This is a genomic window from Lederbergia citrea (genome assembly GCF_018343525.1).
Lineage (GTDB): Bacteria > Bacillota > Bacilli > Bacillales > Bacillaceae_C > Lederbergia > Lederbergia citrea.
This window is the reverse complement of record NZ_JAGYPH010000006.1, coordinates 1-57,671: the sequence shown is the minus strand read 5'-3', so window position 1 is coordinate 57,671 and position 57,671 is coordinate 1. Positions and strand designations below refer to the sequence as shown.

Here is a 57,671-nt window from a genome sequence, read left to right as displayed (position 1 = left end):
TGTTGCCCGCGTACGTTTAGTACCAGGCGAAGGCCGTATCATCATTAACGATCGTGAAGTAGAAGACTATATTCCATTCGCAGCATTACGCGAAGTTATCAAACAGCCACTTGCAGCAACTGAAACAGTAGGTAACTACAATGTATTAGTTTCTGTTAAAGGCGGCGGCTACACAGGACAAGCAGGAGCTATCCGTCACGGAATCTCTCGTGCGTTGCTAGAAGCGGATCCTGAATACCGCGGAACACTTAAACGTGCAGGACTATTAACTCGTGACCCACGCATGAAAGAACGTAAAAAATACGGTCTTAAAGGCGCACGTAGAGCTCCTCAGTTCTCAAAACGTTAATAAACCTTATATACCAAGGGTTTGCCCTCTTTGCTCTTATAAAGCAGAGAGGGCTTTTTCATGTCCAAATTTGGAATTGAATACCCCTTGAATACCCCGAGCTAAAATGCCATGTACTTCTGGAACATCTCGGCTGTTTTCTCCTTCGCTTCATCGGTCACATGAGTGTAAATATCCATCGTGGATTTAATATCGGTGTGGCCGAGTCGGGATTGTACATCTTTGATAGAAGCCCCGGCTGCAAACAACAAACTGGCATGTGTATGTCGGAAGGCGTGAACATTTATCTGTGGCAGCTCAGGGTTCTTTTGATAAATCCGCTTCAGCTTTTCATTTAAGTAAGCCAGTCGACAATAATCCATTGCATGTTTTAACTGATTATAGACAGTAAAGATGGGCTGCTTATCATCAGATTGAAAAGGAGCGGCAAGTTTTAACGTCAGATAGCGCTGTATTTGCTTGCTACGCCATTTCTTTAATATTGCCAGAGTTTCATCGTCCACGCTAACCACACGCCGGGAGGCCTTTGTTTTCGATGTCTGAAGCTGCTTTTTGTCGTTCGTGTGAATCAATGTCTTTTTCAAGCTGATCGACTTATGGTGGAAGTCCACGTCCGACCAATGCAGGGCATACAGTTCCCCCTTGCGTGCTCCTGTGAAGGCGAGTAGCCGAAACATGGTATAAGCCATGTCATCCTCCTGAATCGTCTCTAAAAATCTCCTGAGCTCTTCACGTGTGTAGTAATGCTTCTTTTCTTCCAGCTCCGCATTATATTCCATCTCATGTTTTAGTTTCGGCAACGTGACATAATCCATCGGATTGCGCTTAATAATGTCCATTTTCATGGCATATCGGAAAACCAGGTTTGCTTGTATCTTATAATCATTGAAGGATTTAAGCTCCTGGGCCCAAGCGTTGATAGCTTTTTGACAATGCGAGGGGGATATGTCTTTCATTTTGTAAGGACCGAAGACCGGGAGGATCCTGCGGCTGAATTTACTCTCGATTGCATATACCGTTGTTGGCTTTACTTCTCTACGATGTTGCTTAAACCATTCCTTAAAAACTTCCTGGAAGGTCATCTGATCATTTTGGCGGAGCCCGAGTTCATCGACTTCCACCAATAATTTAGATAGCGCAATATTTGCATCTTTTTTTGTCTTGAAACCTCGGCGTGTGGTTCGTTTCTTCTTGCCCGTGAGAGGATCCTTGCCGAGATACGCATTAAACATATAAGCGGTGGTACCGTCTTTCTTTGTATACTTTTTAATGTTTGCCATAATAGTTTCCTTTCCAATACGCTGGCAGGCTATATACAGGAAAGGGAAGAACTTATTCAAAAATTAATTCAAGTATAGTTCTAATTTTTTTGCGTTTTTCATCTGTTAGAGATGCATTCTTATAGTATAAGTCAATCTTCATATTAAGAAGATCATGAAGGTCAAATAATCTTCTTCTTAATTCGTCATCTGATAATTCTCTAATAGCTTGCTCTCCGTTTTCTACTTTCATTTCCTCAGTACATGGAAGGTTTACATCTATATTTCTCGTTTTGTTTAGGAATTTTTCATCTTTAACCCGATCATTACCTTCATGTTTAATTAGACCATTCTCAACATCTACATAAGAATCAGAGTAGCCGGCTAAATTCATTAGATAAATATGCGAAATGTCTAACCCTACAGCAAGCGTTCTTAATAATGCAGGTTTAGGTAAACCTTTATAACCGTTCTCGATTTGAGATAAATATGAATCTGAGTAACCAGTTCGTGCTTTTAAGTCTAGTAAAGTTATTTTTTTCTCTTTCCGAATCTCTTTGAGTTTGGCTCCGAATTCTTTAGCATCCATTAAAAGTTACCTCACCTTATACGTTTGTTTATCATCATTATCACACATTAACTTTACTAAGTAAATGTTTTTCTAACTAAAGTGTTGATTGTAGTATGAGGATAATATATAATTAGGTAAGTAAATGTTTTACTTAGTAAGTAAAAAGGGGGTAGGACAAAGCTTATGGAGGGTATCATACCATTACAGGTCTCAGATGAGTTTAAGAGTAATTATTATGAACTATTCTATGAACTAAGCAAAGAAGCTTTTGAAGCTGCTAAAAAAGAAAGTGGAGCGGGAAGGTTCATGACGAAAAAGCAATGTTGTGAGTTTATCGGTATTTCTTTTGGTCATTTGCAAAAATTGGAAAAACTTGGCTTACCAGTTATTGAGTTAGAAGGTAAGGTGCTCGTCGATCGTGAGGATGTTATAAAATTCATGAGTAAGTATAAAAAAATTGAAAATCTAAAATAAATACATAATCGCTGGCAGGCGAAATTAAATTCATTTGTCAACACGGTAAAGAGTGGATTTTAAGGGAATGGTTTTGTTTTACTATCGAGTAGTTCTACTAGACAAAAAAGGACCGGGCTTTTTTAACGGCTTTATTTCAGAGGTTAATAAGCAAAAACACATGCGATGTCACAGCAGAAGTCACATGTGTTTTTTTGTTGTATCTATGTTTTATTATTAAATAGACATGGAATCACAATGTAATTCACACACCTATTCGTATAGGTGTAAATAATATATCCTTCTTGTGATTTCGATGTGATTTGCCATGTGAATTTTTCTATGAAAGAGAAGGGCTTGGATATTATGTTAAAATAAATGAAGGGAATAAACAGACTTTGTGAAGTAATGTATTTAAAGTAATGGGTCCGATAATTCAAGAAGGATTATCGCTTATTTTTGTTGAAGTTATTGTACTAACGGGCAGATTAGTTGAAGAAGGGGTTTTATTCCAGATTGCAGAATATCTATGAAAAAGTAAGGGTTAATAAATAGATAGCAAAAACTGGGGGGCAGCACTATTGAGCGAAGAAATTTATAAAACTGTAGAACAACTGATAAAGGAAACAAAAAGAAAAGAGACTGTAATTGAGATAAATAACTTACAAACAAATAAAGATGGATTTAGTAATGACATTACAATGTTTCATCTTACTTACTCTCAAGGTGGGGATATATTTTCCAATGAAGTTGTCTTAAAAAAATTTAGTGAAAATGTGAAGTTTAATAAAGAATTAAATATTCTAAGGAGTAAGGCTGTAAATTCAACCATTAATATTCCAACTGTTTATTTTGAAGATAAAGAAAAGAGAATAATGTTGATGGAACTAGTAAAGGGAGCTACTCTGGACAAATATTACTTAGCAAACCCAGAGGATATGCAGTCAGCATTTAGAAAATTTGGTGTCACGCTCGCACAAGTTCACTCAATTTGCACTGATAGGGTTCGTAACTTTTTTACGGATAACGATTTACGACAAGAAGTTTATATCGATTTTTACATAGAAAGTTTAAAAAATAGAGTTGCGAAGTTTGAAGACCCTGTATACATAAATTGCCTTCAAAATATTTCCGATATGTTCAAGACTGTTTCATTTACTGAAGTTTTAAATCATGGAGATTATCATTTTTGGAATACAATAATAACTGATGAAAATTCATTGTATATTTTGGATTGGGAAAAAGCTTTTATAGGCGACCCTCGTTATGATATTGCTAATACCCTTGTTTTAGGATATTCGTGGTTCGGGACTAGCTTCAAAGAACCTATGTTAGGTGCTTATCAGAACATCACAAACAAGAAAATTGAAAATTTGGAGTGCTTTGAGGCTTTATCAAGTTTTGACTCATTTACTAAAATGGTTCCCTTAATAAAAGGTGCCGATGACTCACATATTCGTGACAGGTCGTTTGAGTGGTTAAAGAGACGTTATGAACTTTTTGTAAGACATAATGGAAAGAGAATAAATGAAGCTGAAGAGTATTTATTTTCTAAAGGTGTATCATTCATAATTTAGTAGTTTAATAACAAGTAAGAGGTATCCATCTCAATACGAGGTGGTCTTTTTTATTTTAAAAGTGTTAAAAGTTAAGGAGTTATTAAAAAGTTCTTATTCAGCTAACGGAGCAGTTTTGAGCCAAGAAGGATTAACGCTTTTTTTGTTGAAGTTATTAAGCTAACAGTCAATACTTGAAGATAAAATCTTAAAAAAAGAAGGTATTAAATTTATGTCCTTGAATTTAGAAACTGAACGTTTAACTTTACAACCTTTTAAAAAAGAAGATGCAATTAGAATAAGAGATTTGGCAAATGACAAAGAATTAGCAAGTATCCTTGGTCTTCCGCATCCATACGAATTGAAATATGCAGAGGATTGGATTGCAATTCAATCCGATCAAATTGAAGAAGGAGTTGAATTTCCATTAACAATAACATTTAAGGAATTAAACGAATTAATAGGTACTATTACCATAAGAATTGATAAAAGTAACAATAAAGGGGAACTTGGTTATTGGATTGGTAAAGATTATTGGGGTAAAGGGTTTGCAACGGAGGCAGTGAAAAGGATAATAGATTTTGGATTTAGCCAATTGAATTTAAACAAAATTTGGGCATCAGCTTTAGCCAGAAATATAGCATCAAAAATAGTTTTAGAGAAAGCTGGATTACAAAAAGAAGGAACATTAAGGCAAAATAGACTTCTGCAAAATGAGTATGAAGATGTCGATATATATGGACTCCTTAAAATAGAATATAAACAGTTGTTATTTAACTAATGAGGCAGGTTAGTTTAATAACAAGAGCAATCCCAGAACTAATGTATTATATATTATAAAAATATGTAATGGGTGGGGGATCTTTAGTGGTTTATCATATTAGGGTAAGGGCGTGTGCACTTATTTTAGAAAACGATTCAATTCTTTTAGTTGAATTTAATGACGAAAATGGGCTTCACTATAACTTGCCAGCAGGTGGAGTTGAACCTAATGAATCTGTTGTTGAAGCAGTTCGAAGAGAAGCAAAAGAGGAAGCATCAATTGATGTTGAAGTTGGTCCTTTAGCTTTTGTATATGAGTATGCTCCGCACTTAAACTCAAGTAAATATGGAGAAACCCATTCTTTAGGATTAATGTTTGAATGTAAAATAACAGATGGAGCTATTCCGAAACTGCCAGATAATCCTGACCCTAATCAAACTGATGTTAAATGGATTAAACTAACAGAATTAAATAATATAGTTCTTTATCCCAATATAAAAGAATAAATAATTACCTATGCAAAAAGTAAAAAAAATATTGAGATAATTGAAGAACATACCCTAGAAGAATATGTATTAAAATAACCTAACGGGTGCGTTTATTCAAGAAGAATTAACGCTTATTATTTATTGTAATCGGGAATTAACTAAGGGGAGTGATGGGAGAGATGAATTTATTTTCAAATAAACCTGAAGCGTACGAATGCCCATTTTGTCGGGTTGTGTCAGGTAATGAAAAATCAAATAAGGGAACGAAACAAAGAGACATTATTTATCAGAATAAACACGTAACGGCGTTTATCGCTAGTAAGTGGTGGCCTAATAACAAGGGGCACGTTCTCGTTGTTCCCAATGAACATTTCGAAAACATATATGAGCTTCCTGCAGAAATGGCTGCTGAAATTCATCGTGCTGCTCAATTGACTGCGTTTGCGATGAAATATACATATGGGTGTGATGGAATATCTACTCGCCAACATAATGAGCCTGCTGGAAATCAGGATGTGTGGCATTATCATCTTCACGTTTATCCGAGGTATGAAAACGATAACCTCTACCTAACCAAAGGTAATTATACCGAACCAGATGAACGTCCTCTCTATGCAGAAAAGTTACGTTCGTGGATACAGAAAAACGTTTAGTGTCCTTCTTCAACTAACGATCAGAATTCTTTAATAAGGAGGAACTTATGAATTATGAAAGTGTTTTACATCAAATTGAAGTAGCTGTCAAAACATTAATAAAAATAATAAGTAAATTGGAAGAAGGAGATTTACAAAAAAGACCAACATCTAATAAGCAGTCTATCGGGGAGTTGCTGGAACACATTGCAATAATTTGTGAAGCTGACTGGCGTATTTCTAATGAAGCAACCCAAGTAGAGATGGAAAAAATTTATTCTAATGTATCATATAAAACTTTAGAATCAATAGAAGATGGCTTAATTACTAATTTTAAATCATTAAAAAATAATTATATGAGATTATCGGACACAGAACTTGTATCTCGTACCACTTCATATTGGGGTGTGACTTATACAAGGTATGAATGGTTATTAGAGATATTAGCACACGTTTATCATCATAGGGGACAATTACACGCTATGCTTGTTCACTGTTACAATAAAGACCCTAAAATTTTAATGTTTGAATAATTTTCTTCAACTAAAGGGTGCGATACTTTTATTAAAACGTGTGCTAATCGAAGCAGGATAAGTGCCCCTTCTTGTTGAAGTAGATGGTCAGTAATGTTTAACAGGGGGGAATAAATAATGAAAAAGTTTTATGTTGCATCGAGTTTTAAAAACATAGATACAGTTCGTTACGTTAGTAATGAGTTAATAAATAAAGGTTATATTCAAACATATGATTGGACAATAAATGAAAGAGCTTCAAGAATTGAGGATTTAAAAGAAATAGGAAAGCGAGAAAGAAATGCTGTAATGGAAGCAGATTTTATTATTGTTTTATTACCAGCAGGTAAAGGAAGTCATATTGAATTTGGTATTGCACTTGCACAAGGAAAAAGAATTTATCTCTACTCAAAAAATGATGAAGTAAATAAATTCGAAACAACCAGTACGTTTTACCATTTATCCGAAGTTGAGAAATGTAATGGAACAATTGAAGAGTTAATTGAAACAGTCGGTGAATGTGTATCTGTGTGAGATCCCACTCTTGTTGTATTAACGAAGCAGGTCAATGAAAAAAGAATATAGGGAGATTAAAATGGAAATCAGAGAAGCAACAATAAATGATGTTGAGGAATTAACTTCGCTGGTGGAACAACTTGGTTATCCTGCTACTGTAGAAAGTATGAAAACACGATTTAAAAATATTGAATCAAATCCTGATTATCACACTTTATTAGCTTCTTATGATGGCAAAATAGTTGGGATGATTGGATTGGTTAAAGTTTTTTATTATGAGATCGATGGCTCTTATGTTCGTATTGTAGCTTTTGTTGTAGATTCTAATTATCGTAGTAAAGGGATAGGAAAAAATCTTTTAGAAGAAGCAGAAAGTTGGGCAAGAAAAACTGGAGCTACTGGAATAGGATTAAATAGTGGGAACCGACCAGAGAGAACTAATGCTCATAATTTTTACAAAAATATGGGTTATATAGAAAAAAGTATCGGCTTCGCTAAAAGTCTTATCTAAATCTTCTTTAATACAAATCGAGATTGTGAAGTAATGTACTTAAAGTAAAGGGTGCGTGAGTATTATAAGGTTAGAGTGAAATCTAATTTAGGGTGCATTTTTATGCCTAATTTAGTTGTCTTTTTATTTGGGTATGCTTGAATAAAAAGCGTGCTCTCGTGGTCATACTTTTTTAGCCAAACCGTGCTGTGGCGGACATACTTTTCAATAAATATAGACGTAAATAACCAATAAAAACCGTTCTCTGGTGGTCATACTTCTCTTAAAAAAGCGTGCTCTCATGGTCATACATCGATTTCAGCCCGTGCTCTAGCGGTCATACAACTCGAAAAAAACGTTCTCTGGTGGACATACTTCTTAAAAGAGCTATCCACAATAGAAACCATTAAGAATTTTTTTGAAAATACTTATCCACAGGTAATTTTCCTACCTTATCCCTCTTATATCTTGTTCTAACTCTTTATTAATAGAGAGGTGTGCGCCTACGGTGTTTAAAGCACCCTCCCCACACAGGTATTCACTTTGTTGTCGTTTGGTTTTATTAATTTTATACTTTATATAAACCCGAACTTAGATGACACGGTAAGTGATTACACGCAACTACAATTAAAAGAACTACACACATATGATTTAATGCGCCTATTAAGCCCTATACGAAAAGAACGTTAAAACCATACAAACCGTCAGAAAAGCCCCCGACGAAGCTAACGAGGTTGGACAGCAAATGTATCGAGAATTCACCGCAAAAAAGTCATCGAACAAATTCTGGTGGATCGTATGGGTTATTACCCTCAATGAGTCGATGACAAGCTCTTAGGTGCATTTAAAAAGAGGTCACGAAAAAAACAGATAGGCGGTTCCTATCTGGGGGGATGTGGTGACCTTACCACAATCCTGTGACCGTTCTTGGTATTTATATTAGATATTATGCTTCCGAGTGTTATCTAAATCTAATACATTGATCGACATAAATGCTTCAACCTCAATGGAAGAGAGAATCCGTTTTATCACTTCATCGTTCTCAGAGATACTGTGAGCTCTGTGTAAATCTGGGTTGTACCTTACATTTGACAAGGCATTTTGCTTGAATACATTTGCCATTTTCTCAACTCCTTTTTTGTGATTCATTTGTACAAAGAGAGAATAGTTTACGGAAAGTCAAAACTTGATATCTATTTGTTTAAAAACTTTAAGGGGAAGGTGAAAATAACTCATAGGTAATCGTTCCGTGTATTTTTCGTGAAAATGTGGTATGATAGCAGTAACAAAACATATAATAAAAAATCGACCACAGTGGGAACTGCGGTCGATAGATACCCATTCTTCTGATAGGGGATTGGCGTTATCTAATCTGTAATGAAAAATAGCCCTTACCCGGTGGAACAGGGGGGCTATTTTTTTCGTTTAAAATAGTGACAACGACTGTGATTAGCTCTATAAATTTATTAATATCACACGGCTAGAGCGCGTAGTTTTCTATAAAAGGTTCTGAAGATACGTGAAATTTTAAAATAACGTGCAGCTTGTCGATTCTATCATTATAATTAATGAAACTGTGTTACGTATTATGTAATAGGGCGAAGTAACAGGAAGTTTGGACAGGATGGGGTCTACATAAAACATTACCTATTATGGAATTGGGATGAATAATAGGTGCCTATAAACAGGTGAAGAAATCATCATAAAGTGTCAGGCAGATATGTCATATAATTACTACTCCCGCACACAAAAGGTGAAGAATGATAACGTATAACGTATGATGCAGCAGAAAATGGTTTTGCGATTGTTGTATATAGAATACGTATACAATAATCTATTACATATTATGTAATATTACTTCTTAATATAAAGTGATAATAAAAAACCTCTCCATATTCCGTATCATGAGATAAAAATATGTCATATGAAATAAAAATAGAAATTATTCATTATAAATGTAATCATACTATGTATACTATTTCTGATTTATGTCACATGATGGTATTACGTCGAAATTAGATTTGGAACAATTAAATTTCACTCTTATCTTTAGAGAAGGCATACCAAAAAAATTTTCAGGCAACAAAGAGAACACAGATCAACCAAGGGAACCCCGACGCAGGGTTCCTATTATATTAAAAGGCGTTCTCATATTGTTGGGGGAAATTAGCTAACTAATAAGAAGAATATGGTTGAAGATAGCCCATTATTTACAAATTGATCTTTTCCCCTTGATTGAATAAAGCAAAGCGAATATATTAAAACTATAGATAATGTGACGAGCAGTTACTTGTTCGTGTTTCGCCACCATGAGTGCGAGCTCTAAAAGCGGGCGTTTCGCTGCCAGAAATGCGAGCTCTAAAAGTGGGTGTCTCACTACCATAAACGTGAACTTTAAAAGCAAGTACTTGACCACCAAAAGAGCCATGCGAAAATAGAGTATCCCGGACTGAGGATGCTCTTAATACATATAAATATATAAATATTTAACTTGTAGCGCCCATTCCGCCGACAACTCGATGTGGTGCGCCAGTAATAAATTTGTTTTCGTCAGATGTAAGAGAAAAGATTTGAAGCCCTCACCGGTGAAACATAAAATTATTAAAAAAAGACCAGGACGTTATCGCCCTGGTCTTTTTCTTGTAAACAATAAATGTACGAATTATTGGCGAAAACGGATCATCCGATTCTATGAATCACAGAAAAAATTGGAGATCGCTAACATATAATCGTGCATGTATTTACCTTTCGGCGAAAGCGTTTACTTTTGTTCCTGCTTTGTTCCTTTTGGGGGTAAAAATGTTCCTTTTTCGCCCTAAATGTTCCTTTTTAGGGGGCATTTTTGCATACACGCAAGTAATTTTTATATGAAAGCGGTTTTATTATCACGCGAACACATGATTTATTTTACTTGCATGGATGCAATTTCGCTTTATTTGTTCCTGCTTTGCTAAAAATGTCCTTCCAATGTCCCTGCCTTTTCACGCTAATAAGGAACATACGAATGCTATTACATCAAGGGGTCACAGAGTTATGTTCCTTTGTTCCTACTTTTTTTAATGAAAGACTATAATAAAATATTATATATACACACATATCACGCATATAAAGTTTTCTCGAAAAAACAAGGAACAGAGGAACATTTTTGGAATTTCGAGAATCTCCGGGCGCAATTTCTGGTTGTGGTGTTGAAAACTCCCGCAAGCAATTATTAGGTTTTTCTTTGTGACCCTTCTTGTTGCCGTTAAAACCTCCTAAGGGGCTTTCTGTGCCTATTTAGGACGTTCATATGGGTTGTTGTCCAGTGGATACGAAAACGTCTTTATGGCCCGTTATTTGCATCCTGGAGCCTTGTCTCTGTCAGACATGGTGTTACCGCTGTCGATTGAGTTTGGCTGATCTTTCGCTGCGTCATTCAGCGTGGGAAGATATGCGCTACTGATTGGTGTCTGGAACATGCTCGCATGTGAATCGCTCACGGAGCGTAGTTTTGATGCACGATGTGAATTAATAATATACTCGTACTTTTTCGCTTGAGAGTGTCACAAACATCATGCGCATGGACTCCTGTGACATAGCGTCGCAAGGTATTTCGGAGTATTGCGTACACTGGAAAGAATTCCTGATGGGTGTAAGCTGGCGCCACCGGTCCGTTTCCTGGATAGGCGTGCGTACAAATATGTCTTTGGTGTGTGTACGAATGAAGCGTGAGCTTTATGCAGGAAACACACGGTTCAGGTAATTGATTTTTACCGTAATCGATGCGGGGATAACAATTTACCGCCGCAGAATTGGAGGAGAGGTTTTGAAATAGAAAGTGACGAATAGGAGCTTTCGAATGAGCACCCCGAAGGGGCAAGATTTATGGACGCGTGAGCGTTCATAAATCGCAGTAAGGGGGACGGTCAGCTATGCTGACTGACATGGGAACGAAGTGGACATGTCATACGTCCCCCTTATGCTCTTTCCCCTACACCCTCACGATAACACGCCGCATATCGAACAAGCAATCGAAATCCTTGGCGCTGTAAGGCGTGGCGGAATACCGGGGCGAACACCACACCGAATACGCCGCGTATCCGCACCCGGCAAATCCGCGCCGTTATGCGATTCGTCAAATACGTCGGGTACGCACTCCGTACCACAGGCGTATGACGGCATATTCGGCACATTTCCGGCACGATCCAAGCCCCGAAATGCCCTTTTGAGGGGCGGGTTTCGTGCGGGGATGCGGTGCGGGATTCGGCCCACTTGGAGGCGTGGCGGAGGACGCCGGAGAGAGGTGCGCCGAGGGGGATGAATCGACATACAGCGAGAGAACGTGTAGGGGAAGTTGTCAAAAAAGAAGATAGAGAAGCGGACCGAATGGGGAGCGGATCGTCGGGAAAGGGTCTTCCGGGAGATCGTCACTTCGTCAAACAGCGTGGACGACGCGAGGCGGTTGTATGTCAAATTAAAGGCTCTTGTACGCACGAATGTGCGAGCTAAAAAGTCAGGAAAAACCACCGAGCGGAGGAAGGCTCCGCGCTGTTTGTAAGAAGGGTCTCTCAGGGATTTTCGAGGGGGAAGGAGGGAGCGGTTATACGAGCGCAGCGAGCGAGTCAAGAAAGACCACCGACCGACGCGGGACCCGCTCGAAAATCCCTTGCTGCCCTTGATTAGATAGGGTTTTAAGGAAGTCTCTGTGTGGGCTACCCGAGGCGCTTATACGAGCGAAAGTGAGAAAGTCAGGAAAAAGCACTGTAGGGTGGGAGGGCCCCACGTAGAACGCGCTAGTTTAACATCAGGTAATACTGTCTGATACTTCTTAATAATACTAATCTGCTTTTCTGAAAAAGATAACAAAAAAAGGAGGTTCAAAGCATGTCAATCTCGGTGTGGCATTCTATAAGACATGTGGTGCGTACTTTGTACGAAACGTCATACTACACCGCGTATGTATATCGGACTTACGCATCAAAATTACCTTATTGTATCTCACATATCATGCGACACATTATAAGTATATCTATACGTGCCACGAAATGTTATATTGTGTATCACACGCTGTGCGACATTACGTACGCAAATGATGAATAATTGTTATATGTACATGCCATGCACACATCATATGATATAACATACGCACCGCATCACGTATTGTATGAATACACCGATAATCAGTATGGTGTTCGGAATGGGGTGGCATATACTGTATGCATACCATATGACATATTATGTGGACTGTTATTCATACGGTATGTCTTATCTGCTGTCAAAAAGAAATATTTTTAGGCACAATGAAGTAATCTGAGGACGGGGTTATACTGTTTTGGTATAAAAATTAAATAACTTTATTGTCACTTTACAAGAAGAAGGGTTTTTCAATGCTTTTAGAGGGGGAAGCCAGGGGCACTTATACGAGCTTGTGTTGAGAAAGTCGATTAAAAACCAATGTCGCGGGATTTCGTCTTGCAGGGCACTCAAAAGGACGCCCGAAAAGATTGATGCGAAAAATGGAGCTGCCAATAAATCTGGTAGGGGAAACTGTCAAAAAAGAAAATAGAGGAACGAAGCGGATCGTCGAGAAAAGATATCAGGAAGTTGAACCTGGAATCCGACAGCGCGGACTGAGAGAAGCTTCCTCCGAGTGCCGTCTCAGCATTCGTGACTTGACTTGCCCACCAGGACACGTTTTTTCCCCCTTCAGAACAAATTATACGTTAATATCATAAACGATCCTAGGGATGCTCTTTGGAAGTTAAAACGGCAATTGCGGGAGAGTCACAGAAGAATGGCTTGCGAGATTATCCTGCAGCTCAATAAAATTCACACCCCGAAAATACTCTGAATTCAGAGTAAGTTCCTTGGTTCCTCGTTTTTTCGAATAAACTTTTATATGGGTAATGCATTATATATTTATTTATTTTATATAGTCTTTCATTAAAAAAAGTAGGAACAGAGGGACATACATTGCGTGACCCCTTGATATGAAAGCATTTTGCTGTTCCTTTTTACTATGAAAATCTAGGGACATTGGAGGGACATTTCGAGCAAAGCAGGAACAAATTCGTGAATCTTACTTGCATGTATACCAATATGTGAAATTTGTGTGACAAAAATTAAATCGCTTTCACTTAGAAAGATACTTGCATACATGCAAAAACCCTCTAAAAAAGGAACATTTTGACCCCAAAAAGGGACATTTGAAGCGAAAAAGGAACAAAGCAGGAACAAATAAAAGCGCTTTCATTGAAGGGCGAGCTAACGATGATTTAGTAGCGGCCACCATTTTTCCTGTGATTTACAGAATCATCTGTTTTTCATCCATAAACAATTCAAGTCATATATAATTCTGTGATGGAAAATAGGAACGTCGAGGTTGTCTTTAAAATCATAATCTACAGGGGAGGATATCATGGAAAAAGTTGGAATGACAATAAAATATACAACAGAGATTTATAATTTTTCAATGAAAATGTATAGGAAGGAGGGTAAAAAGGGAATTAATATTTCCTTTATTAAAAAATGGAGAATATAAAGTGGTCCATATGAGGCAGATATCAATCAAAGCTCATGTGATTATGGACTATCCTGAGTTAAAAAAGTTATTGTATTTATATTTGGATCGTCAAATACGAAAACGCAAGGCTATTCAGATGTTACACATAGAGGTAAATCGAAGAGTGGATCAATTGTTTAAAAAGATTAGTTAAGGATTCTCAAGTATAATTGTGACAAAAAACGGAAATTCCCCCACTATTTACTAAATGGGAAAACAGCAAAAGACGTTATTATTATATTAATCCAAGGGATATTTCCTCCTCAAGAGATTAGACAAGCTAAATTAAACAACGAAGACAACAGGAAATGAGTGATAAATATGAATAATAATGTAGAAATTCCGTCATCCCTAATATTATTCTTGCTGGAGATTAGGGAAGAACAAAGGAAAAAAGATGTAATCATGCTTCCCCGCGAGATTGTCAAAAAATATCTAGAGTCAGATAATTACGATGAAGAAGGAAGAAACTTTCTATTTGATGAAAATGGATCTATTAATTCCAAAAATTATCTTGAAGCACAAAAAGAGCTATTTAAATATATCAAGTGACATGATCATACAACACTAAGGAATTGCAAGGTGATTTCACGCTTAACGTGGTGAAATCATCCTTTTTGCATGTATTCGAGCCATACATAACACGAAAAGTGACAATCGTACTTTCAGAGTACACCCTGTGCAAACAGACAAGAGTATAGTATTATTGGTACATGGATATGTTCAAACAGACTTGTTCAATACATAGAGGTGAGAAATTTGATTTTTGGGTATGCAAGGGTTAGCTCCAAAAACCAAAACCTATCAAGGCAGCTACAAGAATTAAAAGAGTATGGTTGTGACCGAATATATCAAGAGAAACAATCCGGAAGGGATTTTGAACGACCAGTATATAAAGAAATGCGTTCTAAAATGCGATTTGGTGATGTATTGGTTGTGCATGATTTAAGTAGGTTTGGAAGAAATAAACAGGAAATTATAGATGAATGGGAAGCCCTTGTTAAAGAGGAAATTGATATTGTTGTACTAAATATGCCTATCTTGGATACACGGAAGTATAAAGAGCTTGAAGGCGTGGGGCAGTTAGTTTCTGATTTGGTGCTTACCCTATTATCATGGATGGTGGAAGAGGAAAGAACACGTATTAGAGCTGCTCAGAGAGAGGGCATTGAAATTGCGAAGAGACAGGGTAAGTTCAGAGGCGGTAAAAAGAAATATCATAAGAATGCTAAAGGTAAGGATAGAGTTATTTACGAAGAAGTGGTTAGATGTTTAAAAGAAAATATAAGTGTAATGGACACCCATCGTAAGACAGGTTTGTCAAGAAACACTATATACTCTATCAAACGGGAAATTGAATTTACTGAAACTATCTAAACCAATCATAAAGCGGAGGAATAACAATGATAAAAGAGAGACGCTGATAATAACGAATAAGGAAAATTGAATGGAAAAGACAACCAAAGAATAACAGCAAAAGACAGTTCCTATCTCCTAAGAAAGGAACTGTCTTTTTAGTGAACAAAATCGGAACGTATGTTCGTTTGGGTGTCTTGTTAAATATAGAATATTCAGTATAATATAGGTAACGAATAATTTGGGAGGTAGAATATTTTGTCTCTTATTGAATCGTATAGAAGGACAATAAAAAGAAAAAAAGGAGAGTTAAACAAACTAAGGACTTCCAAAGCTAACGTGGTAGGAAAAATATCTTCACATAAGAAAAAAATTCTCTCGGCTCAAGCAACGATAGGTAGAACAAAATCCCTTGCTACATTAAATTCTAAGTATAGAGAAATTGAACGGGAAGAAAAAAAACTAGCCGATATTGATAAAAAGGTTGCGGAAATAGATAGGGGGATTGCGAAAGTTGAAGGCGACATAATCCTTGAAGAAAGTAAGCTGGGTCGTGCAGCTGAGCGTGAGCAAAAGAAAAGAGATGCCGCTGAAAAGAAGAGGATAGTTGATAATGAAAGGCGTATGAAGGAGGTAAGCGGAATGCTAGACAAGCATAGTAAAATGCACCAAGAGACAAACAGGTCATTGAAAGAATTGAACAAACTACCAGAAGAAATTACCGTCTTATTTATAGCTTCAAATCCATTGGATGCTCCCCAGTTAAGATTAGACGAAGAGGCTAGATCTATACAAGAAATGATAAGAAAATCGGAACATAGGGATTCCGTATCGTTTGAAACTCGATGGGCGACAAGAGCTCTTGACGTAATACAAGCAATTAATGAGGAGAACCCAACAATTATTCATTTTAGTGGGCATGGCTCTGATCATGATGAAATTGTGTTCCAAGACAACCAAGGGAATGCTAAATTTGTCTCTAAAGAGGCAATAGTTCAAACAATGATGAGTACATCTGATCACATCAAATTGGTGTTTTTCAATACATGTTTTTCCTATGGACAAGCACAGGCAGTAGTACAGCACGTAGATGTAGCAGTTGGAATGACCACAACAATTGGAGATGAAGCAGCTAGAGTTTTTGCAGCCCAGTTTTATTCAGCTATCGGCTTCGGGTATTCTGTAAAAAAGGCATTTGAGCAAGGGAAGGCAGCTCTGATGCTTGAAGGGATTCCAGAAAAAGATACTCCAGAATTATATGTAAAAGACGGTTTAAATGCTGATGAATTAATTATCGTTAAACCATAAAATAATGGAGGGAAGACAGTGGGTAAAATCTATCATTATCCTCCTGAGCTGTTTAATTTGCTAGTGGATACAATTCCATTACTTTTTAGATCTAAAAATGATGTAATGATCTTCTTTAAAGGCTCAGGGGTATCAAAGCAATATACATTGGATTTAGAAAACCAAGTAAGATTAGATCGCCTAAATGTAACGAAGTATGAAATTGTTAGAGTTGTACTGAGTAGGCTTAATGAAATGGGTGAAAAGACACTAAGGGAGCGACGTGAAGTTTTAAAGAGGGTAGTAGAATTTGAGAGTTTCTCTTCTTGCTGGCCGGATGATCAGTTAAAAGCTAGGGGGCTGGTTGCTGAAATACAAAAAGTAGTCAACACTAAAGATGCCTTTATGAGGATGAAAATTGCTCGTGATAAAGAGGCTGAGAAAAACCAAAAGGAGTACCAGCGTAGGATTAATGAAGTACAAAATCTTCGTAAAGAAAGAAGTAAATTAAAAGAAGGATTCAATCATTTGTTTACAATATCCAATCCTCACAAAAGGGGTAAGGAATTAGAGCATGTTTTAAATGAGCTGTTTAAAAGCTATGGGATTCTTGTCAGAGAATCATTCAATTTAATTGGTTCAGATGGCGAAGGGATTGTTGAACAAATTGATGGAGTAGTAGAGGTAGATAGCCAAGTATTTCTGGTAGAAATGAAATGGTGGGACAAACCAGTTGGTGTTGGAGAAGTTTCTCAGCACTTAGTCCGAATTTTTAATAGAGGTCATGCCTGTGGAATATTTATTTCTACTTCATCATTTACCCAACCTGCTGTTGCACTTTGTAAAGAGTCACTTTCTAAGGTATTGATAGTTCTAGTGAATCTTGAGGAAATATACAAGGTTCTTGAACAAGAAGATGATTTAAAGGACTATCTAAGAAGGAAAATACAGGCTGCCATAATAAACAAGGAGCCTTTACATATTCCTGTTTAGATTTTGAAGAACCAAAAAAGTTAAAGTTTATATAGAAAGAGAGACGGCAGAAGCAATCACTCTCGCCATATCACGACGGTGAGTAGCAACATAAGTAAATATAAGTAAGAATTATTTATTAAGGAGAAGGTATGCAAACATATATTAAAGATTATAGAGTTAGGAAGAGCTTTTCTTTTGGTCTATATGATGCAAAATTAGATCCGGAGATTGTTACAAGTCTTATAGCTACAAGAGCCCTATATTGTTACATTGATGATGAATTCAATATGATCCGTGTAAAAGATGGTAAACTTGATAAGTCTAAGATAGACTTTCATACGGAAAATTATACAACTATGGCCACATTAAAATTTGGTGAATCCAATATCGATGACTTTGAAACACATTATTTAGGTCATATTTCTGGAGAAAAGCTATTTAGAAACTTCTTCTTTGCAAAAGATGATGACTTTAAAGACGAGTATAACTATTTTATATTCCAGCCTATAGTTCTTGAGTTGGAAAAGAATCCAGAATATTATTATCGGATTTATCCTGTGGTCAAAGTAGTAAATAAAGAAATTGTTATAGTTGATTTCAACTATTTTCCACACGATGAGGCGGAGACTGTCGAAGAATTTGCATATAGATTACTAAGAATTGGGGACAAAATAAAGAACCTGAAACTACCGTATACCTACTTTGTAGCACTGGGTATAGAAATGGACAAAGAAAATGGAGAGTTATTCAATTTTGAAGCGAATGAATCAGCTATATTTAACTCAGAGGGTTTTTCTGTAAGAGATGTTCATGAACTCGCTGAAATGTTTTTATCAATGCTATTAAAATACGAGAGATATTCATGGTTCGGAAGGACTTTAATCTCGCTAGATAATCCTAATCTAACACATGAACAAATCCAGTTAATTAGAAATGGATTTGCTTACACTGAAAATAATCCACTATATGATAGACAATTGATTAATTTTAGTGAACATCCCTCGACTAAGTTTTATGTATTTGAGCATATCACTTTAACACTTGGTGATATTTTGGACTCATATATGCCTGCTGCAGTTTTGGACGATGAACTATCAATCTTAAATACTAAGATGGTTGTATATTCAAAAGTTGTAGATGATGAATCCCTAGGTGAGTTACTAAAGTCCAAAAAAGAACTTCATCTTCTAAAGCAACAAATTTCACTTAAATATTCAAGCATTCTTAAAGCACACACAATAATGGACTATGCCATAAATGAGCTCTTCAAAATAAATGATCAAATTAATCGCATTGATGCGTTAGCAGATATTTCTTTTAGACAAAAGGAGTTCTCAAAAACGAAAAGGGATAACATTTTTCATTTTATCATTGGTTTTGTATCTGTTATTCTATCAATGTCTGTAATTTTTGATTATATTATTAAACCAATTTATGAAATTCGATTTTCCAGAGAAATGTCCTCATTGGATATATTACTAAACTATTTAATGTTAATGGGGGTTTCAGTAGTTATCTTTTTTGCTGTGTATCTTTTTTTAATGAAAAAGAAGAAAAACAGAAAATGAAATAAGGCAAATGAATAAATATATTCAAATGCCTTATTATTTTTAACCCTTAAATCTAACAAGGTGATGTTTTAAAAAAATTACGCAAAGAATTTGCAAATCTTTATATATCAACGTTTTGACGCCATATTTCGACCCCAACATAGTATTTATTGTTAAATATAAAAAGATAGTTTGTTAATTCAAGAAAGCAGCATTGCTAATTACTTTCCAATGCTGTTTTTTTGCCTCTTAAATCACTACGGTGAACCTTACCATAAGTAAATGAGGTTTTTTATATATTAAAGATTAATCTTATTCAAGTTAGTATCTTGAGTAGGATTTTCTATTAGAACACAAATAATTAAAGTTCGACTCTAAATACTATTCATTAAATGTGTGTATAAGAATTGTGCTCCTTCTTTTTTTCTATTTCTCCTGAAGGTGTTTACAAACAACCAAATAAATATCATATCTATCATAAGGATGGTAACAACCAATAAAATACTGTAAAGGGAATATTACTCTAGTGAAATTATTGAAGTAAGGAAGGTATGGAATGGTTGTCTTTGTATATGAATTTTAGTAAATGCTTGTCCAAAGATGTCTATGAATCCCCTTCCACAATGGAAGGAATAAGTAATAGACATGGAAAAGGCGAAAGTTTTTTATGGAAGAGTATCAAAATTTAGTTAACAAGAGTAAGTATTTGAGGGAAAAGGAATATTTTGTTATTAATAATTGATTAAAATATTGCGTTGGAATAATATTTAATTAACAAACATCTATTCTTAGGAGTGAAAATATGTTTCAAATCCTATATGTATCCTTAAAGAATTTTAGAGGGAATAAAGAAGTTAGACTGACTTTTCCAAATGATAAAGTAACGATAATACACGGTACTAATGGTTCTGGAAAAACAACATTATTGAAAGTTATTCATGCTATGTTTAATATGAATGATTCAATAATAGCAAATGAAAAAATTACAGAAGGACTTCTTATATTATTAGAAAAAGAAACAGAACAAAAAAAATTTGTATCAGTAAAGTTTGTTGAAGATGAAAATATCTATGTTTGGGAAACGGATATTGATGATTATGAGGATTTTACAGAAGACTTTTCATCACTAGTTTTTGGAGTAAATAGAGGAATAACATTTAATAATGCGATAAATAAAGTCTCTCCGGTCGATGTTCATAGAATGTTTAGAGAATTTAATTTGAATTTTGATGAGTCTACTAGATATTCAAGTTCCTCAGCTAGAGTTATAGAAGATGTGACCGATTTTCTAAACCAGCAAGTAGTTTTCCGTACTAGAAGGATGAATAGAAATCGTTTAGATATCGATCTTCATGAAAAGCACTTAATGTTGGATAGCTTATCAATGATAAATGTTGAAGCTATGCTCAATCGAAAATATATTATAGAGAAGAAATATATGTCTGAACGGGTCCAAAATGCCCTTTTCGATACTTTGGCTCAGGTAGTAGATAATGAGAATAAAGATGTGGAGGAAGTTCCTGAAGATTTTGTTGAGAAACTGTCTAAATACCGTGATACATTAATTGAATTGTTATCTGATTTAGAAGGCAATGAATTAAGTAAAAAGATAGTACATGCTCTTTCAAACTATGAGGATATTAATAATCCTTTTGAAAAGAAGGGACTTATTACTCACCTTGTTTATAATATGATTACTGAGCTTGAAAAAGGACGAGGTATCTTTAATACTGTTACTCAGTTAATTGATGAATTCAATGATTATCTAGAAGAAGAAAAAAAACTAGTAATTGATGAGAATGGCACGAGAGTAGTAACAAAAAGTAATAAACATGGTATAGAAAAGTTATCAAGCGGAGAAAGGCATCTACTTTCCTTTTTAACTTTATTTGTTATTGAGGGAAGCAAAAGGGACATACTAATGATTGATGAGCCAGAAATTTCTCTGAACCTAGAATGGCAAAGTAAATTACTGAATATGCTTTCAAAATTTGCACCTAATTCTCAAATAATTGTTGCAACCCATAGCCCTGCAATAGCTGAATATAATACTAACAATCTTGTGGAGATAAAATAATGAAATCTGACGGGGGAAGAATTAAAAAGGGCAATTTTGACTATAATAGCTTGGACTTTTCAACATCCAATGTTTCCAATGGAAGTGAGAATAAATTACAATACAATACTTTTGGACAACTCATATCTAGGGCGAGATTAGAAAAGAAACCCTTAGTAGTGGTTGAAGGTAAAGATGACGTACCTATATATGAACAATTTGCTAAAAAAGTAAATAAAAAAGTTCGTATATGTGCAATTGAAACATTTTCTAATTATTCAGAAGGTTGCACTCATGTAAAACGATTTATTGAAGATGCCCAAGTAGAAATTAATAAAAGTGAAGAAAATGAAAAGTTTATAATGGGAATTGTAGATAGGGATGCATCTTATTATAGAGATGAAATTAATGAAATGAAATGTTTGCTTGTTCTAAAAGCGTATTCATTTGAATCCCATTTTGTTACTCGAAAGAACTTAGAATATGCAGTAGAGAATTACCTAAGTAGCAATTTTGGTATTAATGAGTTTATTATTGATTATATTTTTAAGGAATATGAGAGTTCAATTAATCTATTTTATTATTACTCATTGGAAGCATTAAAAAATGCATGCTCTAAACATTATAAGGGTATCATAGGGTATAGTAAATCCTATGGTCAAATAATTAGAGAAACAGACCTTCCAAATAAAATAATGGCTAAAAAGGAAGAATTGGATCAATATGCATTAGCTATGAGAGTACCAAGTGATAATCCAATTTCAATTATAAAAGGTAAATGGCTTTTAGATTTATTTATTGATAAAACACATGAGAGTTTATTGGCACTATCTGAATTCTGTTCAACTGATAGTGTAATCGATGGACAAGAACGGTGCTCATTTTGTCAAAGTGGAAATGCAAATAAATGTTCATGGAAGCCTAAAAAGGGATTTATTCCAACCATTTATAGAGGATTTATTCTCCAATTCTTTAATGAAATTGAAGTAGATTATATTTATGAAAGATTCAAGAGTTTGGGATAATTAAATACTAACAAGATCAATCTTTTTAAAACCGTATTCTTTACGAAGTACAGTTAAAAGATCCTGTGAATTAACGTGGTGACTTAAATCAAATCTAATAAGTTTTACCAAGTTTTCAAATTCTTTATTATTATAACTTCTTTCGTTAATTAAGTAATAAGTGATATCTTCTAAATCGAACTTTATGCTATATATCATGTGAGAGACTCCTTTTTAAAAAATCCTTTTATTATTTAATATGCTCTTTTTTCACAAATTATAATCAATCATAAAGTGGGATTTTGGAAAAACCTCCAATAATCACTAAAATAAATAAATAGAAAAGCATTCTTTCTTTACTCTTTATTCATATAGTTTCGCTCAGGTAAAAAAACATTTGAATAGCATAAAAATTCGATTAGAAGACCCAAGATGGGAAAAATAAGCCTGGGTAAAAGAGGAAAATATAGAGACTAACTTTTGTAGCATACTCTCTGAAATAAGAACTCTAAATGAAATACTTGAAAAGTAAGTTATTAAACCTTAGTAAGATATAAACCTCATTTAGATGTACTACGGTGAACCTTATCATCATACAAATGGAACGTATGTTTCTTTTGAGCAAATTTTACGCATAAAATTTCAAAACCTTATTTAATCAACACTTTAACTGCATTTTCGACCCCGACCACCGGTGTTCAACCGGCAGATATGAGAAATTAGATTAATTAAAAAGCAGCAACAAAGGTTAGAAACACAAGCAAATAGATACTTCAATTCTTATAATGAATTGAGCAGAAATCTAAAAAATGAGAAATCAAATAGGTTCCTTGTATATAGCCTGCCAGCGTATTTTTTTGAATACCTTTTTGAATACCCCTTGAATACCCTTTACGAAAAATCAGTTAAAATCCCACGAAATACAAACAGGGAAAAACATTGATTTAAAGCGGTTTATGAACTTCCATATAATATGGAAGAAACTCGTCTATGAAAGAACGTAAAAAATACGGTCTTAAAGGCGCACGTCGTGCACCACAGTTCTCAAAACGTTAATTATCAACAATACAAAGGCTCTCAACCAATTTGGTTGGGAGTCTTTTTTTGCATTTTAACGAGAAAATTAAAAGATTTTCAAATTAAAACGCTTAAGGATTTAGTAACCTATCGGCGGGGATTTTCAACAGCTATTTGTCCAAGTTTTGAAACCCGTCTCCTAAACGGATCACTACGGAATTTCCGGTATGTCCTTTTGTTACATTTCTTGTATCAAAAATAAGCGAAGCATGATCTAATATTTTATTAAGAGGAATGGTCGAATGGTCAGTTAATATAATGACGCAATCAACCTCGCTCAGTAAATCTTCAGTTATATCTGTATTTGCAAATAATTTATTATTAATATTTAATGAGGGAATATACGGGTCATGATATAATACTGAAGCTCCTTTTTGGTCAAGCTTCTCAATTATATCAAGAGTAGGGGAGTCACGAGTATCTGCTACATCTTTTTTATAGGTTACACCATAAACCAAGATTTTTGCTGAAAAAAGCTTTTTGTTTCGCTTCAAAAGCTCCTCCGTATGGTTGACAATATAATCAGTCATTTTTTGGTTTACTAATTCAGATAAAGCTATAAAGTCACTCTTTTTACCTAATTGCTGAAATTTCCATTGAAGGTAAAGAGGATCAACGGGAATGCAATGTCCTCCGATACCTGGACCTGGATAAAATGGCATAAATCCGTACGGTTTTGTACTCGCAGCCCCGATCACTTCCCATATATCAACCTTTAAATGATCGCAAAGGATTGCCATTTCATTTATAAATGAAATATTAATGAACCGAAATGTATTTTCAAGGAGTTTGGTAAATTCAGCTGCTTCCGTTGAAGAAACTGTAACAACCTGATTATAAATTTTGCTGTAAAGCTCCAAAGCCTCATGTTCACATATGTTAGTTTGTCCCCCAATTACCTTGGGAATTTCCTCCACGCCATATTGATGATTGCCTGGATCAACTCTTTCTGGAGAATTGGCTAAGTAAAAATCCTTACCTACCCGCAAACCACTTTGTTCAAGAATTGGCAAAAATACTTCCTTTGTTGTACCAGGGAAGGTTGAGCTTTCTAGAACAACAAGTTGCCCCTTTTTGAGCCTTTGTTGAATTTCTTCCCCTACATTAATAATAAAACGTAAATCCGGTGTTTTCTGTTTTGTAAGCGGCGTTGGAACACAAATAATAATTGTGTCAACGTTCTTAATCGCATCAATATTAGTGGTTGTCTCGAATTTCCCCTTATCTATAACTCTTTTTAACCTATTGCCATCAACGTCTCCAATATAGCTTATTGCTTGTTGAAGTTTTGTTATTTTACTCTCATCCATATCTATTCCAGTCACATGAAATTCTTTTTCAGCAAGCATCATAGACAATGGAAGTCCTACAAAACCTAAACCTATAACAGCTATTTTTTTTCTTATGAAGTTTGAATCTACTGTATTCATTCATCTCCCCCGTCTCAATCATAGATTTTTATTTATACAATCTACATTATGTTCCTTGGCGATATTGGAAATGGACAAACATCCATTAGATGGAATTTGAGTAGAGAAACTAGAAATGCTATCCCTACATAGTAGTTTTAGCCTTTAAATTAAAGAAAAATTGGCTATAGGATTGGTTTTCAGCCGTTACTCTGTTGATAAATGCGTCATAGATTATGATTAACTATCTTAATGACTATATCAACGTGGCATCCAAAACGGTGCATAAAACAAAACATTAAAAAGACTTATTCATTGATGTTTAGAGGTCAATCATTTTTTGATATTTCCCATTTACCGTAAGGCTTATTGATATAGGGATAAGGAGTATATGATGATTAATTTAGTCAATTTAAAGCGTCAGCTTCAAAGTGTTAAAGAAGAGATACTTCAAGGAATTAAGGATGTCATTGATAACGGTGACTATATTTTAGGGCCAAAAGTGAAGGAGCTGGAAGAAAAAATTGCGAGAAAATTGGGTGTTCGAGAAGCAATCGCTGTTGCAAATGGAACAGATGCACTGATTCTTACCCTTGATGCTTATGGGATTGGAAAGGGAGATGAAGTCATTACAACCCCTTTTACTTTCTTTGCAACGGCAGAAGCAATCTCGCGTGTTGGAGCCATCCCTGTTTTTGCTGATGTAGATCCTTTAACCTTTAATCTAAACCCATTAGAAATTGAAAAAAGGATAACTTCATCAACTAAAGCTATTATTCCTGTTCATTTATTCGGGCTGCCCTCAGAAATGGATGAACTCAATGAGATTGCGAAAAAGCATGGGTTGTTAGTCATTGAAGATGCTTGTCAAGCCTTTGGAGCTACCTATAAAGATCGATGGGTAGGAAGTTTAGGAGATGCGGCTTGCTTTTCTTTTTTTCCAACTAAAAATTTGGGAACCATTGGTGATGGGGGAGTCATTACCACTTCAAACATCAAACTTGCAGATAAAATTAGAAAACTACGTACTCACGGATCAACAAAAAAATACTATCACGATAGGATAGGATATAACAGCCGGTTGGATGAAATACATGCAGCAATTTTGCTTGTTAATCTTACAAAAATAGATCATTGGAATGAAGAAAGAAGAAAGATTGCTGGCCGCTATCGACAATATCTTAAGGAAATCTCTCATATAAAACTCCCTAATGAGTTAAGCGACCGAACACATATTTATCACTTATATTGCATTGAATCTGATTATCGTAAAGAAATAATTGGAGCTCTTTACAAAGAAAAAATTCAAACAGGTATTTACTATCCCCGCTGTTTACATCTTCAGAAAGTATATAGCTCATTCAATTATAAAGAAGGAGATTTTCCAATAGCTGAATCGTTATCAGAAAGATTATTCGCCATTCCAATGCATCCCTTTTTAACAGAGAGTGAACAAGATAAAATTATAGAAATAATAAAAGAAACGGGAGGTGCCTAGATGGTCGTACGATTTGGCTTAATTGGTTGTGGCTATATTTCCAAAAGACATCTATTTGCCCTCGCGTCCAGTAAGGGGACCCTGTTAACTGCAGTGAGCGATCTTAATCATGAAAGAATGGAGGAGGCGAAGAAGTATTATCAAACACTCTTAGGTCAGGAGTATCCAATAAAGAATTATAAAAATTATAAAGAGATGCTAGAGGATGATCATATTGATGCCGTGATCATATCTTCATTCTCAGGTCTTCACGCTCAGATGGCAAATGCGGCACTCTTAGCAAGCAAACATGTTGTTTTAGAGAAGCCGATGGCTTTATCTATAAAAGAGTCAAATGAGTTAATTCATCAAGCCCAAAAACAAAAAAAGGAGCTTATGATCTGTCATCAGCTTCGCTTTATGCCAATTATGCAAAGAATTAAGAAAATAATTGATGATGGGAAACTCGGAAGACTGCTTTTAGGTGTTTGTTCAATTCGCATCAATCGTTCGCCAGAATATTATTCATTAGCTTCATGGAGGGGAAAATGGGAAAGTGATGGCGGAATGCTGATTAACCAAGGTATTCATGTTATTGATTTACTTCAGTGGTTTTTAGGCGACGTTGAAACAGTATATGGGGAGACAATACAATATTTATCACAGTTGAAAGAAACAGAGGATATCGCTGTGGGAGTAATTAGCTTTCGTAATCAAGCAAAGGGAATTATTGAAGCTAACATCGTTACCCAGCCAAATAATTTGGGATATTCCTTATCCATATTCGGAGAAAAAGGAACTATTTGTCTTGAAGGACCATCCCTCAATAAAATTTCCCGTTGGTTTATTGAGGGTGAGGAAGTAAAAAAAGAAGAACTCAATAATCTTATTAATGATAAAAATGAGGAAATTTACATGTATAAAAATTTTCTTGAAGCCATAAATTCCGATAATAAGCATTTATTAATAGATGGTAAGGAAGGAAAAAAAGCACTTGAACTTATTTTTGCCCTTTATCAATCAGCTCTTAATCGTGAGGTTGTGAACTATCCATTAGAGGCATTTGCAACCTCAGATATGAACAGAAAGGAATGAAATTAATCAATGAATTTAGGAAAAGTAATGGTTACAGGAGGGGCGGGCTTTTTAGGTTCACAGCTTGTAAAAAGGCTGAGTCCGTTATGTGACCATATTTATGTGATTGATGACTTATCCACTGGAAACAAGGCTGTAATCCCTGATTCGAATCACATCACATTATTCGAGGAAAGCATCACTAACGAAAAGATATTAGAAGAAGTATTACCAAAGGTAAATTATATTTTTCACTTTGCGTGTAAAAATCTAATATTGTCAGTTGAAAATATTGAAAGTGATTTTGAAACGAATTTGTATGGAGGTTATTTGCTACTTCAAAAGGCGCAAGAGTGCTGCCCTGAACTAAAGCGGTTTATTTATGCTTCTACAACCTCAATATACGGTCAGGCCTCTATTTTACCTACTCCTGAATCATACTATAATATCAACCTTCCCTATGCCGCCAGTAAATTCTCCATGGAGCATTATTGTAATGTTTATCATAAGATGTACCAATTTCCGGTCAGTGTTCTAAGATTTTCAAATGTATATGGTCCCGGTCAGCTTTCATCAAACCCCTATTGTGGTGTTGTTGCAAAGTTCTTTGAAGCAGCTGAAAATGATCAACCCATGATTGTTTATGGTGATGGAAGCCAAACGAGAGATTTTACATTTGTAGAAGATGCAATGGATGCCATTACACTCGCAGCTTTTGATGAAAAAGCAATTGGGCAAGTTTATAATGTTGGAACTGGAGTGGAAACAAGCGTCCTCGATCTTGCTAACGAAATAAAAAAAGCCAGTAAGAACAAAGATCTTCCACTTAGGTTAGAGCCAAAACGAAAGGTGGATGTGGTGGAGAGGCGATGTATCAGTGCTGAGAAAATTAAGAGTGAACTTAACTGGAAACCTCACCATTCAATAAAAGAGGGATTAAATAAAACTTATTCTTGGCTAAAAGGGGATGAGACCAATTAGGATTTTCCATGGAACAACCGAGATCGCAGGTCAAATGGGAATCTTAAGTAGTGCCCTTATTAACAAGGGACACTACTCTCTTGGTTACAATACCTTTCATTCTTATTTAGGTTATAAGGATAATCTAGTTAATATCAATCATGAGACACTTAAGGAAAGCCATCAAGAAATCCTCGATTCATTTGACTTGTTTCATTTTCATTATGGCACGACTCTCTGCCCAGATTTTAGCGATTTGCCAGAACTTAAAAGAAGAAATAAAAAAATGATTATGCACCACTGGGGAAATGACGTAAGGTTCCATGATCAAGCAAGAAAAAATAATCCGTATGTCAATACCGACGATTCACCGCCAAATGAAGCCATTCATGAAAAGTTACTGAAAATAACAGCTTATATCAAGGAAGCAATTGTTCAAGATTATGAAGTATATGAATATGTTAAGGACTATTACGAAAAGGTACATGTATTACCAATTGCTATTGATCTTCAACATTTTTACCCTAATTATCCATCTGTAACAAAAGAGAAGCCTCTCATTCTTCATGCCCCTACGAATCCTGATTTTAAAGGTACTTACTTAATAGAGAAGGTCATAGATAAATTAAAACAAGATTATAGCTTTGAATATAAAAGAATTGAGAAAATGAGTCATGAGGAAGTCATAAACATTTACAAAGATGCAGATATCATTATTGACCAGGTTTTATGTGGTTCTTACGGATTACTAAGTGTCGAATCCATGGCACTTGGAAAACCTGTGCTAGCCTTTATTCGTCCTGATCTTGTTTCGTACTTCCCTGCTGATTTGCCTATTGTTAATAGCAACCCAGATAATTTGTATAAACGGGTTAAAACGCTGCTTGACAATCCGATACAGCGTAAGGAGTTAGGAAAAATAGGACGTCAATATGTAGAAATGTTTCATTCACATGATGTATTAGTAAATCAATTGATTGAAATTTATTTAAACCTGTAGATAGGACTAAAACAGAGGCTAGGTCAAAAAAGGTAACTTTTTTGACCTAGCCCCTTTTTTTTAGGATGAAAGAGGAAGGGACATTATGATCCGGTTGAAGAATTATGAACTGATGGAAAGGCAGCTGTAGGATAAATTGGCTTATATTTCTTTTTTATAAAAGAATAGATATAAGCATAATCTCTGGGGTGTTTTTTATAGATTTCGCCCATTGTTTGATTAGGAAAATGATAAACAAGCAAGCTATCGTTCATATATTTTTTATAAACACCGCTATTTAAATAATCATATAAATGATTTTTTTTAAAAAGAGCACCTTTTCCAAAGATAATTTGCATACCTGTATGATAATACTTAGCGAATACCGTTGAGTTGTTAATCCAAGAAAAATTTGGACCCTTTTGACCGTAATAATTTGGATGAGTACATGCTGCATTAAAACCAAATTCTTTCCACTCCACACAACCAGCTGAGCCATACTGCTGAAGCCATAAGGAAAGATGACCTTTTTTACGAATAAAATATGTTACTCTTTTAACAAGTTTCTCATCTCTGCTGTCAATTGAGGCGCGTGGCCATACAAACCCTTTGAACGATAATCTATCATGTATGTGTTCAGCTTCACCCCACTTTTTTAAAAACTCAAGAATCCACCATTTCATTGCTTCAATTCGATGTGAATCGAATTTAAAATTTATAATACGATCCTTAATTTTTCCGAAATTAGTTTGAGTAGAAGTTGGATAAGGGAGTGTTACCCATATATCAGTTTTTTCTCCTTTTTTTGTATTGATAGCTGCAGCATCAAGGTTGTATTCTTTGTAAAATAGTCTTTTTAAAGCTAATTCCCAGTCCTCTTTCTCCGCTAATATACCAATATTCGTATACATCGGGTAAAGAAAACGATTTTGTCTCCCACTGATGGGGTGGAAAATCAAGCCTCCAAACATCGTATCAACGGCTTTATTATTAACTAGATAATACTGGTAAGGTTTTAAGTCTATAACTCTCCACTTCGAAATCCTACTTTCTGATTGGTCTCCACAGGGAAGTAAGCATATATGATTTTGTACACCAAGCTCTTTTGCAGACATATAGTTATTTTGTGACAAAAATCATCCCACCTTTTTAAAGTCCTACTATATAGAATATGACTTACTTTTATTACCTGTGTGTCCGCTATTTATTCAATTCTAAAGCTAGATATAACCGTTTTGTCGAACCAGAATATACTATTACGAAAGGAGAGATTTATATGAAAATTGTGCATGCTCCGACAGAAATAGCGGGACAGATGGGTATTTTATGCAAAGAATTGAGAGAAAAAGGGCATAACGTTTCCGGATACAATTGCTTTCATACTTACTTAAGCTATAAAGGTGATATTTTAAATACTGATGCATGGGAACTGCTAAAAGAATTTGATTTCCTTATAAATAATACAGATATCTTTCACTTTCACAATGCTAATTCGTTTCTTCAAAATTTCGAAGACATTCCCATACTAAAAGAAAAGGGAAAGAAAATGGTTATGCATCATTGGGGTAGTGATGTGCGCACGGTTAAAATGGTTAAAAAGCTAAACCCTTATCCGCTTGAGCCTACCTACTATACCGACAACGAAATTCACAAACAACTCACCACTATTTCTAAATACATTGATACAGCAATTGTTCAAGATTATGAGGCCTATCATTATGTAAAAGATTATTACAAAAATGTTTTCGTATTACCCCTTGCATGTAATATTAATGATTTTAGAATGTCTTTTCCAAATGTAACTAATGATAACCCACTTATTGTTCATGCTCCAACGAACCGAAAATTTAAGGGCTCTTATTATGTTGAAAGGGCAATTAAAAAAATTCAAAACAAAGCTAGGTTTACCTATAAAATTATCGAAAAAATGAGTCATCAGAAAGCAGTTTCAGAGTATTTAAAGGCCGATATCATTGTTGATCAATTACTTTGTGGTACTTATGGAATGTTTAGCGTGGAAGCAATGGCAATGGGTAAACCGGTTGTTGCCTTTATTAGAGAAGATGTCCGTGAAAAGTTCCCTGCCGATCTTCCAATTGTTCAAGCAACACCAGAAACACTTGCAGATGTTCTTTTGGAGTTGGTGCAAAATCCTAAACGGCGTAATGAACTTGGGATAGCTGGGAGAAGGTACGTTAAAAACTACCATTCAGCTGAACGTGTGACAGACGAACTTATAAAGATTTATAAGAAACTATAAAGGCATTAAGACAAGTGCTTATAATAAAAAAACTAATTTTGAAATACGTTAGAAAAGGGGCGGCAACTATGATAAATCCATCAGCAATAATAGGAGAATACGTCTCCATTGGAGAAAATGTAGTCATTGAAGAAAATGTTAAAATAGGTGACCATGTGACGATTGGACATCATGTAATTATCAAAAAAGATACGAATATTGGAAATTACGCCCAAATTGGAGAACTAACTGTTCTTGGTAAATCTGCGTCCTCCAATAAAAAAATGAACCGCAAACCCGAGAAAGATCTTGAACCTCTAATTATTGGAGACCATGTTATTGTTGGTTGCAATAGCGTTATTTATCGTGGGGTTAAACTTGAGACTGGCATTTTTATTGGAGACCTGGCAAGCATACGTGAAAAAGTAACAGTCGGCGAAGACAGTATTATTGGAAGAAACGCGATGGTGGAAACTAATACGAAAATTGGAAAACGTGTGACAATACAGACCGGATCCTATATAACTGCAGATATGGTAATTGAAGATGAAGTATTTATTGGTCCATGTTGTTCTACTTCTAATGATAAGTACATGGGGGAGGGAAATTTCAAGCACCAAGGCCCAATTATTAGAAGAGGAGCGAAAATTGGCAACAACGCTACTTTACTACCAGCGGTTACCATTGGTGAAAATGCTATTGTGGGGGCCGGGAGTGTTATTACTAAAGATGTTCCAGCAAATAATACAATTGTTGGAAATCCGGGTAGAATAATTAAATAGAATTTAATTAGACAATAGAATTCGTTGTTTTTAGATTTTCAATTAGTAGATGATTTTAAGCTTGTCACTTCTTTTTGTAATTAAGGTATAGATTATCGGTTTAGGATTGAAACTATGCCAATAAAGAGCTATCTACTTGAATAAAAATGTTATTGCTAGAAAGTTAATGGAATCTCAAAGTGGTTCGATCAGGGCTGTTTCCCTTGACCTAAGGAAGAGCGAGAAGTGGTTTTTCACATTCTTCCTAAAATACAAGAAAATATAATGAATTAAGAAGGTAACAAAATTGACTAAACCTAAATTGTGGACGAAGGATTTTATTATTGTTTCGACTATCAATTTTTTCTTAACGGTAGTCTTTTATTTATTAATCGTCATTATAGGTGTCTATGCAGTAAATGAATTTAATGCTTCTACAAGTCAAGCAGGGCTTGTAACGGGGATTTTTATTATCGGTGCTTTAATCGGAAGGCTTTTTATTGGCCGCGGTATTGAGTCTATTGGCCGTAAGAAAACATTATTCATAGGCATAATTCTTTTTACTTTGGCAACTCTTTTATATTTTGTTAATTACGGTGTCAATTTCCTGCTCCTTGTTCGTTTCATACATGGGATTACACTAGGTATGGCGAGCACAGCCACAGGAACGATTGTAGCTCAGATTATCCCGACAACACGAAAAGGAGAAGGTATCGGCTATTACAGCATGAGTGCGACATTGGCTACAGCAATCGGACCGTTCATCGGATTATATATGAGTCAACATACTAGCTCTCAAATGATTTTTAGTTTTTGCCTCGCTTTAGGGATCATCAGTTTGATTACAGCATTCTTTGTGTATGTGCCGGCCATGGAAGTATCAATAAAAACATCTGAAATAAAAGGATTTAAACTATCCAACTTTATTGAGCCAAAGGCCATTCCGATTGCATTAATTACTCTGGTTGTAGCCTTCTGTTACTCCAGCGTCCTTTCGTTTATTAATTTCTATGCAAGAGAAATTAACCTAGTTCAAACAGCAAGTTTCTTCTTTCTAGTCTATTCAATAGCAGTATTGGTTTCACGTCCATTTACGGGCCGTTTAATGGATGTAAAAGGTGCAAACTACATTATGTATCCAGCCTTTATTCTCTTTACAGCCGGCATGCTGATTTTAAGTTTTGCCCACAATAGTATGACTTTATTATTATCTGGTGTATTTATTGGACTCGGATTTGGTAATATGCAGTCATGTACTCAGGCGATTGCTATTAAGTTGACACCTCCACATCGTATGGGACTGGCCACGTCGACTTTCTTTATTTTTCTTGATGCAGGACTTGGATTTGGACCTTATCTGCTTGGATTCATCATTCCATTCGCAAGCTATAGTATGCTCTATGCTATCTTAGGGGTTGTAGTTTTAGCATCCACAATTCTTTACTTTTTACTGCACGGCAAGAAAGAAAGGGCGAGTATCAATTCTTTAGCTTAATAATAAATACCTTGCCAATTGTTCATCGAATATTTAGTTCCATAATCAGAAATCACAAACCGCCATTTCGTTACGGAAAGGCGGTTTGTGATTCTCTATTATTCAGGGGCATTTTCCGTATATTTCTCTTCAAGCATTTGGATCGCTTCATCGATTTTCTTGTCGTTCATTTCATACAAATCTTGTTTCAGCTTTGTATATTCTGCTTCTATCCATTCATGGTAGTCTCTATTTTTTTGTTGTAAATAATCATAACTTTCGCTGGACATTAATTCCCTTGTTTGATACAAATACTGCATTGCAAAGCCAACTTGTTGGCGTTCATCTACCCATTTCCTAAATTGACGCGCATCATAATCCCAAATGTCATTCCAATTTTTCAAACGGTCGATTTCTAATCTAGTACTTTTATCCTTTTTCCAGTCAGCCCATTTTTTCGCTATTTCACTTGCTTGATCTAGTTCTTTTTGGAGACTTTCCGCATTTTGTACGTCTTGATATGTCCCTTCCGTCGCCTTAGCTACTTCTTTCAATTGTTTCTGCCCTTCATGATCAATATTAAATCCAATCACGTTTACAATGGGAGTAATATCAGAGTTATAAAGAGACTTGGCCGCACCTACTGGATCATCATCACATGTAGAAATTCCATCACTCACGAGGTACACGATATTCGTATTTGCCTCCCCTTTAAATGGAGCCAAATCTTTTTGGGCTTCATTTAAAGCGAGTTGAATAGGTGTCCAGCCTGCAGGCTGCGTTTTATCCAATGAGGATTGAAAAGCAGATTGGTCATAAGGGGCAAGCGGATAAACCAATTCACTGCTCGAACAAGATAATTCTTTATCCGAATTACTTCCTGTTCCTTTATGGCCATATATCCGCAACCCGACATTCGCGTCTTTTGGCAGTCCCTTCATAAAATTCGTAATCGCCTTTTTGGCCGCATCCATCTGTGTCTGGCCGCCCAAATCTGCCCTCATACTTCCCGATGCATCGAGAAGGACTAGCACATTCAGATTCTCCTTGAATTGCTTGCGCGGATCATCAATATCCGGATCACCGATTGTCTGAAACTTCAACTGAGCGATGAGATCTTCCGGACCTTGGAAATCTTGCTGAAAAATAGCCAATAAATCATTATAATACGCATCCAACTGCAACTCTGAAGGCTCCTCCGAAATATCAGGCAAATCCTTTGTTAATTCATCGATCTGCTTCTGTTCTTCCGGTCTAAGAATACCTAAATAATCAACGTAGCCGGGAGGAAGAGCTGCCAACTCTGACAGCGTTTGAGGGAGCGGTGCGACTTCGATTTCTTCCTCTGTTGAATCAGAAACAGTCTCCTCCGCTTGCTCATTCTCTTCCTCAATCGTTTTGTCGATAGTAATCGGCTGATCCGGTACAAGCTTTTTCTCATTTGCTGCTTTATCACCGCAAGCTGTAAGGACAATTGAAATAACTATCCATAAAATTAGGCTTCTAAATTTCATATGTATTTCATACTCCCTTTATTTTTAATAAAACTCTATACTTGGGAAATATTGTATCATTTTATTTGGGGAGATGGTCATGCATATGGAGGAACGGGAGGAAAGTCACGGTTACATAATTAATTATTACGGTCTTAAAGGAGCTCGTCGTGCATCACAGTTCTAAAAACGTTAATGTATATGTTACAAGGCTCTCAAGCTTTTTGCTTGGGGGTCTTTTTAATGCATTGGAGGACAATTCCAAGATGGCTTTTTTAATAAAGAAAATCACAAACTGCCATTTCGTTTCGGAAAGGCAGTTTGTGATTCTCTATTATTAAGGGGCATTTTCAATATATTTCTCTTCAAGCATTTGGATCGCTTCATTGATTTTCTTGTCGTTCATCTCATGCAATTCTCTACTCAATTTTGTATATTCTGCCTCTATCCATTCATGGTAGTCTCTATTTTTCTGCCGTAAATAATCATGACTTTCCCTAGACATTAATTTCCTTGTTTGATATAAATACTGCAATGCAAAGCCAACCTGTTGGCCTTCATCTACCCGTTTCTTATATTCACGGGTGCCATAACCAAAAATGTCAAGCCAATTACGATTACGGTCACCTTTTAATCTGGCAGTTTTATCCCTTTTCCAGTCCGCCCACTTTTTGGCGATTTCACTTGCTTGATCCAATTCTTTCTGAAGGCTTTCCGCATTTTGTACGTCTTGATATGTACCTTCCGTCGCCTTAGCTACTTCCTTCAATTGTTTTTGTCCTTCATGATCAATGTTGAAGCCGATGACGTTTACAATGGGGGTAATATCAGAATTGTAAAGGGACTTGGCTGCACCTACTGGATCATCATCACAAGTAGAAATTCCATCACTCACAAGATACACGATATTCGTATTTTCATCCCCTTTAAATGGCGCTAAATCTTTTTGGGCTTCATTTAAAGCAAGTTGAATAGGCGTCCAACCCGCAGGCTGCGTTTTATCCAATGATGTTTGAAATGCAGATTGGTTATAGGGGGCAAGCGGATAAACCAATTCACTGCCCGAACAAGATAAATCTTTGTCAGAATTACTTCCCGTCCCTTTATGTCCGTAAATGCGCAATCCGACATTCGCGTCTTTTGGCAGTCCCTTCATAAAATTTGTAATAGCCTTCTTTGCCGCATCCATCTGCGTCTGGCCGCCCAGATCTGCCCTCATACTTCCCGATGCATCGAGAAGGACAAGGACATTCAGATTTTCCTTGAATTGCTTGCGCGGATCATCAATGTCTGGACTACCGATGGACTGAAACTTCAACTTAGCAATGAGCTCTTCGGGACCTTGGAAATCTTGCTGAAAAATAGCCAATATTTCATTATAATATGCATCCAACCGTTGCTCTGAAGGCTCCCCCGAAATATCAGGCAAATCCTTCGTTAATTCATCCATTTGCTTCTGTTCTTCCGGTTTAAGAATGCCTACATAATCAACATGGCCGGGAGGAAGTGCCGCTAGCTCAGACAGCGTTTGAGGAAGCGGTTTGACTTCGATTTCTTCCACTTTTGCTTCTTCTTTTGAATCAGAAACGGCCTCCTCCGCTTGCTTATTCTCTTCCTCAATCGTTTTGTCGATAGTAATCGGCTGATCCGGTACAAGCTTTTTCTCATTTGCTGCTTTATCACCGCAAGCTGTAAGGACAATTGAAATAACTATCCATAAAATTAGGCTTCTAAATTTCATATGTATTTCATACTCCCTTTATTTTTAATAAAACTCTATACTTGGGAAATATTGTATCATTTTATTTGGGGAGATGGTCATGCATATGGAGGAATGGGAGGAAAGTCATGACTATACGCTTGCCAAAATGACGATGATGATTGTTGCAATCGGACCTAATAGTAATGAAAAAATCAAATGAAACCCCTCCTATTTTTACAACCCCGTGCCACTATTCCAAGACTGCAAAATAGCCATTATTACCCATGCGCACTACTCCCTTTTGACTACACTTACATTTTAAACTTGTATTGTACATCTTACCTTTTCCCTATTTATGTATGGAAATATTTAATCGAATTCAAATAGTGTTACAATATTTTACAATACATTCTATATTGCTGAAATAAGGAGATATTATGAAACTAAAACACTTAATATTATGGACTGTTTTCGTTTTCATCCTCACTGCTTGTGGAGGAAAAACGGAGGATGAAAAAATTTTAGACTCAAATGAATCTATTGCAGTGGACAATGTAGAAATATCTGAGAAAGAAAAGGAAATTGAAGTCGAAAGTGTGAGTGAAAAACAAACGATAGCTGAAGACATTGAGCCGGCCCCACTTCCGCAAACATTAGCTGAATTAGCTGCCTTACCACCCGGTTATACGGGTCCGCAGCTCTTTGGAATTCATGAGGACGACCATCCTAAGCTGGATGAATTGACAGCACACCTGCCTGATATTTCGGGTGAACCTACAGAGGCACAGCTTAATCACTATTATAATGAAATATTGGCAGTTTTTCAGCATGATTTCAATGGACCTGAGGAGTTGCTTGCCAAAATGCGCTTTCAAGCGATCGGCAATCCTGATATTGAAGATCCTCGAATGCAGTTTAAAGAAAATTTAAATGTCCTCGTTTTACTTGATGCTTCTGGAAGCATGAGAAAGGATCTTGGCGGAGAAACGCAAATGGCAGCAGCGAAAAAGGCAATCACTAATTTCGTGGAAGGCTTGCCAGCTGAAGCCAATGTGGGACTTCGAATATACGGACATGAGGGAACTGGCAGTGATTCTGATAAAGCACGTTCATGCTCAAGCAGCGACCTTATCTACCCAATTGGAAAATACGACAAAGCTGGCTTTCAAACTTCTTTAGAAAAAGCTCAGCCAGCAGGATGGACGCCGATACAATTGGCGATCAACGAGGCTCAAAAAGATTTAGAAGATTTCAAAGGAGACCAAAACACGAATATTATTTATTTGGTCAGTGACGGGGTTTCAACCTGTGATGATGATCCCATCGCCGCCGCCAAACAGCTTTACGAGTCTGATATTACTCCAATTGTCAACGTCATCGGATTTAATGTCGACAATGAAGGACAAAAACAGTTGAAGGAAGTGGCCAAAGCTACAGAGGGTACTTACGAAGACGTACAAAATGCGGAAAGTCTGCAAAATGAGTTAGAGCATATGAAAGAAATAGCGAAAAACTGGGAAAAGTGGAAAACACAGAGAGAAACAAGCTTAGAACATGACAAATTAAAGAATTCGCTCGATATCTTTGGATATGGAGTCGATGAGTACAGAAAAAGGCTAGATGAAGGAAGCCAAATTGGAACGGCCTTACAATATTTATACCAGCAACGAAAATTGATGTCGCGTGAAAGCCATGACTATTTAAGAAAAAGAAATGGTGAATACCATAACTGGATTGAAGAAGAATATAATAAATTAAAAAAAGAGTTAAAAGAACTTAACGAAAAGAAGATTGGTGAAGCGTTACAATTACTTGAAGAAAAGTTTAATCAAAATGTACCGGGAGATTCCTAAATATCATACTGTTGATTTTCGCTTTAGGCGTGCTTGTGCACTAGAATTTTCAGAGCGTTAACATCGTTGTCACATCAACTTTTACAGCCTCTTCCTGAGAAAATCGGGAAGGGGTTTTTTGATTCTAAAATAGAGTTGAAGCGAACCAATCATTTAGTAACGTCTGACAAAAAGACGGTATCCTAAATATTCATGTGGGGTACCATAGTAAAGTATTTGATCGGTTTGAATTTGAAGTGAATGGAGATTGGGAAGCCTAGAAACTGAGGATGGTTTATACGGAAACATATATTAATAAAAATAATTGGATCTATAAAATCCTTTAAGTTGGGAAATTAATCGTCCCGCTATTGCCGGTATTAAAATGAAGGAGAAAAATAGATGAAAATTCGTTTTGGATATGTTGCCAATGCATTAGGTTTATGGGACGCGAGCCCTTCCAAAACTTTAACCTTTGCCCGCTATTCAACACTTTCAAATAGCGGACGAATGGACAAACTCAAATCTGTAACAGCACAGAATTTACAGCATACGAAAAGAATTTTGTATTATAATATCGCACATGAAATTGAATTATACCGGTTTTCAAGTTCACTTGTACCCTTAGCAACCCATCCGGAAGTAATGTGGGATTTCGTTACTCCATTCAAAACCGAGTGGGAAGAACTGGGGCAGCTCATCCATCAATTTGGGCTGCGACCAAGCTTCCACCCCAACCAATTTACACTTTTTACGAGCCCGCGGGAAGAAGTGACCGTGAATGCAGTGAGGGATATGGAATACCACTTTAAAATGCTCGAAGTGATGAATGCACTTGAAAGAGGAATCATCAATATTCATATTGGTGGAGCATATGGGGATAAAGAAAGTGCATTAGGGCGTTTCCATCACAATATAAAAAAATTACCTACAAATATTAAGAAACATATAACGCTTGAAAATGATGATAAGACTTACGATGTAGAAGAAACATTGATTACTTGTGAAAAAGAAAATATCCCGATGGTTCTTGATTACCATCACTATATGGCCAATAAAGGGGATGTTGATCTCTCAAATTATTTATCACGTATATTTGATACATGGAATAACATTTCCGCAGTACCCAAAGTCCACCTTTCGTCACCGAAATCAGAGCAAGCCTATCGTTCACATGCTGATTTTGTATCTTTAGAGTTTATCCTCCCTTTTTTGAAAATGGCAAAGGAGCTTGATCGGGACTTTGATATTATGATTGAAGCAAAGCAAAAGAACCTTGCTATGCTGAAGCTTATCGAAGAAATAGCCTCAGTCCGGGGAATCAAACGTATATCAAGCTCAGCAGTGGAATGGTAAGTATGGATAGGATGAGTGAATACTTGGTGATAGAGGTGAGAAAGTGACGATCTTACGTTTAGGTTACGTGGCAATGAGCATGGAATTAAAAAACGCATCTCCCTCACAAACCATGACATTTGCGCAATTTCAAAAGATTAAAGACAGGGAAGCTGCTATTCGCAAATTGGAACGTATATCTCTTTCCAATTTACAAAATACTCTTAGAATTTTAAAGCATAATGCAGCGTCTGAAATACATTTTTATCGTTTAACCTCTCGCCTAATTCCTCTGGCCAACCATATAGAACTTCTTGATTGGAATTATTTGAAGCCCTTGCGAGCACAGCTACGGGAGATTGGCGATTTTGCCAAAGAACATAAAATAAGAATTGATTTTCATCCAGATCATTTTGTTCTCATTAATTCTATGAAGAAGGAAATTCTAAAGAATTCCATTCAAACATTGAAGATGCATTATTTATTATTAAAAGGGATGGGGATGGATCCGACCCATCGCTGTGTGATGCATGTCGGGGGAAATTATAAGGATACGGAAACATCGCTTGAACGGTTTATTGATCATTGGATGGTAGTCCCGAGAGCGATTCAAAAGATGATTATGCTTGAAAATGATGATACTTCTTTTACCTTGGAGGATTGCCTTTACTTATGTGAAAAACTTGATATTCCACTCGTATTTGATTATCATCATCACCTTGCTCATCATCAAAATCCAGATTGGGAAGTACATTGGGAACGAGTGATTCAAACGTGGAGACATTCTCCACTTCCCGTAAAAATGCATATATCAAGTCCAAAAAGCCAAAAAGAATTCCGGCATCATGCAGACTTTGTTGACGTGGATATGTTTTTTAACTTTTTACAAGCAATAAAGGGCAGCATTCCACAAATTGATTGTATGATTGAAGCGAAAAGAAAAGACGAAGCCCTGTTTCATTTAATGGAAGAAATTAAAGCTAGGGATGATGTGGAAATCATTGATGGCTCTTCGTTTCATTTAACATGATAATAAAAAAACGCATGAAGCCCCTTCGCAACAAAAAAGAGATACCCGTACATATTATTAATCGCTATAATAGTACTATTGATTAAATTTGGTGGTGGATCACATGCGGAAATATTTGGGGGAAATGGGGCTAATTATTACAGCGATCATCTGGGGGAGCGGATTTGTTGCCAGTGCGATGTCATTGGATCACTATACTCCCTATCAGATTTTGGCGGGAAGATTTTTCATCGGGACTATCATTTTAAGCCTCTTATTCAATAAGAAATTGAAAAATATTAAGAAAAGCACAATGATAAAAGGGGCAGTTTTGGGAATCATTTTATATGCAGCTTTTGCTCTCCAAACAGTTGGACTAATATATACGACACCTTCAAAAAATGCATTTTTAACAGCAGTTAATGTCGTCATTGTTCCTTTCATCGGATTTTTACTGTACAAGCGAAAAATTGATATGTTTGAGCTAGTTGGAGCTGTTACAGCTTTGGTAGGTGTTGCAGTACTCTCGCTTAAATTATCCTCTGAAATCAATATTGGAGATTTGCTAACACTATGTTGTGCGGTCGGATTCGCATTTCATATTTTTTACACAGCAAGATTTGTCAAAGATGAGGACGCTGTGTTAATCACGATTGTACAAATGGTAACGGCAGCGGTCATCAGCTGGATCGTTGTCTTGTTGAGAGGAGAAACATCCTTTACACTTGGATCGGAAGGGCTGCTTCCACTTCTTTATCTAGGAATTTTTTCAACAACAATCGCTTTTTTATTGCAAACAGTGGCACAGAAATTCATTACTGAAACAAAAGCGGCTATTATTTTATCGACAGAATCATTATGGGGCATGGCCTTTTCAGTTGTCATTTTAAGTGAAATCATGACTCTGAAAATGATCATCGGCGCGGCCCTTATTCTCGGTGCGATTATACTATCTGAAACTAAGTTTAGCTTTTGGAAAAAGAAAAGGGTAGAGGAAATGGTTTAATTGGTGTGGATAATAATGTACGGTAAATCGAAGTTCACTCCATTGTCCTAAAGAGATAAGAAGGCCTACTAACAATCTGGGAAAGTATCCGTAAGGTTTGTAGTTCCTTAGTTTCATAATATTATCTTATTAACGCTCTCAATCGAAACTTGATTGAGGGTCTTTTTGCATATTTAAAGAACTCAAAATAAGTAAGATTCACAATTATTCTATTTTACGTTACCTCCGAAAAGAAATTGACAAAGTTGTATATACAGGATAAAATGAAAACGTACTCACGATATGTATATACAAGTTAGCGCTAAACGAAAAGTACATGAATTTAGAATATATAAAGAGATGATTTTTACATCATCAAGGGGGAGAACAGGATGAGTAAGTACACAGATCCGGCAAAAGATCTGCTTGAATACATTGGCGGCAGCGAAAACATTTCCGTTGTTACTCACTGTGTGACAAGAATGCGCTTTGTGTTAAAGGATCCTAAGAAAGCGGATGTCGAAAAAATTGAAGCAATTAAGCTTGTGAAAGGGACATTTACACAGGCAGGACAGTTCCAAGTAATCGTCGGGAACGAAGTGTCTTCTTTTTATAATGATTTTGTTAAAATCGCTGGTGTAAGCGATACATCGAAGGATGAAGCAAAAGAAGCAGCGAAGCAAAATATGAACTGGCTGCAAAGAATGATTGCTCATTTAGCGGATATTTTTACGCCTCTTATTCCTGCACTTGTCGTTGGGGGATTAATTCTTGGATTTAGAAATGTTATCGGTGAAATCAAGATGCTTGATGGTAAAACGATGACACTTGTAGAATCTTCACAATTTTGGGCAGGTACGAACGATTTTTTATGGCTGATTGGAGAAGCGATCTTCCACTTCTTGCCGGTAGGGATTACGTGGGCAGTAGCGAGGAAAATGGGTGCTACCCCAATCCTTGGTATCGTATTGGGAATTACACTTGTTTCACCACAGCTTCTTAACGCATATGGAGTAGCCGGAGCGGCGGAAGTTCCGTTTTGGGATTTTGGTTTTGCCAAAGTCGATATGATTGGATATCAAGCACAAGTAATTCCAGCAATATTAGCAGGTCTTTTACTATCTTTCCTAGAATTAAGATTGCGTAAAATTATTCCAAGTGCTATTTCGATGATTGTTGTACCATTTTTAGCTCTAGTTCCAACTGTAATTATTTCTCATGTTGTTCTTGGACCAATTGGTTGGAAAATAGGCTCTGCCATTTCATCAGTTGTTTACTCAGGTTTGACATCTTCAATGGGCTGGTTGTTTGCCGCAATCTTTGGGTTTGCTTACGCACCGCTTGTCATTACCGGTTTGCATCATATGACAAATGCGATCGACTTGCAATTGATGAGTGAACTTGGTGGAACGAACTTATGGCCAATGATTGCTTTATCAAATATCGCTCAAGGATCTGCTGTTCTTGCGATGATCTTTATTAACAGAAAAAATGAAGAAGAAAAGCAAGTATCGATTCCGGCTGCGATCTCTTGTTACTTGGGAGTAACAGAACCGGCGATGTTCGGAATTAACTTGAAATACGGATTCCCATTTTTAGCAGCGATGATTGGATCATTGGTGGCAGCAGTTATTTCAGTCGGAAGTAACGTCATGGCTAACTCAATCGGTGTTGGAGGACTCCCGGGAATTCTTTCCATCCAGGCGCAGTATATGGTGACATTTGCAATCGCAATGGTTATCGCAATTGTCATTCCGTTCCTATTAACAATCGTATTTTCTAAAAGCAATATGGGGAAAATTTCGTTTAAAAGAAATTAATCAACTTAAATAAAGCGGAGGGACATTTACTTGTTCCTCTTTTGCTATATCCCGACTAATCTTACTCGCCTTTAAAGGTTTGGTTTCCTCACGTTAGAGGTAGGTTACTCACGAATAGCCGGAAAATCATTGAAAATTTTTAATAGGAAGGTGTATTTTTTATGACGCAACCATGGTGGAAAAAATCAGTCGTATATCAAATTTATCCGAAAAGCTTTAAGGATACGACGGGAACTGGGACTGGGGATATACAAGGTATAATTGAGAAGCTAGACTATTTAAAAGAGCTTGGCGTTGATGTTCTATGGCTAACTCCGATTTATGAATCTCCACAGCATGATAATGGTTACGATATTAGTGATTATTATCGGATTTATGAAGACTATGGAACGATGGAAGATTTTGAGCGTTTGCTAATGGAAGCTCATCATCGCGATATGAAAATTATTATGGATATTGTTGTGAACCATACGTCGACAGAACATGAATGGTTTCAGAAATCCCTTTCTTCTCCTGACAGCCCTTATCGTGATTTTTATATTTGGAAAGATGGCGAGCCTGGGGAAGCTCCAACGAATTGGCAGTCGAAATTCGGCGGGCCTGCATGGGAGTATGATGAGCAGTCTGGGCAGTATTATTTGCACTTATTTGATGTCACCCAAGCAGACCTAAATTGGGAAAACGAAGAGCTCCGAAAAGCAGTTTATGAGATGATGACATTCTGGCTTGATAAAGGCGTCGATGGCTTCCGTCTTGATGTAATTAATCTGATTTCTAAAGATCAGCATTTTCCAAATGACAGCACAGGGGACGGAAGGAAATTTTATACAGATGGACCAAGAGTACATGAATATCTTCATGAGATGAACGAGGCTGTTTTTTCAAAGTATGACATGATGACAGTGGGCGAAATGTCATCAACGACCATTGATAACTGTATTAAGTACACAAGACCCGACCGTAAAGAACTAGACATGACGTTTAACTTCCATCATCTAAAAGTCGATTATCCAAATGGAGAAAAGTGGACGAAAGCTGATTTTGACTTTTTACAACTGAAAGAAATCCTGTCAGTTTGGCAAGTAGAAATGACAAAAGGCGGCGGTTGGAATGCGATGTTCTGGTGTAATCATGATCAGCCAAGAGCCGTTTCTCGCTTTGGAGATGATGGTAAATATCATCTGGAATCGGCTAAGATGCTGGCAACGACCCTTCATATGATGAGAGGCACTCCTTATATTTATCAGGGGGAAGAGTTTGGGATGACAGATCCTAAGTTCGAGAAAATCGATGATTACCGTGATGTTGAATCGTTAAATATGTACCGGATCAAGAAAGAAGAAGGAATGGCAGAAGAACAGATCCTTGATATTCTGAAGCAGAAATCCAGGGATAACTCAAGAACACCGGTTCAGTGGGATGATAGTGAAAATGCTGGATTTACAGCCGGAACACCTTGGATAAAGACAGCCGAAAACTATCCAACCATTAATGCAAAAAATGCAATGGAAGATGAAAATTCGATCTTCTACCATTATCAAAAACTCATTCAGTTAAGAAAACAGTACGACGTGATTACGGATGGCGACTATGAATTGATTTTACCTGAGCATCATGCTATTTTTGCTTATATACGCGATGCGGGAAATGAAAAACTGTTAGTCATTAATAATTTCTATGCGGAAGAAACAACATTTACACTTCCGGAAGAGCTTGATTTTAGTGAATACACAAGCAGCATTTTACTTTCCAATTATCAAGATTCGTCCGCCGAGTTCGAACAGCTTACGCTAAGGCCGTATGAATCTATCGTTTATCACTTGAAAAAATAATTGGGGATATGAGGATGACAAATAAATATTTGACAATCCATAATGATATTGTAAAGCAAATAGAAGCAGGGGAGATTGCTCCGAACTCTCTTCTGCCTTCTGAGCATGAGCTGAAGGATCTTTATGGGACATCAAGGGAAACAATCCGAAAAGCACTAAACTTGCTTGCGCAAAACGGCTATATCCAAAAAGTTAGAGGAAAAGGGTCTATCGTCATTAAAAACACGAAATTAGACTTTCCGGTTTCTGGTTTAGTCAGTTTTAACGAACTGGCTCAGAAAATGGGTAAAAAACCGAAGACGATTGTCCATGAACTTTCTTTAAGAAAACCTGATCAGTATATTAAGCAGCAACTAAATATCTCATCTAAAGATCATGTTTGGCATATTAGCAGGGTGAGGGAAATTGGCGGAGAAAAGATCATTTTAGATAAGGATTATTTGAATAAAAAGTACGTCCCTCATATTACGAAGGAAATCTGTGAACATTCCATTTATCATTATTTGGAAAATGAGTTAAATCTAGTGATCAGCTATGCCAAAAAGGAAATTATTGTGGAAGACCCTACAGCGGAGGACAGGGACTTGTTGAATCTAGAAGGCTTCCATAATATCGTCATCATCAAAAACTATGTATATCTGGAGGACGCTAGTCTTTTTCAATACACGGAGTCGAGACATAGGCCGGATAAATTCCGCTTTGTTGACTTTGCACGAAGAAATCATATGTAAGAGAAAAAGGCTCTCATTGGACGAGAGCTTTTTTCGATTCTCCAATTATTGATATAGCTGGTCGCTATGACCAGTTACTGGATTTTGATTTCCTGTTTGGTTCATATATTGTTGAATCTGATTTTGGTCCTCCGGGATAACTTGATAGACGGCGCCAATTTTACTAATCATTGTTTGATCAGCTGGTTCAAGTTTAAGTAAAAAATTTTTCGATCAATAATAAAAAGCTCTCGATGAATTTAAATCGGGAGCTTTTAAATATCTAGGTTCCTGTTTTCTTTATTGTCAAAATTTCCTGTGCCCATTTAACTTTATCTTCAGATGGTGTTTGGACATCATTAAGCGGATAATCGAGGCCCAGTGCTTCCCATTTATACACACCTAAGCGGTGATAGGGGAGGATTTCCACTTTCTCGACATTGGATAGTGTCTGAATAAAAGCGGCGAGTCCTTTTAGATCTTCTTCACAGTCAGTCAATCCAGGAATGAGTACATGGCGGACCCAGACGGGCACCTTTTTTTCTTCAAGATAACGAGCAAAATCAAGAATATGCTTATTTGAAACAGATGTTAAGGCCTTATGTTTATTATCATTGATTTGCTTCAAGTCTAAAAGTACGAGGTCTGTCAGCTCCATCAGCTGGTCGAGTGCTGTAATAAATCTTCCTTTACGCGTAAAGCATCCTCCAGAACTATCGATTGCAGTATGAATGCCGAGTTTTTTACACTCCTTAAATAATTCAATCAGAAAATCAACGTGCAGTAGCGGTTCGCCGCCGCTAACAGTCACACCTCCATTGGACGCTTGCAAAAATGGTAAGTAATCTTTAATATCATCCATCAGAGAAGCAACAGAAACTTCTTTACCTCCACCCTTGCCATATGCCCACGTATCAGGATTATGACAAAATTGACAGCGCAATAAACAACCTTGTGTAAAAATAACATACCGCAAACCTGGACCATCAACCGTCCCACAAGACTCTATAGAATGAATACGTGTTTTAACCCTCATCACATCAAATCCTTTCAAAATCGAAATCCATCTTTCGACAAAATCCGGGCCGTGCCTGTCACTTGTCGTTTTCGACATAATTCGGGGCGTGACAGGCACTTGTCGAATTTCGAATTACATTGTTTCGTGGAAGGTGCGGTTGATTACGTCGATTTGTTGTTCTCTTGTTAGTTTGATGAAGTTGACGGCGTATCCGGATACACGGATTGTGAGCTGTGGGTATTCTTCAGGCCGCTCCATGGCATCGAGTAATGTTTCGCGATTGAATACGTTGATGTTTAAGTGATGTCCGTTTTTAATCATATAGCCGTCAAGAATTGCTGCAAGATTGGATATCCTTGTTTTTTCCTCTCTGCCGAGTGCTTTTGGCACGATGGAGAACGTATTAGAAATTCCGTCGAGCGCGTATTCATATGGTAGTTTTGCTACTGAACTCAAGGATGCGATGGCTCCTTTTTGATCCCGGCCATGAAGCGGGTTTGCTCCTGGTGCAAATGGTTCCCCTTCACGTCTGCCATCCGGTGTGTTTCCGGTCTTTTTGCCGTATACGACGTTGGACGTTATCGTTAAGACAGACAAAGTCGGTGTTGCATCGCGATAGGCGCGGTGCTTTTTAAGTTTACTCATAAACGTTTTAACGAGATGAACGGCGATATCATCGACACGGGCATCGTTGTTTCCGTACTTAGGGAAATCTCCGTCAATGTCAAAATCAATGACGATGCCATTTTCATCACGAATCGGTTTCACTTTTGCATATTTGATGGCACTTAGAGAATCCGCCACAACAGACAATCCAGCGATTCCACAAGCCATTGTCCGTAAAATTTCTCGGTCATGCAAAGCCATTTCGATTCTTTCATAACTGTATTTATCGTGCATGTAGTGAATAACATTCAAAGTATTCATATAAAGACCCGCGAGCCATTCCATCACATGGTCAAATTTTTCAACAACTTCCTCGTAATCCAAATACCCTGAATCAATTGGAACAAACGCTGGGGAAATTTGTGTTTTAAGCTTTTCATCAACCCCGCCGTTAATGGCATATAATAAGGCTTTAGCAAGATTTGCTCGTGCACCAAAAAACTGCATTTGTTTTCCGATCCTCATCGCAGACACGCAGCAGGCAATGCCGTAGTCGTCTCCGTAAGTCTCACGCATAAGATCGTCATTTTCATACTGGATAGAACTTGTCTTAATGGACATATCCGCGCAATATTTTTTAAATGCTTCCGGTAAATCGGTAGACCAAAGAACGGTTAAGTTAGGTTCCGGGGATGGTCCCAAGTTATCCAATGTATGCAGGAAGCGGAAAGAGTTTTTCGTTACAAGCGGTCTACCGTCAAGACTCATTCCTCCGATTGACTCCGTTACCCAAGTTGGATCTCCACTGAATAATTCATTATAATCCGGTGTTCTGGCAAACTTAACGAGTCGCAGCTTCATAACAAAATGGTCGACAAGCTCTTGAGCTTCCATTTCCGTTAATGTATTGTTCAATATGTCTCTCGTAATATAAATATCAAGGAAGGTAGATACTCTTCCCAAACTCATGGCAGCACCGTTTTGCTCTTTAATTGCTGCAAGATAGGCAAAATATAGCCATTGGAATGCTTCAATTGCATTTGTAGCAGGTAAGGAAATGTCGAAACCGTAAATGCTGGCAAGATCTTTTAATTCGCGTAAAGCACTGATTTGCTCAGCAATTTCTTCACGTTCCCGAATGACTTCTTCTGTCATTGCTACAATATTTGTCATATTCATTTCTTCTTGTTTTTGCTTTATCAGGAAATCAATCCCATATAGCGCCACACGTCGATAGTCCCCGATGATTCTTCCGCGCCCGTATGCATCAGGCAGACCAGTGATAATTCCCGCTTTTCTCGCGAGCTTCATTTCGGGTGTATATGCGTCAAAAACTCCTTGATTATGCGTTTTCCGATATTTTGTAAAAATCTCTTCCACTTCATCATCTAATTTGTATCCGTATGATTCACAAGCGGATGCTGCCATCCGAATTCCACCGAAAGGCTGCAATGATCTTTTAAAAGGCTCATCAGTTTGGACTCCGACAACCTTTTCTAGTTTTTCATTTAAATATCCAGGTCCGTGAGAAATGATTGTAGACACAATTTTCGTATCCATATTTAGTACGCCGCCATTTTCCCGCTCCTGCTTTGTTAAATCCATCACTTGTTCCCATAATGCAGAGGTTGCTTCGGTCGGTTTTGCTAAAAATTCTTCAGTACCTTCATATAAGGTGTAGTTTTTTAAAATAAAATCTCGAACATCCACTTCATTTTGCCAGCGTCCTTCTGTAAACCCATTCCAATGCATCATCATCGAAAACCTCCTAGGTATTTGGATACTTACAGTTCCATGGCATAAACAATTATCATCAATTATTGTGAAGTATTGAGCAATGATGTGTAACATTGTGAAATGTTGATCAAACTTCTTAACTTAAGTATAGCACCTTTTTATTTAAAGCTAGTGGAAGATTGTTACAAAATATTGTCAGATATGTTTGAATGACAATGAGGGGAACAATCTTTTAAGGAATTGGATAAATTGATGATTAGTGCCCGCTCCATTAAACTGAGAGTAGGCAGGTTATATTACTCACAAAATTCATAAAGGTGGTTTTTTAGTTGACAATGCAAAGTAATCATTCGGATTTACCGCCAAAAACGTGTACGATCGAGCGGTTAGTTACAGTCCCTGCAGATATTGAAAAAGTGATCAATGGACAAAAAACAGCTACACGTCGTAACGGTAGATATGCTGATGTCGGTGAAATAATGACGCTTCAAAATAAAGATTTTGTAATTGAAAGCGTATATTCACAAACTTTGGGCGAGTTGACCAACCAACATGCGCGGCAAGAAGGGTATGAAAGTCTTGAGGAATACAAAAATGCAATTTTAGGATTCCATCCAGGTATGCCTTGGGCACCGAAAATGAAAGTATGGGTTCATGAGTTTGCTCCTGTTCATAATCATGAATGAGTAACTGGCTCCAGCGGCTCTAGAAAACAACCGGACAATAACAACTGGTTTTTCGCTTTTTATTTTTCAAATTGAAAATTTCTACCACATGCATGACTTCGCACTGTTCGTTAAAAGCTAAGGACAGGGAGGCTGAAGAAGTATGATAGTGGTGACAACATTTGAAGAGAAAAAACGGGAAAAGCAGTTAACATATGAACGAAAACTCCTGCGGGAATTGTCAATGGTCGAATTGAAAAAGAGTGTTTTACTTCATTTTGCCGCTGCTAGAAAGAGCTTGAATCCATGGCTTGATGAAGGAGTGGAGGAAGCGTGCTTCGATGTAGCTATAGAAGCTTTCTTAACCGGAGGGGAATTCAGCCGCTTCACGGTGCATGGAGAAACAATGGAAATGGCTAAAAGACGATGCCGGAGCGAGATCAAACATTTTACGGATACTTTATATCACTTTTGGTTGTATTGGGATTATGGCAAAGAAACCATTCGCGATGAATCCATTTATTTTTCATGTGAACATTTCGTTGATTCCTGGTGGAAAGAAGGCTATATAAAAGGAGAACGGCGCCATAAACTCCGATTACATTAACGCATTTTTGTTCTAAACATACTTCTTGTCCCATATGCTTTGATGAACAAGGCGTGAAGGGGAAGATGTTATGGGGAGAAAAGCAAAGATCATTTTGTTTTCAATTGGTGCGGCGGTGCTGTTTCTTCTTTTTCAATATCAATTTATCCCGAAAGATTCTTTTGACACTTGGAATCTTCCATTAACAGGGAAAATCATTTACTTGGATCCAGGGCATGGCGGTCCTGACGGTGGAGCCGGAAATAAAGACGCACTTGAGAAAGACATTGCATTAAAGGTTGCACATAAGCTGCGTGATTATTTACAGGAACAGGGAGCTCTAGTGCTGATGACGAGAGAGACGGATAAGGATTTAGCCGATTCGGACATCAGAGGATATAGCCGCCGTAAAACCGATGATTTGAAGAGGAGGCTAAAGATCGTTAACGAATCAGATGCCGATTTATTTCTCAGCATTCATTTAAATTCTATCCCCTCTCCACGCTGGAGGGGAGCCCAGACTTTTTTCAACCCTCAATTAGCGGATAATAAACGAGTTGCGAAGTTTATTCAGGAAGAATTGGTCCTTACCCTTGAAAATACCGATAGGGAAGCTAAAATCATTCAAAATGTTTACTTGCTAAAACATGCGAAAAAACCGGGGGCGCTCGTCGAAATTGGATTTTTATCGAATCCTTCAGAACGAAATGAATTGAAAAAGGATGAATATCAGGAAAAGGTAGCAGCATCTATATACAAAGGAATATTAAGATATTTTACCGAAGAGAAAACACTAAAATGAGGCCCGTAGGTGAACGGGCCTATTGGCATTGTTAAAAAGCTTATTACATACCGAAAAAAAGGCATTATGGTATAATTGAATTGTGTGTAAATCCACAATAAGGACGGTGCTAAATCTTGGTTACAGAACAGCAAGCCTTTGAATTATTAAAAGAATTAAAAGATCCAATCCTACATAAAACACTCGAAGAAACAAATGGCATTATTGAAGTAAAAGTAAAAGAAGAAAAATCACATATCAGTATTAAGATTGCCCTTGCCAAAACGGGGACACCTGAACAGCTTCAATTGCAGATTCAAATTGTAGATATGTTGAAAAAAGCAGGTGCTAAAACGGTTGGAATCCGCTTTGCGGAACTTCCAGAGGAAGAGTTGGAAAAACACCGCGCGTCCGGTGATTTACCGGGAAGCGGTTCGGCCAATCTACTTTCTCCCGATAGTAAAACTACATTTATCGCTATTGCGAGCGGTAAAGGCGGTGTAGGAAAATCAACTGTCTCAGTTAATTTGGCTGTTGCGCTTGCCCGTCTCGGTAAAAAGGTAGGGCTGATTGACGCGGATATTTACGGATTCAGTGTTCCAGATATGATGGGGATTACAACACGTCCGCAAGTAAAGGGTAATAGCATTATTCCGGTAGATCGCTTCGGTGTAAAAGTAATTTCCATGGGCTTTTTCGTTGAAGATAATTCGCCTGTCATTTGGCGCGGGCCAATGCTCGGAAAAATGCTTAATAACTTTTTCACGGAAGTAGAGTGGGGAGAATTAGATTACTTGTTGCTTGATTTACCTCCTGGAACGGGAGACGTAGCACTCGATGTTCATACTATGCTTCCGAGCTGTAAAGAGATTATTGTTACTACACCGCATCCGACTGCAGCTTTCGTTGCTGCTAGAGCTGGGGCGATGGCACTGCGTACGGACCATGAAATTCTTGGAGTAATCGAGAATATGTCCTACTTCGAGAGCAAATTGACGGGTGAGAAGGAATTTGTATTCGGGCAAGGTGGCGGAGATAAGTTAGCAGATGAACTAAGGACAGAACTGCTTGGTAAGCTTCCGTTGCAACAGCCCGATTGGGATGAAGAAGACTTTGCTCCATCGGTTTATGATGAAAATCATCAAATTGGCCGTATTTATAGTGACATTGCCGAGAAAATGATCAATCTACTCAACTAAAAAAAGAGGCTGGGTCCCTAAAGTTTCATGGGATACAGCCTCGTTTTTATTATGAACTAGAACCACCGCCGGCGCCGCCACCGCCACCGCCTCCACCTTGTGATTCTCCTGATTTGCCTCCTTGTTTACCGCCTTTTGTTTCTTCAGCAGCTTTAAGCAAAATATCTTGTATTTTAGCTTTAAAAATAGGACTTTCCATTGTATCGGTAACAACTTGCTGTAAATGCTCGCGGAATTCTTTGCTTTTTAGCGCTTGCGTAAAATCTTTTTGCACTTGTGGATCTTTTAAAATATCCATTACCATACCTTGATATTCAGGATCTTTCATTAAACCCTTTAGAAGTGCTTCATCTTCTTTTTTCATGCTTTTCGCTACTGCCGCCGCAAATTTAGGGTCTTTAAATGCTTTTTTCCAAAATTCTTGGCCTTTATCGGAAGTGAGTGTCTTTTCGATTGTTTCCTTAACAATAGCTTGGTCCATGACGAGCTGCTCTTTCATTTCCTTTTCTGTCATAATATCTTGAATCGCTTTTTTACCTTCATCTGTTTTTAAAAGGTCGACCATCATTTTCTTCGTCTGGTCATAATCAAGTTTTGCATTTCCTGATTCTCTATTTGAACACGATGAAAGAATGAAAATAAACATTATTAGGAGCAAATAAACGCCTTTTCGCATAGGAAGGCTCCTTTCCTTTACATGTCTGGCTTATCCCTTACATTTAATATGGAACTTTGTGAAGTTTTTATGCACAATTGAGCCAATCATGGATTTTTCAAATGAACATTGATAAAATCGGTGTGATAAGTACATTCACTATGGGGGAATTAGGGCAGTGACAATTCGAAATTTGATAAAATTTTTATTCAACTCACTCATTTTGGGTGGTATTATAACGGGGATATTAGGATTCTTTATTCGGTGGAGCGAATTTCAACCTTACTTTGCGGATATGAAAATTGGAGCGATCCTTTCTACTTTTGTCTGGTTAGTGGGCGTTGGCTTTATCTTTGCCGTTGTAAGTCAGGTCGGTTTTTTTGCCTATTTGTTTATACACCAGTTTGGCCTCGGGGTGTTTCGTTCCATATCTTTATGGAATGCCGTTCAGCTCATCCTCATCATTATTGTTTTATTTGATCTCGTTTACTTCCGATTTCAAGCTTTTGCGGGAAAAGAGGAAAGTCTCCTTCCATATATAGGGCTTGCTGTTTTTATTTTGGCAGCTGGTTTAATCGTTGCCTTTTTTAAGGCAAGGATGACAAATCGCACCACTTTTGTTTCGGCGCTCTTTTTTATGGTCGTAGTCACCATTCTTGAGTGGCTTCCAGTATTGCGTCCCAATGATGAAAGTTGGATCTATTTAATGATTTTCCCTTTAATAGCATGTAATGCCTATCAAATATTGATGCTACCAAAATACAATCGCTTATCTGCCCAAGAAATGGCTCAGCGTGCATCAAGGAAAGAGACAACTAAAACCATTACTAAAAGTAAAAACAAAAAAGCGAGCCGCTAATGGTTCGCTTTTTTTCTTTTAACCTCTATCAAGTCGCTTGCGCTTTTCTTATTTAAGGAACTAATCTGGTTTTTACTCTTCCATTAGCAATCAAAATGGAAACAGTAACTAGTTCACCCTTCTCCCGAATATTAGACAGGATTGAAGGGAGCGCCTTTGCTGTCTGCGTGGCTGAGTCGGAGGCGTGCAATAAAACAATATCGCCCGCTTTCGATTTGTTTACCTGTTTTATGATTGCTTCAACACCTGGATTTTTCCAATCCTGGGAATTTAAACTCCAATGCACGACTGTTAACCCAAGTTGATTGGCAATGGCGAGCGTTCTTTTATCGAAATGTCCTGTCGGCGAGCGGAGAAATTGAATATCTTCAATTTCGAGTTTTTTTAGAACGTCTATAGACCTTGCGATGTCCCTTCTTACCTTTTCATCTTCCAATTCAGTGTAATCCTCATAGGCATATCCAAGACTGCCGATTTCAAAGCCCATCTCTTTAATTCTTTTAATCGTATCTGGATGTGTTTCTGCCCATGCCCCAGAAACAAAAAACGTGGCCGATCTTACGCTTTTTTCCTTCAAAACATCTAAAATAGGTTCTGCCTGAATATCACCCCAGCCAATATTAAATGTTAAGGCAATTCCCTTTTCTCCTCTATATATAGCTTTTGGCTCTTCCTTTGTGCTGATTGCGGGAATATGCACGGAAGTTTGGGAGAAAAAAAGTACCGCTGTAAAGAAAGCAATTAAGATGACGAAAAGTCCCTGTTTTACTCTGCGGCCATCAATCGTAATAAAGAAATTCATGCAATCCCTCCTAATCTGCCTGTCCATAACAGTCTATGCCTGATGTTCTGCTTCGTATGAATGAAAATGGTGAGTATGGTCAAGGATTGGAATACATAACAGCAAAAAGAAAAATCATGCAGTAGGAAATCCGATCCAAAATAATGTTTTTTTACAACATAAATTTTTTAGCTTCGGCAATACCTATATATACGAAAATGTGTGAGGTGGACAAATGCTTGGTATACTAATTAGCGAAGGTGAAAAAGAAGAAATTATTTATTTACTAAAACGTGAAATGGAAGAAATTCTTTTCGACATGGATGATTCTCGGATTGAACAGATAATAAAACAAGCAATGGAAGATCGCTACAGAACATTATTCTCTTTATTTAAACGCGTGGCATCGCAACAAGATTGTGCAAAGTATATCCCGCTATTTAAAAGAAATTCAAAAAACTTTTCGTGAAAATGCATTGACACTTTCAAATAACCTTGTTATATTAGAAAACGTTGCTGCAAAAAGTCATTGCAGTTAACGAAAAAAAATAACGAAAAAAGTTATTGACTTAGCATTTGCGATTTGATATGATGTAAAAGTCGCCAATGAGCGATTGGGAAATTTGATCTTTGAAAACTGAACGAAACGAAACGTCAACAAGTAATTATGTAAGACCAGCAAATGAGCTAACAAACTACTTTTATGAGAGTTTGATCCTGGCTCAGGACGAACGCTGGCGGCGTGCCTAATACATGCAAGTCGAGCGGATCTTTGGGAGCTTGCTCCCAAAGGTTAGCGGCGGACGGGTGAGTAACACGTGGGCAACCTGCCTGTAAGACTGGGATAACTTCGGGAAACCGGAGCTAATACCGGATAACTTCTTTTCTCGCATGAGGAGAGGTTGAAAGATGGCTTCGGCTATCACTTACAGATGGGCCCGCGGCGCATTAGCTAGTTGGTGAGGTAACGGCTCACCAAGGCAACGATGCGTAGCCGACCTGAGAGGGTGATCGGCCACACTGGGACTGAGACACGGCCCAGACTCCTACGGGAGGCAGCAGTAGGGAATCTTCCGCAATGGACGAAAGTCTGACGGAGCAACGCCGCGTGAGTGATGAAGGTCTTCGGATCGTAAAACTCTGTTATCAGGGAAGAACAAGTATCGGAGTAACTGCCGGTACCTTGACGGTACCTGACCAGAAAGCCACGGCTAACTACGTGCCAGCAGCCGCGGTAATACGTAGGTGGCAAGCGTTGTCCGGAATTATTGGGCGTAAAGCGCGCGCAGGCGGTCTCTTAAGTCTGATGTGAAAGCCCACGGCTCAACCGTGGAGGGTCATTGGAAACTGGGAGACTTGAGTGCAGAAGAGAAGAGCGGAATTCCACGTGTAGCGGTGAAATGCGTAGAGATGTGGGGGAACACCAGTGGCGAAGGCGGCTCTTTGGTCTGTAACTGACGCTGAGGCGCGAAAGCGTGGGGAGCGAACAGGATTAGATACCCTGGTAGTCCACGCCGTAAACGATGAGTGCTAAGTGTTAGAGGGTTTCCGCCCTTTAGTGCTGCAGCAAACGCATTAAGCACTCCGCCTGGGGAGTACGGCCGCAAGGCTGAAACTCAAAGGAATTGACGGGGGCCCGCACAAGCGGTGGAGCATGTGGTTTAATTCGAAGCAACGCGAAGAACCTTACCAGGTCTTGACATCCTTTTGCCCTCCCTAGAGATAGGGATTTCCCTTCGGGGACAAAAGTGACAGGTGGTGCATGGTTGTCGTCAGCTCGTGTCGTGAGATGTTGGGTTAAGTCCCGCAACGAGCGCAACCCTTGACCTTAGTTGCCAGCATTCAGTTGGGCACTCTAAGGTGACTGCCGGTGACAAACCGGAGGAAGGTGGGGATGACGTCAAATCATCATGCCCCTTATGACCTGGGCTACACACGTGCTACAATGGATGGTACAAAGGGTTGCGAGACCGCGAGGTTTAGCTAATCCCATAAAACCATTCTCAGTTCGGATTGCAGGCTGCAACTCGCCTGCATGAAGCCGGAATCGCTAGTAATCGCGGATCAGCATGCCGCGGTGAATACGTTCCCGGGCCTTGTACACACCGCCCGTCACACCACGAGAGTTTGTAACACCCGAAGTCGGTGGGGTAACCCTTACGGGAGCCAGCCGCCGAAGGTGGGACAGATGATTGGGGTGAAGTCGTAACAAGGTAGCCGTATCGGAAGGTGCGGCTGGATCACCTCCTTTCTAAGGA

The 57,671-nt window shown here is 37.4% G+C and carries 49 protein-coding genes, 1 rRNA gene and 2 pseudogenes (1 of these 52 running past the window's edge); 40 read left to right on the top strand and 12 right to left on the bottom strand.

What is annotated here, in order from left to right; genetic code table 11:
• Positions 1 to 349, top strand: the 3' portion of a protein-coding gene (gene rpsI / locus KHA88_RS20045; RefSeq protein ID WP_213100041.1) for a 30S ribosomal protein S9. Its footprint begins 44 nt before the window's first position; 349 of the gene's 393 nt are visible here — the last part of the coding sequence; its start codon lies beyond the left edge, outside the window; the stop codon is at positions 347 to 349.
• A 101-nt stretch (positions 350 to 450) separates the two neighbouring features.
• Here the strand turns inward: rpsI (KHA88_RS20045) and KHA88_RS20040 are convergent, their stop codons facing one another.
• Positions 451 to 1,629, bottom strand: coding sequence for a site-specific integrase (locus KHA88_RS20040; protein WP_213122735.1), 1,179 nt, complete (start codon positions 1,627 to 1,629; stop codon positions 451 to 453).
• Positions 1,630 to 1,681: 52 nt separating this feature from the next.
• Positions 1,682 to 2,197, bottom strand: coding sequence for a helix-turn-helix domain-containing protein (locus KHA88_RS20035; protein ID WP_213122734.1), 516 nt, complete (start codon positions 2,195 to 2,197; stop codon positions 1,682 to 1,684).
• Positions 2,198 to 2,362: 165 nt separating this feature from the next.
• Here KHA88_RS20035 and KHA88_RS20030 point away from each other — a divergent pair, with 165 nt between their 5' ends.
• From KHA88_RS20030 to KHA88_RS19995, 8 genes and pseudogenes are all read left to right on the top strand, one after another.
• Positions 2,363 to 2,653, top strand: coding sequence for a hypothetical protein (locus KHA88_RS20030; RefSeq protein ID WP_213122733.1), 291 nt, complete (start codon positions 2,363 to 2,365; stop codon positions 2,651 to 2,653).
• Between the two features lie 560 nt (positions 2,654 to 3,213).
• On the top strand, positions 3,214 to 4,209 hold the full coding sequence (locus tag KHA88_RS20025; protein ID WP_213122732.1) for an aminoglycoside phosphotransferase family protein: 996 nt from the start codon (positions 3,214 to 3,216) through the stop codon (positions 4,207 to 4,209).
• A 211-nt stretch (positions 4,210 to 4,420) separates the two neighbouring features.
• Positions 4,421 to 4,969: a GNAT family N-acetyltransferase gene (locus tag KHA88_RS20020; protein WP_213122731.1), complete on the top strand. Its 549-nt coding sequence runs from the start codon at positions 4,421 to 4,423 to the stop codon at positions 4,967 to 4,969.
• An 86-nt stretch (positions 4,970 to 5,055) separates the two neighbouring features.
• Positions 5,056 to 5,535 (top strand): annotated as a pseudogene (locus tag KHA88_RS20015) (NUDIX domain-containing protein).
• A gap of 83 nt (positions 5,536 to 5,618) precedes the next feature.
• Positions 5,619 to 6,092: an HIT family protein gene (locus tag KHA88_RS20010; protein ID WP_213122730.1), complete on the top strand. Its 474-nt coding sequence runs from the start codon at positions 5,619 to 5,621 to the stop codon at positions 6,090 to 6,092.
• A 47-nt stretch (positions 6,093 to 6,139) separates the two neighbouring features.
• Positions 6,140 to 6,604 carry a DinB family protein gene (locus tag KHA88_RS20005; protein ID WP_213122729.1) on the top strand — a complete coding sequence of 155 codons (465 nt, stop codon included), beginning with the start codon at positions 6,140 to 6,142 and terminating at the stop codon, positions 6,602 to 6,604.
• A 117-nt stretch (positions 6,605 to 6,721) separates the two neighbouring features.
• Complete coding sequence (locus KHA88_RS20000; protein WP_213122728.1) at positions 6,722 to 7,117, top strand: group-specific protein; 396 nt, start codon at positions 6,722 to 6,724, stop codon at positions 7,115 to 7,117.
• Between the two features lie 61 nt (positions 7,118 to 7,178).
• Positions 7,179 to 7,610, top strand: coding sequence for a GNAT family N-acetyltransferase (locus KHA88_RS19995; protein WP_213122727.1), 432 nt, complete (start codon positions 7,179 to 7,181; stop codon positions 7,608 to 7,610).
• 918 nt (positions 7,611 to 8,528) lie between these two features.
• Here the strand turns inward: KHA88_RS19995 and KHA88_RS19990 are convergent.
• Positions 8,529 to 8,711, bottom strand: a complete 183-nt coding sequence (locus KHA88_RS19990) for a hypothetical protein (protein WP_213122726.1) — start codon at positions 8,709 to 8,711, stop codon at positions 8,529 to 8,531.
• Positions 8,712 to 11,885: 3,174 nt separating this feature from the next.
• Here KHA88_RS19990 and KHA88_RS19985 point away from each other — a divergent pair.
• The 10 genes and pseudogenes from KHA88_RS19985 to rpsI (KHA88_RS21505) all read left to right on the top strand — a co-directional run.
• Positions 11,886 to 12,077, top strand: coding sequence for a hypothetical protein (locus tag KHA88_RS19985; RefSeq protein WP_213122725.1), 192 nt, complete (start codon positions 11,886 to 11,888; stop codon positions 12,075 to 12,077).
• Between the two features lie 1,909 nt (positions 12,078 to 13,986).
• Positions 13,987 to 14,109: a hypothetical protein gene (locus KHA88_RS21240; protein ID WP_283247463.1), complete on the top strand. Its 123-nt coding sequence runs from the start codon at positions 13,987 to 13,989 to the stop codon at positions 14,107 to 14,109.
• Positions 14,110 to 14,451: 342 nt separating this feature from the next.
• On the top strand, positions 14,452 to 14,682 hold the full coding sequence (locus KHA88_RS19980) for a hypothetical protein (RefSeq protein ID WP_213122724.1): 231 nt from the start codon (positions 14,452 to 14,454) through the stop codon (positions 14,680 to 14,682).
• Positions 14,683 to 14,880: 198 nt separating this feature from the next.
• Positions 14,881 to 15,507 carry a recombinase family protein gene (locus KHA88_RS19975; RefSeq protein ID WP_346729210.1) on the top strand — a complete coding sequence of 209 codons (627 nt, stop codon included), beginning with the start codon at positions 14,881 to 14,883 and terminating at the stop codon, positions 15,505 to 15,507.
• A 237-nt stretch (positions 15,508 to 15,744) separates the two neighbouring features.
• Positions 15,745 to 16,794, top strand: a complete 1,050-nt coding sequence (locus KHA88_RS21095) for a CHAT domain-containing protein (protein WP_249313348.1) — start codon at positions 15,745 to 15,747, stop codon at positions 16,792 to 16,794.
• Positions 16,795 to 16,812: 18 nt separating this feature from the next.
• Positions 16,813 to 17,766 (top strand): restriction endonuclease, encoded by a 954-nt coding sequence (locus KHA88_RS21365; protein ID WP_213122723.1) that lies wholly within the window; start codon positions 16,813 to 16,815, stop codon positions 17,764 to 17,766.
• A 131-nt stretch (positions 17,767 to 17,897) separates the two neighbouring features.
• A complete protein-coding gene (locus tag KHA88_RS19960) occupies positions 17,898 to 19,316 on the top strand; it encodes a hypothetical protein (RefSeq protein ID WP_213122722.1) in 1,419 nt (472 codons plus the stop codon).
• A 784-nt stretch (positions 19,317 to 20,100) separates the two neighbouring features.
• Positions 20,101 to 21,375: an AAA family ATPase gene (locus KHA88_RS19955; protein WP_213122721.1), complete on the top strand. Its 1,275-nt coding sequence runs from the start codon at positions 20,101 to 20,103 to the stop codon at positions 21,373 to 21,375.
• Complete coding sequence (locus KHA88_RS19950; RefSeq protein ID WP_213122720.1) at positions 21,375 to 22,379, top strand: DUF4435 domain-containing protein; 1,005 nt, start codon at positions 21,375 to 21,377, stop codon at positions 22,377 to 22,379. The genes KHA88_RS19955 and KHA88_RS19950 overlap by 1 nt, the downstream gene beginning before the upstream one ends.
• 957 nt (positions 22,380 to 23,336) lie before the next feature.
• A pseudogene (rpsI, locus tag KHA88_RS21505) lies at positions 23,337 to 23,414 on the top strand (30S ribosomal protein S9); the annotation flags it as partial.
• A 131-nt stretch (positions 23,415 to 23,545) separates the two neighbouring features.
• On the opposite strand, the gene KHA88_RS19940 reads toward rpsI (KHA88_RS21505), so the two are convergent.
• Entirely contained in the window at positions 23,546 to 24,865 is a 1,320-nt protein-coding gene (locus tag KHA88_RS19940) for a nucleotide sugar dehydrogenase (RefSeq protein WP_213108781.1), read from the bottom strand.
• A 373-nt stretch (positions 24,866 to 25,238) separates the two neighbouring features.
• On the opposite strand from KHA88_RS19940, the gene KHA88_RS19935 reads away from it, so the two are divergent.
• Genes KHA88_RS19935 through KHA88_RS19920 form a run of 4 tightly spaced genes read left to right on the top strand, consistent with a single transcriptional unit; the run spans position 25,239 to position 29,355 of the window.
• Entirely contained in the window at positions 25,239 to 26,342 is a 1,104-nt protein-coding gene (locus tag KHA88_RS19935) for a DegT/DnrJ/EryC1/StrS family aminotransferase (RefSeq protein WP_213122719.1), read from the top strand.
• Positions 26,343 to 27,416, top strand: a complete 1,074-nt coding sequence (locus KHA88_RS19930) for a Gfo/Idh/MocA family protein (RefSeq protein WP_213122718.1) — start codon at positions 26,343 to 26,345, stop codon at positions 27,414 to 27,416.
• Positions 27,417 to 27,425: 9 nt separating this feature from the next.
• Positions 27,426 to 28,376, top strand: a complete 951-nt coding sequence (locus KHA88_RS19925; RefSeq protein WP_213122717.1) for a GDP-mannose 4,6-dehydratase — start codon at positions 27,426 to 27,428, stop codon at positions 28,374 to 28,376.
• Positions 28,363 to 29,355, top strand: coding sequence for a glycosyltransferase (locus KHA88_RS19920; protein WP_213108777.1), 993 nt, complete (start codon positions 28,363 to 28,365; stop codon positions 29,353 to 29,355). The genes KHA88_RS19925 and KHA88_RS19920 overlap by 14 nt, the downstream gene beginning before the upstream one ends.
• Positions 29,356 to 29,438: 83 nt before the next feature.
• Here the strand turns inward: KHA88_RS19920 and KHA88_RS19915 are convergent, their stop codons facing one another.
• Positions 29,439 to 30,449 carry a DUF4855 domain-containing protein gene (locus tag KHA88_RS19915; RefSeq protein ID WP_213108776.1) on the bottom strand — a complete coding sequence of 337 codons (1,011 nt, stop codon included), beginning with the start codon at positions 30,447 to 30,449 and terminating at the stop codon, positions 29,439 to 29,441.
• Between the two features lie 161 nt (positions 30,450 to 30,610).
• On the opposite strand from KHA88_RS19915, the gene KHA88_RS19910 reads away from it, so the two are divergent.
• The 3 genes from KHA88_RS19910 (at position 30,611) to KHA88_RS19900 (ending at position 33,829) form a co-directional block, all read left to right on the top strand.
• Positions 30,611 to 31,594 (top strand): glycosyltransferase family protein, encoded by a 984-nt coding sequence (locus KHA88_RS19910; protein WP_213122716.1) that lies wholly within the window; start codon positions 30,611 to 30,613, stop codon positions 31,592 to 31,594.
• A gap of 68 nt (positions 31,595 to 31,662) precedes the next feature.
• Positions 31,663 to 32,355 (top strand): N-acetyltransferase, encoded by a 693-nt coding sequence (locus KHA88_RS19905; RefSeq protein ID WP_213100049.1) that lies wholly within the window; start codon positions 31,663 to 31,665, stop codon positions 32,353 to 32,355.
• A gap of 286 nt (positions 32,356 to 32,641) precedes the next feature.
• A complete protein-coding gene (locus KHA88_RS19900) occupies positions 32,642 to 33,829 on the top strand; it encodes an MFS transporter (RefSeq protein ID WP_213100050.1) in 1,188 nt (395 codons plus the stop codon).
• 98 nt (positions 33,830 to 33,927) lie between these two features.
• Here the strand turns inward: KHA88_RS19900 and KHA88_RS19895 are convergent, their stop codons facing one another.
• Positions 33,928 to 35,322 (bottom strand): vWA domain-containing protein, encoded by a 1,395-nt coding sequence (locus KHA88_RS19895; protein ID WP_213122715.1) that lies wholly within the window; start codon positions 35,320 to 35,322, stop codon positions 33,928 to 33,930.
• Between the two features lie 316 nt (positions 35,323 to 35,638).
• Positions 35,639 to 37,042, bottom strand: coding sequence for a vWA domain-containing protein (locus KHA88_RS19890; protein WP_213100052.1), 1,404 nt, complete (start codon positions 37,040 to 37,042; stop codon positions 35,639 to 35,641).
• 398 nt (positions 37,043 to 37,440) lie between these two features.
• Between KHA88_RS19890 and KHA88_RS19885 the strand changes: the two genes are divergently transcribed.
• The 7 genes from KHA88_RS19885 (at position 37,441) to treR (ending at position 46,547) form a co-directional block, all read left to right on the top strand.
• Positions 37,441 to 38,856, top strand: coding sequence for a VWA domain-containing protein (locus KHA88_RS19885; RefSeq protein ID WP_213122714.1), 1,416 nt, complete (start codon positions 37,441 to 37,443; stop codon positions 38,854 to 38,856).
• Positions 38,857 to 39,237: 381 nt separating this feature from the next.
• Entirely contained in the window at positions 39,238 to 40,191 is a 954-nt protein-coding gene (gene uvsE, locus KHA88_RS19880; protein WP_213108774.1) for a UV DNA damage repair endonuclease UvsE, read from the top strand.
• 43 nt (positions 40,192 to 40,234) lie between these two features.
• Positions 40,235 to 41,200 carry a UV DNA damage repair endonuclease UvsE gene (uvsE, locus tag KHA88_RS19875; RefSeq protein ID WP_213100055.1) on the top strand — a complete coding sequence of 322 codons (966 nt, stop codon included), beginning with the start codon at positions 40,235 to 40,237 and terminating at the stop codon, positions 41,198 to 41,200.
• Positions 41,201 to 41,303: 103 nt separating this feature from the next.
• A complete protein-coding gene (locus tag KHA88_RS19870; protein WP_213122713.1) occupies positions 41,304 to 42,185 on the top strand; it encodes a DMT family transporter in 882 nt (293 codons plus the stop codon).
• Positions 42,186 to 42,556: 371 nt separating this feature from the next.
• Positions 42,557 to 43,984 (top strand): PTS system trehalose-specific EIIBC component, encoded by a 1,428-nt coding sequence (gene treP / locus KHA88_RS19865; protein ID WP_213108772.1) that lies wholly within the window; start codon positions 42,557 to 42,559, stop codon positions 43,982 to 43,984.
• 161 nt (positions 43,985 to 44,145) lie between these two features.
• Positions 44,146 to 45,816 (top strand): alpha,alpha-phosphotrehalase, encoded by a 1,671-nt coding sequence (gene treC, locus KHA88_RS19860; protein ID WP_213108771.1) that lies wholly within the window; start codon positions 44,146 to 44,148, stop codon positions 45,814 to 45,816.
• 14 nt (positions 45,817 to 45,830) lie between these two features.
• Positions 45,831 to 46,547: a trehalose operon repressor gene (gene treR / locus KHA88_RS19855; RefSeq protein ID WP_213100059.1), complete on the top strand. Its 717-nt coding sequence runs from the start codon at positions 45,831 to 45,833 to the stop codon at positions 46,545 to 46,547.
• A gap of 45 nt (positions 46,548 to 46,592) precedes the next feature.
• On the opposite strand, the gene KHA88_RS21235 is transcribed toward treR, so the two are convergent.
• From KHA88_RS21235 to pflB, 3 genes are all read right to left on the bottom strand, one after another.
• The gene (locus tag KHA88_RS21235; RefSeq protein ID WP_283247462.1) at positions 46,593 to 46,718 is read right to left on the bottom strand and encodes a hypothetical protein; all 126 of its coding nucleotides are present in this window, start codon (positions 46,716 to 46,718) and stop codon (positions 46,593 to 46,595) included.
• A 91-nt stretch (positions 46,719 to 46,809) separates the two neighbouring features.
• Entirely contained in the window at positions 46,810 to 47,562 is a 753-nt protein-coding gene (pflA, locus tag KHA88_RS19850) for a pyruvate formate-lyase-activating protein (protein WP_213100060.1), read from the bottom strand.
• Positions 47,563 to 47,676: 114 nt separating this feature from the next.
• Complete coding sequence (gene pflB / locus KHA88_RS19845; protein ID WP_213122712.1) at positions 47,677 to 49,905, bottom strand: formate C-acetyltransferase; 2,229 nt, start codon at positions 49,903 to 49,905, stop codon at positions 47,677 to 47,679.
• A gap of 317 nt (positions 49,906 to 50,222) precedes the next feature.
• Here pflB and KHA88_RS19840 point away from each other — a divergent pair, with 317 nt between their 5' ends.
• The 4 genes from KHA88_RS19840 to KHA88_RS19825 all read left to right on the top strand — a co-directional run bounded on the left by KHA88_RS19840 (position 50,223) and on the right by KHA88_RS19825 (position 53,118).
• Positions 50,223 to 50,573 (top strand): ASCH domain-containing protein, encoded by a 351-nt coding sequence (locus tag KHA88_RS19840; RefSeq protein WP_430413723.1) that lies wholly within the window; start codon positions 50,223 to 50,225, stop codon positions 50,571 to 50,573.
• A 142-nt stretch (positions 50,574 to 50,715) separates the two neighbouring features.
• The gene (locus tag KHA88_RS19835; protein ID WP_213100063.1) at positions 50,716 to 51,159 is read left to right on the top strand and encodes a DUF2521 family protein; all 444 of its coding nucleotides are present in this window, start codon (positions 50,716 to 50,718) and stop codon (positions 51,157 to 51,159) included.
• Positions 51,160 to 51,229: 70 nt separating this feature from the next.
• Entirely contained in the window at positions 51,230 to 51,940 is a 711-nt protein-coding gene (gene cwlD / locus KHA88_RS19830) for an N-acetylmuramoyl-L-alanine amidase CwlD (protein ID WP_213100064.1), read from the top strand.
• 116 nt (positions 51,941 to 52,056) lie between these two features.
• Complete coding sequence (locus KHA88_RS19825; protein ID WP_213100065.1) at positions 52,057 to 53,118, top strand: P-loop NTPase; 1,062 nt, start codon at positions 52,057 to 52,059, stop codon at positions 53,116 to 53,118.
• Positions 53,119 to 53,167: 49 nt separating this feature from the next.
• On the opposite strand, the gene gerD is transcribed toward KHA88_RS19825, so the two are convergent.
• A complete protein-coding gene (gene gerD / locus KHA88_RS19820; RefSeq protein WP_213122711.1) occupies positions 53,168 to 53,794 on the bottom strand; it encodes a spore germination lipoprotein GerD in 627 nt (208 codons plus the stop codon).
• 157 nt (positions 53,795 to 53,951) lie between these two features.
• On the opposite strand from gerD, the gene KHA88_RS19815 reads away from it, so the two are divergent.
• Positions 53,952 to 54,632: a KinB-signaling pathway activation protein gene (locus KHA88_RS19815; protein WP_213100067.1), complete on the top strand. Its 681-nt coding sequence runs from the start codon at positions 53,952 to 53,954 to the stop codon at positions 54,630 to 54,632.
• A gap of 52 nt (positions 54,633 to 54,684) precedes the next feature.
• Here KHA88_RS19815 and KHA88_RS19810 read toward each other — a convergent pair whose 3' ends face one another.
• Complete coding sequence (locus tag KHA88_RS19810; protein WP_213122710.1) at positions 54,685 to 55,434, bottom strand: polysaccharide deacetylase family protein; 750 nt, start codon at positions 55,432 to 55,434, stop codon at positions 54,685 to 54,687.
• A gap of 214 nt (positions 55,435 to 55,648) precedes the next feature.
• Between KHA88_RS19810 and KHA88_RS19805 the strand changes: the two genes are divergently transcribed.
• Together KHA88_RS19805 and KHA88_RS19800 are read left to right on the top strand one after the other, a co-directional pair.
• The gene (locus KHA88_RS19805; RefSeq protein WP_213122709.1) at positions 55,649 to 55,882 is read left to right on the top strand and encodes a hypothetical protein; all 234 of its coding nucleotides are present in this window, start codon (positions 55,649 to 55,651) and stop codon (positions 55,880 to 55,882) included.
• A 230-nt stretch (positions 55,883 to 56,112) separates the two neighbouring features.
• Positions 56,113 to 57,664: ribosomal RNA gene (locus KHA88_RS19800) — 16S ribosomal RNA — on the top strand.
• The last annotated feature ends 7 nt before the right edge of the window (positions 57,665 to 57,671 follow it).

What these genes read in the sequence shown, in the direction of transcription:
- pflA (WP_213100060.1), bottom strand. Translation starts at nt 47,562, where the DNA reads ATGAGGGTTAAAACACGTATTCATTCTATAGAGTCTTGTGGGACGGTT.
- KHA88_RS19870 (WP_213122713.1), top strand. Translation starts at nt 41,304, where the DNA reads ATGCGGAAATATTTGGGGGAAATGGGGCTAATTATTACAGCGATCATC.
- KHA88_RS19810 (WP_213122710.1), bottom strand. Translation starts at nt 55,434, where the DNA reads ATGAATTTCTTTATTACGATTGATGGCCGCAGAGTAAAACAGGGACTT.
- treC (WP_213108771.1), top strand. Translation starts at nt 44,146, where the DNA reads ATGACGCAACCATGGTGGAAAAAATCAGTCGTATATCAAATTTATCCG.
- treP (WP_213108772.1), top strand. Translation starts at nt 42,557, where the DNA reads ATGAGTAAGTACACAGATCCGGCAAAAGATCTGCTTGAATACATTGGC.
- KHA88_RS20020 (WP_213122731.1), top strand. Translation starts at nt 4,421, where the DNA reads ATGTCCTTGAATTTAGAAACTGAACGTTTAACTTTACAACCTTTTAAA.
- KHA88_RS19920 (WP_213108777.1), top strand. Translation starts at nt 28,363, where the DNA reads ATGAGACCAATTAGGATTTTCCATGGAACAACCGAGATCGCAGGTCAA.
- KHA88_RS19890 (WP_213100052.1), bottom strand. Translation starts at nt 37,042, where the DNA reads ATGAAATTTAGAAGCCTAATTTTATGGATAGTTATTTCAATTGTCCTT.
- KHA88_RS19925 (WP_213122717.1), top strand. Translation starts at nt 27,426, where the DNA reads ATGAATTTAGGAAAAGTAATGGTTACAGGAGGGGCGGGCTTTTTAGGT.
- pflB (WP_213122712.1), bottom strand. Translation starts at nt 49,905, where the DNA reads ATGATGCATTGGAATGGGTTTACAGAAGGACGCTGGCAAAATGAAGTG.
- KHA88_RS19835 (WP_213100063.1), top strand. Translation starts at nt 50,716, where the DNA reads ATGATAGTGGTGACAACATTTGAAGAGAAAAAACGGGAAAAGCAGTTA.
- KHA88_RS20035 (WP_213122734.1), bottom strand. Translation starts at nt 2,197, where the DNA reads ATGGATGCTAAAGAATTCGGAGCCAAACTCAAAGAGATTCGGAAAGAG.
- KHA88_RS19840 (WP_430413723.1), top strand. Translation starts at nt 50,223, where the DNA reads ATGCAAAGTAATCATTCGGATTTACCGCCAAAAACGTGTACGATCGAG.
- KHA88_RS19805 (WP_213122709.1), top strand. Translation starts at nt 55,649, where the DNA reads ATGCTTGGTATACTAATTAGCGAAGGTGAAAAAGAAGAAATTATTTAT.
- KHA88_RS21235 (WP_283247462.1), bottom strand. Translation starts at nt 46,718, where the DNA reads ATGATTAGTAAAATTGGCGCCGTCTATCAAGTTATCCCGGAGGACCAA.
- KHA88_RS19915 (WP_213108776.1), bottom strand. Translation starts at nt 30,449, where the DNA reads ATGTCTGCAAAAGAGCTTGGTGTACAAAATCATATATGCTTACTTCCC.
- KHA88_RS19990 (WP_213122726.1), bottom strand. Translation starts at nt 8,711, where the DNA reads ATGGCAAATGTATTCAAGCAAAATGCCTTGTCAAATGTAAGGTACAAC.
- KHA88_RS20010 (WP_213122730.1), top strand. Translation starts at nt 5,619, where the DNA reads ATGAATTTATTTTCAAATAAACCTGAAGCGTACGAATGCCCATTTTGT.
- KHA88_RS19995 (WP_213122727.1), top strand. Translation starts at nt 7,179, where the DNA reads ATGGAAATCAGAGAAGCAACAATAAATGATGTTGAGGAATTAACTTCG.
- KHA88_RS19980 (WP_213122724.1), top strand. Translation starts at nt 14,452, where the DNA reads ATGAATAATAATGTAGAAATTCCGTCATCCCTAATATTATTCTTGCTG.
- KHA88_RS19885 (WP_213122714.1), top strand. Translation starts at nt 37,441, where the DNA reads ATGAAACTAAAACACTTAATATTATGGACTGTTTTCGTTTTCATCCTC.
- KHA88_RS20040 (WP_213122735.1), bottom strand. Translation starts at nt 1,629, where the DNA reads ATGGCAAACATTAAAAAGTATACAAAGAAAGACGGTACCACCGCTTAT.
- KHA88_RS19955 (WP_213122721.1), top strand. Translation starts at nt 20,101, where the DNA reads ATGTTTCAAATCCTATATGTATCCTTAAAGAATTTTAGAGGGAATAAA.
- KHA88_RS20030 (WP_213122733.1), top strand. Translation starts at nt 2,363, where the DNA reads ATGGAGGGTATCATACCATTACAGGTCTCAGATGAGTTTAAGAGTAAT.
- treR (WP_213100059.1), top strand. Translation starts at nt 45,831, where the DNA reads ATGACAAATAAATATTTGACAATCCATAATGATATTGTAAAGCAAATA.
- KHA88_RS21240 (WP_283247463.1), top strand. Translation starts at nt 13,987, where the DNA reads ATGGAAAAAGTTGGAATGACAATAAAATATACAACAGAGATTTATAAT.
- KHA88_RS20000 (WP_213122728.1), top strand. Translation starts at nt 6,722, where the DNA reads ATGAAAAAGTTTTATGTTGCATCGAGTTTTAAAAACATAGATACAGTT.
- KHA88_RS19950 (WP_213122720.1), top strand. Translation starts at nt 21,375, where the DNA reads ATGAAATCTGACGGGGGAAGAATTAAAAAGGGCAATTTTGACTATAAT.
- KHA88_RS19930 (WP_213122718.1), top strand. Translation starts at nt 26,343, where the DNA reads ATGGTCGTACGATTTGGCTTAATTGGTTGTGGCTATATTTCCAAAAGA.
- KHA88_RS19905 (WP_213100049.1), top strand. Translation starts at nt 31,663, where the DNA reads ATGATAAATCCATCAGCAATAATAGGAGAATACGTCTCCATTGGAGAA.
- KHA88_RS19960 (WP_213122722.1), top strand. Translation starts at nt 17,898, where the DNA reads ATGCAAACATATATTAAAGATTATAGAGTTAGGAAGAGCTTTTCTTTT.
- KHA88_RS19895 (WP_213122715.1), bottom strand. Translation starts at nt 35,322, where the DNA reads ATGAAATTTAGAAGCCTAATTTTATGGATAGTTATTTCAATTGTCCTT.
- KHA88_RS19935 (WP_213122719.1), top strand. Translation starts at nt 25,239, where the DNA reads ATGATTAATTTAGTCAATTTAAAGCGTCAGCTTCAAAGTGTTAAAGAA.
- gerD (WP_213122711.1), bottom strand. Translation starts at nt 53,794, where the DNA reads ATGCGAAAAGGCGTTTATTTGCTCCTAATAATGTTTATTTTCATTCTT.
- uvsE (WP_213108774.1), top strand. Translation starts at nt 39,238, where the DNA reads ATGAAAATTCGTTTTGGATATGTTGCCAATGCATTAGGTTTATGGGAC.
- KHA88_RS20005 (WP_213122729.1), top strand. Translation starts at nt 6,140, where the DNA reads ATGAATTATGAAAGTGTTTTACATCAAATTGAAGTAGCTGTCAAAACA.
- KHA88_RS19985 (WP_213122725.1), top strand. Translation starts at nt 11,886, where the DNA reads ATGAATCGACATACAGCGAGAGAACGTGTAGGGGAAGTTGTCAAAAAA.
- KHA88_RS19910 (WP_213122716.1), top strand. Translation starts at nt 30,611, where the DNA reads ATGAAAATTGTGCATGCTCCGACAGAAATAGCGGGACAGATGGGTATT.
- KHA88_RS19940 (WP_213108781.1), bottom strand. Translation starts at nt 24,865, where the DNA reads ATGAATACAGTAGATTCAAACTTCATAAGAAAAAAAATAGCTGTTATA.
- cwlD (WP_213100064.1), top strand. Translation starts at nt 51,230, where the DNA reads ATGGGGAGAAAAGCAAAGATCATTTTGTTTTCAATTGGTGCGGCGGTG.